This window comes from Marinitoga sp. 1154, from assembly GCF_013363285.1.
Taxonomy (GTDB): domain Bacteria; phylum Thermotogota; class Thermotogae; order Petrotogales; family Petrotogaceae; genus Marinitoga.
Genome location: NZ_LBFB01000006.1, coordinates 57,672 through 111,645 on the forward strand (window position 1 = coordinate 57,672; position 53,974 = coordinate 111,645).

At 27.8% G+C, this 53,974-nt stretch carries 45 protein-coding genes and 1 tRNA gene (1 of these 46 running past the window's edge); 25 read left to right on the forward strand and 21 right to left on the reverse strand.

Annotation, left to right across the window (positions count from 1 at the left end):
- The 3 genes from XO12_RS04310 to XO12_RS04320 form a co-directional block, all read right to left on the reverse strand.
- Nucleotides 1–202: the 5' end (the start) of a carbohydrate ABC transporter permease gene (locus XO12_RS04310; protein WP_047265609.1), read on the reverse strand. Its footprint begins 770 nt before the window's first position; 202 of the gene's 972 nt are visible here — the first part of the coding sequence; its start codon is at nucleotides 200–202; the stop codon falls past the left edge of the window.
- The gene (locus XO12_RS04315; protein ID WP_047265608.1) at nucleotides 196–1,062 is read right to left on the reverse strand and encodes a carbohydrate ABC transporter permease; all 867 of its coding nucleotides are present in this window, start codon (nucleotides 1,060–1,062) and stop codon (nucleotides 196–198) included. Before XO12_RS04315 ends, XO12_RS04310 begins: the two co-directional genes overlap by 7 nt.
- Nucleotides 1,063–1,141: 79 nt before the next feature.
- On the reverse strand, nucleotides 1,142–2,422 hold the full coding sequence (locus tag XO12_RS04320; protein WP_047265607.1) for an ABC transporter substrate-binding protein: 1,281 nt from the start codon (nucleotides 2,420–2,422) through the stop codon (nucleotides 1,142–1,144).
- Between the two features lie 246 nt (nucleotides 2,423–2,668).
- Here XO12_RS04320 and XO12_RS04325 point away from each other — a divergent pair, with 246 nt between their 5' ends.
- Nucleotides 2,669–3,043 carry a Rid family detoxifying hydrolase gene (locus XO12_RS04325; protein WP_047265606.1) on the forward strand — a complete coding sequence of 125 codons (375 nt, stop codon included), beginning with the start codon at nucleotides 2,669–2,671 and terminating at the stop codon, nucleotides 3,041–3,043.
- Between the two features lie 72 nt (nucleotides 3,044–3,115).
- On the opposite strand, the gene XO12_RS04330 is transcribed toward XO12_RS04325, so the two are convergent.
- The 10 genes from XO12_RS04330 to XO12_RS04375 all read right to left on the reverse strand — a co-directional run bounded on the left by XO12_RS04330 (nucleotide 3,116) and on the right by XO12_RS04375 (nucleotide 13,419).
- Nucleotides 3,116–3,781, reverse strand: coding sequence for a uracil-DNA glycosylase family protein (locus XO12_RS04330; protein WP_047265605.1), 666 nt, complete (start codon nucleotides 3,779–3,781; stop codon nucleotides 3,116–3,118).
- A gap of 15 nt (nucleotides 3,782–3,796) precedes the next feature.
- Entirely contained in the window at nucleotides 3,797–7,246 is a 3,450-nt protein-coding gene (locus XO12_RS04335; protein WP_047265604.1) for a YjgP/YjgQ family permease, read from the reverse strand.
- 3 nt (nucleotides 7,247–7,249) lie between these two features.
- Nucleotides 7,250–7,975 (reverse strand): PhoU domain-containing protein, encoded by a 726-nt coding sequence (locus XO12_RS04340; RefSeq protein WP_047265603.1) that lies wholly within the window; start codon nucleotides 7,973–7,975, stop codon nucleotides 7,250–7,252.
- A complete protein-coding gene (locus XO12_RS04345) occupies nucleotides 7,972–8,799 on the reverse strand; it encodes an NAD(+)/NADH kinase (protein WP_047265602.1) in 828 nt (275 codons plus the stop codon). The genes XO12_RS04340 and XO12_RS04345 overlap by 4 nt, the downstream gene beginning before the upstream one ends.
- A gap of 6 nt (nucleotides 8,800–8,805) precedes the next feature.
- Complete coding sequence (locus tag XO12_RS04350; RefSeq protein WP_047265601.1) at nucleotides 8,806–9,105, reverse strand: YggT family protein; 300 nt, start codon at nucleotides 9,103–9,105, stop codon at nucleotides 8,806–8,808.
- 5 nt (nucleotides 9,106–9,110) lie between these two features.
- Nucleotides 9,111–9,809 (reverse strand): YggS family pyridoxal phosphate-dependent enzyme, encoded by a 699-nt coding sequence (locus tag XO12_RS04355; RefSeq protein ID WP_047265600.1) that lies wholly within the window; start codon nucleotides 9,807–9,809, stop codon nucleotides 9,111–9,113.
- 1 nt (nucleotide 9,810) lies between these two features.
- Entirely contained in the window at nucleotides 9,811–10,830 is a 1,020-nt protein-coding gene (ruvB, locus tag XO12_RS04360; RefSeq protein WP_047265599.1) for a Holliday junction branch migration DNA helicase RuvB, read from the reverse strand.
- 155 nt (nucleotides 10,831–10,985) lie between these two features.
- Nucleotides 10,986–11,633, reverse strand: coding sequence for a methionine ABC transporter permease (locus XO12_RS04365; protein ID WP_052913172.1), 648 nt, complete (start codon nucleotides 11,631–11,633; stop codon nucleotides 10,986–10,988).
- Nucleotides 11,630–12,604, reverse strand: a complete 975-nt coding sequence (locus tag XO12_RS04370) for a methionine ABC transporter ATP-binding protein (RefSeq protein WP_175419746.1) — start codon at nucleotides 12,602–12,604, stop codon at nucleotides 11,630–11,632. The genes XO12_RS04365 and XO12_RS04370 overlap by 4 nt, the downstream gene beginning before the upstream one ends.
- Nucleotides 12,605–12,618: 14 nt before the next feature.
- Nucleotides 12,619–13,419, reverse strand: a complete 801-nt coding sequence (locus tag XO12_RS04375) for a MetQ/NlpA family ABC transporter substrate-binding protein (RefSeq protein ID WP_047265596.1) — start codon at nucleotides 13,417–13,419, stop codon at nucleotides 12,619–12,621.
- 587 nt (nucleotides 13,420–14,006) lie between these two features.
- Between XO12_RS04375 and XO12_RS04380 the strand changes: the two genes are divergently transcribed.
- The 7 genes from XO12_RS04380 (at nucleotide 14,007) to XO12_RS04410 (ending at nucleotide 20,477) form a co-directional block, all read left to right on the forward strand.
- Nucleotides 14,007–14,516, forward strand: coding sequence for a rubrerythrin family protein (locus tag XO12_RS04380; protein WP_175419747.1), 510 nt, complete (start codon nucleotides 14,007–14,009; stop codon nucleotides 14,514–14,516).
- 12 nt (nucleotides 14,517–14,528) lie between these two features.
- On the forward strand, nucleotides 14,529–14,885 hold the full coding sequence (locus XO12_RS04385; protein WP_047265594.1) for a class II SORL domain-containing protein: 357 nt from the start codon (nucleotides 14,529–14,531) through the stop codon (nucleotides 14,883–14,885).
- Between the two features lie 198 nt (nucleotides 14,886–15,083).
- Nucleotides 15,084–15,332 (forward strand): TM1266 family iron-only hydrogenase system putative regulator, encoded by a 249-nt coding sequence (locus XO12_RS04390; protein ID WP_047265593.1) that lies wholly within the window; start codon nucleotides 15,084–15,086, stop codon nucleotides 15,330–15,332.
- A gap of 9 nt (nucleotides 15,333–15,341) precedes the next feature.
- Nucleotides 15,342–16,757, forward strand: coding sequence for a [FeFe] hydrogenase H-cluster radical SAM maturase HydG (gene hydG, locus XO12_RS04395; RefSeq protein ID WP_047265592.1), 1,416 nt, complete (start codon nucleotides 15,342–15,344; stop codon nucleotides 16,755–16,757).
- A gap of 15 nt (nucleotides 16,758–16,772) precedes the next feature.
- Nucleotides 16,773–17,876 carry a [FeFe] hydrogenase H-cluster radical SAM maturase HydE gene (hydE, locus tag XO12_RS04400; protein ID WP_368493426.1) on the forward strand — a complete coding sequence of 368 codons (1,104 nt, stop codon included), beginning with the start codon at nucleotides 16,773–16,775 and terminating at the stop codon, nucleotides 17,874–17,876.
- Nucleotides 17,877–17,890: 14 nt separating this feature from the next.
- Nucleotides 17,891–19,099 (forward strand): [FeFe] hydrogenase H-cluster maturation GTPase HydF, encoded by a 1,209-nt coding sequence (hydF, locus tag XO12_RS04405; protein ID WP_047265591.1) that lies wholly within the window; start codon nucleotides 17,891–17,893, stop codon nucleotides 19,097–19,099.
- 10 nt (nucleotides 19,100–19,109) lie between these two features.
- Nucleotides 19,110–20,477, forward strand: a complete 1,368-nt coding sequence (locus tag XO12_RS04410; protein WP_047265590.1) for an aspartate ammonia-lyase — start codon at nucleotides 19,110–19,112, stop codon at nucleotides 20,475–20,477.
- A 38-nt stretch (nucleotides 20,478–20,515) separates the two neighbouring features.
- On the opposite strand, the gene XO12_RS04415 is transcribed toward XO12_RS04410, so the two are convergent.
- Nucleotides 20,516–21,388, reverse strand: a complete 873-nt coding sequence (locus XO12_RS04415) for a mechanosensitive ion channel family protein (RefSeq protein ID WP_175419748.1) — start codon at nucleotides 21,386–21,388, stop codon at nucleotides 20,516–20,518.
- Nucleotides 21,389–21,581: 193 nt separating this feature from the next.
- Here XO12_RS04415 and XO12_RS04420 point away from each other — a divergent pair, with 193 nt between their 5' ends.
- The gene (locus XO12_RS04420) at nucleotides 21,582–22,010 is read left to right on the forward strand and encodes a hypothetical protein (protein WP_047265588.1); all 429 of its coding nucleotides are present in this window, start codon (nucleotides 21,582–21,584) and stop codon (nucleotides 22,008–22,010) included.
- 24 nt (nucleotides 22,011–22,034) lie between these two features.
- Here the strand turns inward: XO12_RS04420 and XO12_RS04425 are convergent, their stop codons facing one another.
- Both XO12_RS04425 and XO12_RS04430 read right to left on the reverse strand, forming a co-directional pair.
- On the reverse strand, nucleotides 22,035–23,831 hold the full coding sequence (locus XO12_RS04425) for a PQQ-like beta-propeller repeat protein (RefSeq protein ID WP_175419749.1): 1,797 nt from the start codon (nucleotides 23,829–23,831) through the stop codon (nucleotides 22,035–22,037).
- 230 nt (nucleotides 23,832–24,061) lie between these two features.
- Nucleotides 24,062–24,138 (reverse strand) — tRNA-Ile (locus tag XO12_RS04430).
- Between the two features lie 77 nt (nucleotides 24,139–24,215).
- Here XO12_RS04430 and XO12_RS04435 point away from each other — a divergent pair.
- The 8 genes from XO12_RS04435 (at nucleotide 24,216) to XO12_RS04470 (ending at nucleotide 31,026) form a co-directional block, all read left to right on the forward strand.
- On the forward strand, nucleotides 24,216–24,422 hold the full coding sequence (locus XO12_RS04435; RefSeq protein WP_047265586.1) for a hypothetical protein: 207 nt from the start codon (nucleotides 24,216–24,218) through the stop codon (nucleotides 24,420–24,422).
- 218 nt (nucleotides 24,423–24,640) lie between these two features.
- Entirely contained in the window at nucleotides 24,641–25,153 is a 513-nt protein-coding gene (locus XO12_RS04440; protein ID WP_047265585.1) for an adenine phosphoribosyltransferase, read from the forward strand.
- Between the two features lie 27 nt (nucleotides 25,154–25,180).
- Complete coding sequence (locus XO12_RS04445; protein WP_175419750.1) at nucleotides 25,181–26,548, forward strand: glucose-6-phosphate isomerase; 1,368 nt, start codon at nucleotides 25,181–25,183, stop codon at nucleotides 26,546–26,548.
- The gene (gene coaE / locus XO12_RS04450) at nucleotides 26,545–27,108 is read left to right on the forward strand and encodes a dephospho-CoA kinase (RefSeq protein WP_047265583.1); all 564 of its coding nucleotides are present in this window, start codon (nucleotides 26,545–26,547) and stop codon (nucleotides 27,106–27,108) included. Before XO12_RS04445 ends, coaE begins: the two co-directional genes overlap by 4 nt.
- 67 nt (nucleotides 27,109–27,175) lie before the next feature.
- Nucleotides 27,176–28,471, forward strand: a complete 1,296-nt coding sequence (locus tag XO12_RS04455) for an extracellular solute-binding protein (RefSeq protein WP_175419751.1) — start codon at nucleotides 27,176–27,178, stop codon at nucleotides 28,469–28,471.
- 206 nt (nucleotides 28,472–28,677) lie between these two features.
- On the forward strand, nucleotides 28,678–29,253 hold the full coding sequence (locus XO12_RS04460; protein ID WP_175419752.1) for a TetR/AcrR family transcriptional regulator: 576 nt from the start codon (nucleotides 28,678–28,680) through the stop codon (nucleotides 29,251–29,253).
- A gap of 174 nt (nucleotides 29,254–29,427) precedes the next feature.
- The gene (locus XO12_RS04465; protein WP_175419753.1) at nucleotides 29,428–30,366 is read left to right on the forward strand and encodes an inorganic phosphate transporter; all 939 of its coding nucleotides are present in this window, start codon (nucleotides 29,428–29,430) and stop codon (nucleotides 30,364–30,366) included.
- Between the two features lie 15 nt (nucleotides 30,367–30,381).
- Nucleotides 30,382–31,026: a TIGR00153 family protein gene (locus XO12_RS04470; RefSeq protein ID WP_047265579.1), complete on the forward strand. Its 645-nt coding sequence runs from the start codon at nucleotides 30,382–30,384 to the stop codon at nucleotides 31,024–31,026.
- Between the two features lie 54 nt (nucleotides 31,027–31,080).
- On the opposite strand, the gene XO12_RS04475 is transcribed toward XO12_RS04470, so the two are convergent.
- The 3 genes from XO12_RS04475 to XO12_RS04485 are packed head-to-tail and all read right to left on the reverse strand — an operon-like array spanning nucleotide 31,081 to nucleotide 40,356.
- Nucleotides 31,081–33,699 (reverse strand): hypothetical protein, encoded by a 2,619-nt coding sequence (locus XO12_RS04475; protein WP_175419754.1) that lies wholly within the window; start codon nucleotides 33,697–33,699, stop codon nucleotides 31,081–31,083.
- A gap of 12 nt (nucleotides 33,700–33,711) precedes the next feature.
- Nucleotides 33,712–38,346 (reverse strand): hypothetical protein, encoded by a 4,635-nt coding sequence (locus tag XO12_RS04480; protein ID WP_175419755.1) that lies wholly within the window; start codon nucleotides 38,344–38,346, stop codon nucleotides 33,712–33,714.
- A 15-nt stretch (nucleotides 38,347–38,361) separates the two neighbouring features.
- Complete coding sequence (locus XO12_RS04485) at nucleotides 38,362–40,356, reverse strand: carboxypeptidase-like regulatory domain-containing protein (RefSeq protein ID WP_175419756.1); 1,995 nt, start codon at nucleotides 40,354–40,356, stop codon at nucleotides 38,362–38,364.
- A gap of 167 nt (nucleotides 40,357–40,523) precedes the next feature.
- Here XO12_RS04485 and XO12_RS04490 point away from each other — a divergent pair, with 167 nt between their 5' ends.
- Nucleotides 40,524–41,336 carry a flagellin gene (locus tag XO12_RS04490; protein WP_047265575.1) on the forward strand — a complete coding sequence of 271 codons (813 nt, stop codon included), beginning with the start codon at nucleotides 40,524–40,526 and terminating at the stop codon, nucleotides 41,334–41,336.
- Between the two features lie 41 nt (nucleotides 41,337–41,377).
- On the opposite strand, the gene XO12_RS04495 is transcribed toward XO12_RS04490, so the two are convergent.
- A complete protein-coding gene (locus tag XO12_RS04495; RefSeq protein ID WP_175419757.1) occupies nucleotides 41,378–43,144 on the reverse strand; it encodes an ATPase in 1,767 nt (588 codons plus the stop codon).
- A 183-nt stretch (nucleotides 43,145–43,327) separates the two neighbouring features.
- On the opposite strand from XO12_RS04495, the gene panD reads away from it, so the two are divergent.
- The 4 genes from panD to priA are packed head-to-tail and all read left to right on the forward strand — an operon-like array spanning nucleotide 43,328 to nucleotide 49,305.
- Nucleotides 43,328–43,705: an aspartate 1-decarboxylase gene (gene panD, locus XO12_RS04500; protein ID WP_047265573.1), complete on the forward strand. Its 378-nt coding sequence runs from the start codon at nucleotides 43,328–43,330 to the stop codon at nucleotides 43,703–43,705.
- Between the two features lie 2 nt (nucleotides 43,706–43,707).
- The gene (locus XO12_RS04505) at nucleotides 43,708–45,006 is read left to right on the forward strand and encodes a nucleotidyltransferase (protein ID WP_175419758.1); all 1,299 of its coding nucleotides are present in this window, start codon (nucleotides 43,708–43,710) and stop codon (nucleotides 45,004–45,006) included.
- Nucleotides 45,007–45,023: 17 nt separating this feature from the next.
- Entirely contained in the window at nucleotides 45,024–47,015 is a 1,992-nt protein-coding gene (locus XO12_RS04510) for an alpha-amylase family glycosyl hydrolase (protein ID WP_047265571.1), read from the forward strand.
- Between the two features lie 4 nt (nucleotides 47,016–47,019).
- Nucleotides 47,020–49,305 (forward strand): primosomal protein N', encoded by a 2,286-nt coding sequence (gene priA / locus XO12_RS04515; protein ID WP_175419759.1) that lies wholly within the window; start codon nucleotides 47,020–47,022, stop codon nucleotides 49,303–49,305.
- A gap of 18 nt (nucleotides 49,306–49,323) precedes the next feature.
- Here the strand turns inward: priA and XO12_RS04520 are convergent, their stop codons facing one another.
- Complete coding sequence (locus XO12_RS04520; RefSeq protein ID WP_052913171.1) at nucleotides 49,324–50,145, reverse strand: thermonuclease family protein; 822 nt, start codon at nucleotides 50,143–50,145, stop codon at nucleotides 49,324–49,326.
- A 158-nt stretch (nucleotides 50,146–50,303) separates the two neighbouring features.
- On the opposite strand from XO12_RS04520, the gene XO12_RS04525 reads away from it, so the two are divergent.
- The 3 genes from XO12_RS04525 to XO12_RS04535 are packed head-to-tail and all read left to right on the forward strand — an operon-like array spanning nucleotide 50,304 to nucleotide 53,770.
- Nucleotides 50,304–51,455 carry a hypothetical protein gene (locus XO12_RS04525; RefSeq protein ID WP_047265569.1) on the forward strand — a complete coding sequence of 384 codons (1,152 nt, stop codon included), beginning with the start codon at nucleotides 50,304–50,306 and terminating at the stop codon, nucleotides 51,453–51,455.
- Nucleotides 51,456–51,471: 16 nt separating this feature from the next.
- The gene (locus tag XO12_RS04530; protein WP_047265568.1) at nucleotides 51,472–52,854 is read left to right on the forward strand and encodes a hypothetical protein; all 1,383 of its coding nucleotides are present in this window, start codon (nucleotides 51,472–51,474) and stop codon (nucleotides 52,852–52,854) included.
- Between the two features lie 46 nt (nucleotides 52,855–52,900).
- Nucleotides 52,901–53,770 carry a DUF4350 domain-containing protein gene (locus XO12_RS04535; protein WP_175419760.1) on the forward strand — a complete coding sequence of 290 codons (870 nt, stop codon included), beginning with the start codon at nucleotides 52,901–52,903 and terminating at the stop codon, nucleotides 53,768–53,770.
- The last annotated feature ends 204 nt before the right edge of the window (nucleotides 53,771–53,974 follow it).

Genomic DNA, 53,974 nt, shown 5'->3' on the forward strand with positions numbered 1-53,974 from the left:
GTAATGATTTTTTAAATCCTAAAAGAATTGCATATGTATCTAGTGTAGGTCTTTCTGGGATTATTCCAGGTTCAAACGCATCGGTATCATGTCTGAAAGAAACAGAAACCATCCAGACAAAGGGATAAGTTATAAAAATTACCAGGATTATTATTGAAAACCAGAAACCTAAAAACTTTAAAAGGTTTTTTCTTTTTACCATTTTAACACCTTCTTTACATATAAACCAATCAATGAGATCATGATGATAAATAATATAGTTGCAATTGCAGCAGCAACTCCTTGCTCAGGAATACCAGAAAAGGCTTTTTCGTAAATATATATTGGCAAAGTATTAGCGAATTTAGACATAAGATATACTTCGTCAAATTTATAAAAATTCCATATTCCTCTCAATAGAGCAACAGAAGCGATAACAAAATATAATTCTGGTAATGTAATATAAAGGAATTTCTGCCAATCGCTTGCTCCATCAATTTCTGCTGCTTCATAATAGTCCGATGGAATAGATTGTAATCTTGAAAGAAGCATTAAATAAACAAAAGGGAAATTACGCCATATATTAAAAATAGAAACAACCCAGAAAGCGTTATTGGGATTATTTACAAAATCATTTCCAGGATTCATTCCGAAATTAGCTAAAAATTGCATTAATGGTCCGTCTATAGGAAGAAATATATATTTCCATGCAAAGACTATAGCAATTAAAGGAGTAACATAAGGTAATAATATTAAAGCTCTTACTATATTTCTTCCTGGAAACTCTCTATTCATAAGTAAAGCCACACCTAAACCAACCAAGATGCTTCCAATAACGGTTGTTAAAGTAAATAGAATAGTAATTCCAAAAGATTTCCAGAATGAACTGTCAAATAATATTTCTTTATAATTTTGCAGTCCAACAAATTTATTTGGAGTATCAGAAATAGATACCTCGAAAAAACTTAAATATATATTATAAAATACAGGATATAGTATTAATAAAGAAATCAAAATAACTGTTGGCAATACCAATTTCCAACCAAATCTCGCATCTTTTTCGCGTAAAGATAAAACCGCCATCTTTGAACCTCCTTTTTAAAAAAAGGGGGAATACTTCCCCCTTTTATGAAAAAGACTTAAAATATTAAATGATACTAAATTATTTACCCAGAACTTTTTCTGCTTCTTTTTGAGCCCACATTGCAGTTTGTTGTGGTGTCCAATCATTAGCAAACATATAATTAATAGCCTTACCTATAACGAAATTAGCGCTTAATTTACTCATATCTGTTATAACTTTTCCATTTATAAATTCAAATCTTTCTACAGAATCAAGTGCAGCAACAATTTCTGCGATTTTTGCTTTTCCGTATCTTTCTAATACAGGATTATCTAAGAAAGCATCACTTTCTGCAATAGATTTTCTTGTAGGATTCATTCCACCTGGTGCCATATGTACCCAGTAAACATAATTTTTATCTGACATTAAGAATTTAATAAATTTTTCAACTTCATCTTTATTTGCATTTTTTGTTATTCCAAGAGCAACAACCTGTCCATAAGATGTAGGTCTTGTATTTATCATCTTATTTGCGAATCCAGTATTTTTAACCAATTGTGGATTGAATTTGTTTATTCTTCCTTTTTGAACTTCTTCAACTGCAATATCATCCATAATATATGTTGAATAGAATATCATGGCAGTTTCTCCATTTAAATAACCTTTTAATGCATCTAAAACTGTTGTAAAACCAGGTTTTGAATATTTACCTAATTCTTTGTAGAAACGAAATGCTTCGATCATTTCAGGAGTATTAAATGTTATATTTCCATTTTCATCAATAGGTCTTGCACCATTTGCCAGTGCAACTTCCGTAAATACCTGTTCGGCATAAGCATCTGCTTTTTTAGGTAAAATAATACCATATACTCCTTTTTTAGGATTGTTTAAAACTTTTGCAGCTAAGGCTATATTATACCAGGTTATAGGATCCCCCAGATCTTGTGAATCGAACATATCTTTCCTATACCATATTCCCTGTACCCAGGCTGTAAAAGGAATTGCATAATATTTTCCTTTTCCATTACTCAATAATCTTGCAGCACCATTATAAATATCACCAAGGTCACTGATGATTTTTGTTGATAAATCTTCATCCAGAAAATTTTGAGACCCCAATAAAATCATTGGTTCAATTCCAGCTTCTAATACATCAGGTAAAGTTCCTGCATTTTTTGCAATAGGTATTTGCTTTAATAAATCATTTTCTTCTACAGGAACAACTTCTACATCAATACCCGTTTGAGCTTTAAAAATAGTTGCTAAAGCTCTGATTCTTTGCATTCTGTTTGATTCAACTTCAGTTGTCCAGAATGTGATTTTTGCAAAAATAGAAGTAACCAACAATACGGCTAACATTAATACAATAATCTTTTTCATGCCAATACCCCCTTATGAAGAATTCTTTTTTTTAAAAAATAATTAAAAAGAAAATTTTCTTTTTAATTATACAATAAAAAAAATTTTTTATCAATCGAAAAAAAAGCGGTTAATAATGATAAGAATAAATTTAAGCAGATTAAAGTCTATTAATGAAATATTTCTAAATTTTTTAAAATAAAAAAAGGTATATAATAAATTTATGGTATAATTATTTTGAAAAATTAAATCAAAGGGGGAATTAAAGTGGAATTATTAAATCCAAAAAATGCTCCGAAAGCTGTTGGTCCATATTCTACTGCTGTAAAGAGCAATGGCTTTATTTTTGTATCAGGTCAATTACCTATTATTCCAGAGACTGATGAATTTATACAGAGAGATATAAAAAAAGCCACCAGAGTTATATTAACTAATATAAAAAATATTCTGGAAGAAACTGGAAGTAGTCTTAATAAAGTGGTTAAGGTGAATGCATATATGACAGATTTATCGAAGTTTAATGAATTTAATGAAGTTTATGCTGAAATTTTTGAGGGGCATAAACCAGCAAGAGCAGCTGTTCAGGTTGCTGCTTTGCCAAAAGGTGCAGATATAGAAATAGAAGTTATAGCAGAAGAATAGTCAAACGGATATCCGTTTGACTATTAATTTTATGACGGGTATATAAATTTTTGAGCAGCATTATGACTAATATTATTTATTTACTCTGTTTTCAGCAGCTATTATGCCTTTTTCGGTTTTTTCTATTAGTTTTTTTAAATCTAAATTAGTTTTTGAAGTTAATTGATTATACATATATCCTATTGCTTGCATATCGATTTTAGCATAAAATAAAGGAGAGCCTTCTTTTTCGCTTCTATTTCTTAGCAAATAACTGGGGTGAAATGTTGGAAAAATATATATTCCTCCATACCATTCTTTAAATCGGCCTCTATGTTTTGTTATTGGAACAACCTGCTTTAAAAAATAATTTAATGCTGTTGATCCCAAAGCTACAATTATTTTAGGTTTTATTACTTCTATTTGGGCGATTAAAAAATGACTGCATTTTTCCATCTCGTCGGTTGTTGGAACCCGATTTTTTGGAGGGCGACATTTTACAACGTTGGTAATATAAAATTGCTCTCTAGGCACTTTTGCAATATCCTTTAATAATTTATCCAGTAAATTTCCAGCTCTTCCAACAAAAGGTCTTCCCTGTAGATCTTCATTTGCACCAGGGCCTTCTCCAATAAGCATAATTGGAGAATTTTCATTTCCTTCACCAATTACAACATTTGTTCTTGATAAACTTAATGAACAATTATTGCAGTTTTTTATTCTTTCATTTATTAATTCTAAGTTTTCTGATTTTATCATAAGTATACCACCACCTTAGAAAATGTTTATGTCTACACCTTTTTCTTCTGTATATCCAAAAGATTTTTCTGGTATATCTGTAATAAAAAATTTTAATTCAAAACTTTTTAAAGAAAACTGTGGAAGCATTTTTACATCTCCTTTAAAATAGATTGACCAACATATTATTCGTTTGTTTATTTCAAATTGGGTAAAGTTCCAGACATTATTTTTAATATCATAAATGAAAGATATTTTTGCCCAATTATATTTTGATGATGTGTCATATCCTATACCTGTTTTTAAATATTCATTTTCAATATCATAATCAAGATTTATAGTAAGTGATTTTTCGGCCTTGTTTGATTTGTATTTTAAATCATAATGTATATTTTTGTATTGATTAAAGAAATTTATGTTTCCTTCGTATTTTCCACCATATGAATCATATAATAAATATTTTGTTTTTATTTCCGGTATAGTTTCTTTAAAGGTTTCTTTTTTAAAATAATAATCATAATTTATCTGGATTTTATTTTTGCCAAATGTTAATTCATCTTTATTTTTTATCATGATTATAGGATTTTCAATATCTTTATGATTATAACTAAATTGATAGTAGTGTTTTAATAAAGATACTTTAATATATCCATTAAAATTTGTATTTATGAACTCAAATGATTCTTTTTCAAGTGAAGTTTTAGTATTGTTTTCGATATTAATATACTCATATTTAAAAGTGTATTTTGTTGTAAAAAAATGATTTAAAAATTGATCTTCAGGATTTTTTTGCATAAAATCAAAAGTTCTATTATATCTTAAATCAAAATAATTTTTTGTTTTAAAAAAATTTAGTTTAAATTCTATTCCCATAAAATCTGTAAGCTTATTTGTGTGAGTTGCTGGGTTTGATACCCACTTTGGCTCGTTTACTAAAACTCTATAATATTGATAATCTGAAATACCGTATTGAAATATAAAAAGTTTGGATTTAAAGTTTGATTTTATGCCATAGGAGAAATAATTATATATATTATTTGGATATTTATTTTTAAATGCAAACTTTAATTCTGGGGTTATTGTACTGTCAAAATAAAAAAGACCTTTATTATATTGCAAAGGTTTATATTTATCTGTGATATCGTTTTTTATATATATGTTATAGTTTTTCAATATATCTTTTTGGAAATAGCTAGAATAAGTAATTTTTATTGTGTTTTTTTTATTTTTCTGGTATATTTTTGAATCAAAGGATGTGTTTATTGAAACGTTTTTTTCTTTCCATGCTTCAAATATTTTGGTAGCGGGACCTGTGATTTTTATTTTTGTTGTGTTTAATTTAAAAAAAGTTTTTTTATATTTTTTTGATAAGGAAGGAGTTGTGAGATTTAAAAAATTAATATTTGATATTTCTCTATTTTTCCATGATAAAGACGATGAAATTGAGAATTTTCCTAAATTAGTTTCAATATTCTTGAAATTGATAGATAATTTATCGGAGTTATACAAAAAATTATGAGATAATATAGCTGAAAAATCAAGTTTTTTTAATTTGTTGGATAAAGTAAAATTAAGATCCGAAAAGGCATTATTTTTAATACTATTTGATATAGCTAATGTTCCTAAAACAAAAGGTATTTTATAATTATAACTGAGGCTTTGCGAAATTGTATTTTTCTTAACATTTCTTGCATATTCCTGTGAAAAAGAGAGTTCTGAACCATTTTGAAATGTATGGTTTATCTTTATAGAAATATTCACAGTATCTTCTTTAAAAGCAAAAGCAGCAATAAAAGGAGCTTCTTTTTCTCCAGATAAACTCTGGAAATAAAATGGAAAATAAAAGACAGGAATTCCAAAAAATTCTAAAGTTACATCCCTGGCAACTAAAAATTGTTCAGGATATATTGTTACATGAGAGGCTTTAAAATAATAAGTTACACATTCTTTACAGGTTGTGATTTTAACTTTTTTTGAGAAAATAACGTTTTCATCCGTTTTTTTTTCAGAGAGTTCTGACCAAACCCTTATTTTAACATTTTTCTTTTTTTTATTTTTAAATGATTCTATGGAATAGGTATTATTTAATACAACATCTTTACTTTCAAAATTAACAGTCATTGCAGAAGCTTCAATTGTTTTTTTATCATATATATATATAACTTTTCCATATAAATTGGCTTTTATTATTTTATTCTCATCACTTAATATGCCATATCCTTTTTCAGCTTTTATTATAGAATCTTTGTAATTTATTGTGGTACTACCTTCAAAGGTAATTCTCGTTCCTTCAATGCTAATATTAGATGAGTCTATATATACTTTTTCTGAAAATCCATATGAACTTAAAAATATTAATATTATTATTGTTCCAAAAATCCTTTTTAAAGGTTCTATCAATTTATATGCAACCCTTGTGTCTAAAAGTATAAATAACGTAATACCAACAATACCAAAAAATATATTTGGCAGCCATGGCGCAAGATAAGGATTTAATATTTTCTCTTTTCCTAATGCGCTTAGCCAGGCACCTGAACCTTGATAAAAAACAACAAGAACAAATGTGGATATTACACTCCAGGATTTGCTTTTAAGATTTATAAAAAGCGAAAGAGCTACACCTAACAGAGCTATAACAATTGGCGCAATTGAATTAGAAAATTTTTCTTGATATCCAACTATCAATGCAGAAGCATCGCCACCTAATTTTTGAGTAATTTCAATTTTATGTTTTAATTCATTAGTTGTCATATCATTAGGGCTTTTTGAAAATCTGAGATATTCTTCAACGTTTTTTGATATGTCTAATTCCAATTTTTTAAATGTAATATCCAGTTTTAGCAATCCATCATCTGTGAGTCTGAAAATTCTTCCATTTTCCATATACCATTTATCTTTATCTTTAAATGCTTTTTCTGCATGGAATACTGTAGTTTTAGCATAATCTATTTCATATAATAAAAGCCCGTATAATGTTCCTGAATCTTTGTCAATTTTTCTAACATAAAGATATTTTTTGTTTTTTTCCACTTCAACAAATTTATTCATTTCAATATTTGCTTCAACGTTTTTATATACATATTTTGAAATGGCTTCTTTTGCTTTCATATTTGATTTTGGAACAATTGTATCATAAAGTGAAAAAGTTATAATTGATAATATAGAAGCTAAAAAAAGAAAAGGAATAACAATTCTTTTTGAAGGTATCCCCAATGATTGTAAAGCAATTATTTCATTATCATTTGAAAGTCTTGATAATACCCAGAATATAGAAAAAAGTATTCCAACAGGAATACCCATAACCAAAAAGTAAGGTATATGATATGCAATTAAGATAAAAAGTTTATCAATTCCAACTTTATTTCTAACGATTATATCTGAAAGTTGATAAAGTAATTCAACACTTACAAAAATAATGAATCCAATTAATCCCATAAAGAAAGGGGATGTAAATTCTTTTGATATATATTTTATTAATTTTATCATAAATTATTCCCCCAAAGAATAAAAAATATCAAACCCTTCTTTACTGCATTTGTACCTATCTCCAGTAAGAATAAATATTGAATATTCTGCAATATTTGTTGTTAAGTCAGAAAACTTTTCTAAATTTGATAATATTTCTATATTAGCCATAATAGATCTAAAATTGTCTTTTCGTACCTTCCCCATAAGGTTTCTCTTAAATGCATTATATAGAGCATCAACTTCTGTATCTGTTTTACAAATCATTTTAGCTAATTCAATAGATTCTCTTGTAATATGAGTGTTCTTGTTTTCAACGATATTGGAAAATAATTTTAAAGATTCACCTAACATATTTTGTGATATATCGAATAAATCTTCAAATTGATAAGGATTTATAGAATTTGGGTAGGATAACAAATCCAGATTATTTTTAGCCATAATTTCGCATAAATCAGCCATGCTTTCGAGAATTCCAATTATCTTATTTCCTAAAAAAACAACTTTAAAGTAAGTTCCATATAAATTATTTATTGCTAATATTTCCATTGATTTATATTCAAGGCGTGCCTCGATGAAATCAACTCTCATATCCTGTTTGATTATCTCTTCAGATAGGGATGCATTTTTTTCAAAAAATGCATCTTTGAATTTTAAAAACATTCCTTGAACAAGTCTTCCCATTTTTAATATTTCATTGTGAAAAGAAATAACTTCTTTTTGAGTTTTTTCAGATAATAATTCTATCATATAATTCTCCTTCCAAAACCCAATTTATTATTTAATACCTTAAAAAAAGAATAATCATTTTTTTGGGCAAGAGTTACTTTTTTTTCTGATGAAGAAACAACAACAGCCATACCGGCTTCTATTCTGTGCACAATATCGCCGTCGACAGTAACATAAGCATTTCCAGCATCAATATGATGTATAATAATTTCAATATAATTATCTGGAGAAATTACCAGAGGTCGAATATTTAATGAATGGGAAGCAAGTGGATTTATGGTTATCAGGTTTAATGTTGGTTCTATAATAGGTCCTCCCATAGATAAAGCATAACCTGTAGAACCAGTTGGAGTTGATAAAATCACACCATCTCCAGAATAGTTTAAAACACTTTCTCCTTTTATCAGTATTTCAATGTCAACAGTTCCAATTGGTTGACTTTTTTGAATTGTAATATCGTTTAAAGATATAAGTTTTTTTCCACCAACATAACATTCCAGCAAATATCTATCTGAATAGTGTAAATTATTAGAAGATATATCTTTAGCAGCCTGTTCTATTTCTGTACTATCATAGGCTGTTAAAAATCCTAATGTACCTAAATTAATACCAATAATAGGTACTGAATTTTCTGCCGATAGCTCTGCTACTCTCAATACTGTTCCATCTCCACCTAAAACAATAAATATATCAGCCTGTTGATATAAAGAATTATCAGCTAATGCAGAGCCAGCAGGCATAATTTTTAAGATTTCAATATCATTATTATGAAATATATCAAAGAATTGTTCTTGAATATCATCTTTTCGAGCTTTTAATGGATTAAAAAATAGAATAGATTTCACAAAATATCACCTCAATATTCTGGCAAGATCAAATAATGTTGTGACCAAGAAATTGTCTAATAAAATTAGCAATAATATGGCAGCAAACGGAGTAAAATCAAACATTCCAAAGGTTAGATTTAAATATCTTCTAATAGGTCTTTCTATAATTTCTGACATTGAATCAAAAAATTGCCTTATAGGATGATGATAATTAAATGATATAAAGCTAAATAATGCTGAGATAATTATTGAAATTTCAAAAAAGTTTATAACTATTCTTAAAACAACAGCTAATGCATAAAATAGATTGCCAAATATGAACAAAGTTATCAACCTCCTGTATTGTAATTTCTTTTTCCAAATATAAGAGAACCTATTCTTAACATAGTAGAGCCGCATTCAATAGCAATAGTATAATCATTGCTCATTCCCATTGATAATTCTTTTAAATCAGGAAAATTTTTTGTAAAAGAATCCCTTAAATTTTTTAATTCGCAAAAAACACTTTTTATAGTATCATGATCATCAGTATAAGGGGCCATTGTCATTAAACCAACTACTTTAACATTTTCATATTTTTTTGCTTGTTTTAAAAATTCATTTAATTCATTAGGTTTAATTCCGCCTTTTGTTTCTTCACCGGAAATATTTACTTCTATTAATATTTTTTGAATTTTGTTATATTTTTTTGCAGTTTTATCTATTTCTTTTATTTCTTTTTCTCTATAAACAGAATGAATATATTCTGAAATTGGTACAATATATTTAATCTTATTTGTTTGAATTCTACCGATAAAGTGCCATCTAATGTTATAATTTTTTAATTCTGCGGCTTTATTTCTTAATTCCTGAGCCTTATTTTCTGCAAAATCTTTAATACCTGTTTCATATGCTTTTTTTATATAATGAATGGGAAAAGTTTTCGAAACTGCTATTAGTCTAATATTTTCAAAATTTCTATTGAATTTACTAGAGTGTTCTTTAATATTAGTTTTTATGGTTTTTAAATTGTCAATAATAAATTCCATATTACTTCCCCCATAATGAATATAATTTTTTATTTGAAGAAAAACCAAGATGTTTTAAAGCTTTTTCTGTTATCATTCTTCCGCGATGTGTTCTTACCAGAAATCCCTTTTGAAGCAAATATGGTTCATATACTTCGCTAATACTATCGCTTTCAATACCAAGAGAAGCAGCTAGAGCTTTTAAACCAACAGGGCCTCCATTGTAGAAATTTATTATAGTTTTCAATATTCTTCTATCCATATCATCCAGACCTTCATTATCTATTTCAAGTAATGTCATTGTTTTTTCAACAGAATTTATATCTATAATACCGTTATTATTTATCTGTGCATAGTCACGAACTCTTTTTAATAATCTATTTGCAATTCTGGGAGTTCCTCTTGAACGCATGGCTATAAGCAAGGCAGCGTCTTTTTCTATTTTCACATTTAATAATTTTGCGCTTCTTATTATTATACTTTTTAGTTCCTCTGGAGGATAAAAATTCATTTCCATTATTATTCCAAATCTACTTCGCAATGGTGCTGCAATTAATCCTGTTCTTGTAGTTGCACCAATTAAAGTAAAATGATTAAGATCAATTCTTATCGATCTGGCTCCAGGACCTTTTCCGATGACAATATCCAGTTGAAAATCTTCCATAGCAGAATATAAAATTTCTTCGACTGATCTATTTATTCTATGTATTTCATCTATAAATAGGACATCGCCATTTTGTAAATTTGTTAAAATAGCAGCCAGATCACCAGCTCTTTCCAGAACTGGTCCACTTGTTATTTGTATATTGGCTCCCATTTCATTTGCTATAACATTTGCTAATGTGGTTTTACCAAGACCCGGAGGTCCAGCCAGCAAAATATGATCAAGAGGTTCTTTTCTCTCTTTTGCTGCATTAATAGTAATTTTTAATTTTTCTTTAACTTTTTCCTGACCTATATATTCTTTTAAATATTGTGGCCTGAGGTTTATTATAGTATTTTCTTCATTTTTTTCTGCTGGATCCAATATTCTATCATCCATAAATTCCCTCCGATTATAAATGCTTCTTATAAGTTACTCTATTATAAGTCTCATATTATTATAACATACATTTATTTTAAAATCATAATAGTTTATAAAATAATAGAAAAAATAAAGGTAAAAAATCGACTCTGTCAGAGTCGATTTATTTAATATTATTTTATATCTATTGTTTTTTCTATATTCATTCCTACAAATTGTATTATTTGAGTAATCAAAATTAAGATAATTAAATCATACATTAAAATATCAAATCTAAATCTCTGATATCCATAATTTATTGCCATTGCACCTAAACCTCCTGCACCAACTGCGCCTGCTATTGCAGTATAAGTGACAAGATTTATTAGCAGTAAAGTTATATTAGCAACTATTTTTGGCAATGTTTCTGGAATTAGTATTTTTACTATAAATTCGAAATTATTCATTCCTAATGTATATGCAGTATCAATCATTTCTTTTGGTAACGAGTTAAAAGTGCTTTCACTCAATCTTGCCATAAATGGTATGGCAGCAATAGTTAAAGATACTACTGCCGATTTTGGACCAATTATTGTTCCTGCAATTAATTTTGTTAACGGTATAACCAGAACAATTAATATAATAAATGGTATAGATCGAAAAATGTTTATAATTACGTCAAATATCCTATATACAACTTTTGATATTTTTAGTTGACTGATAGATGTTAAGTATAATATTATTCCTAAAGGAATTCCAAAGATAATACTTAAAAAACCAGAAAAAAATGTCATATATAATGTTTCCAATGTTGCTTTAATTAATTCGTTTATAATATTCAAAATTCCAGCACCTCCAAAGCATAAACATGTTTTTTTAAATCATTTATAAAATTATTTGCCTGTTCTCCTTCTATTTCCAGAATTAATTTTCCGAAAGGTGCATTTTTGAAGTCTTCTATTTTTCCGTATAATATATTAAAGGTAATATCATATTTTTTAGATATTTCATTTAATATGGGTTTTCCAACGCTTTCGCCATAGAAAATAACTTTTATTATTTTTCCATTTTTAAATTTCAACTTACTATAATCATAATTAATATCTTTATAAAATTCTTCATTCAATTCTTTTTCAAATTCAGAAAAAAATTTATAAACTTCACCAAAATAATGAACTTTTCCATTTTTTAAATACAAAATTTTATCACAAATTCTCTTTATTACATCCATTTCATGTGTTACTATAATCGTTGAAATTTTCATATCTTTATTTATTTTTAATATTAATTCAAGAATTTTTTCAGTGGTTTTGGGATCAAGTGCTGATGTTGGTTCATCTAAAAATAAAATATCAGGATTGGAAACTATAGCTCTTGCAATTGAGACTCTCTGTTTTTCACCACCTGATAGATGTGCTGGAAATGCATTTTTTCTATGTTCAAGACCAACTTTTTTTATAATATTAGATACTTTTTCCTTTATTTCAGTATCCTTATTTAAAATTAAAGGCAAGGATATATTTTCAAAAACTGTTTTTCTTGATAATAAATTATAATGTTGAAAAGCTACGCCTATTTTTTTTCTAATTTTCCTTAATTCTTTCCTTGATAGTTTAGTTAAATTAATATCATTAAACAAAATTTCACCCTGAGGTTTTTTAAGTAAGTTCAAAGCTTTCAATAAAGAGGACTTTCCAGCACCGGAAAGTCCAATAATTCCCAGAATTTCGCCTTTTTCTAATTTGAAACTTATATCTTTTAATACATAGTTTTTTCCATCATAAGTAAGATTTAGATTTTTTACTTTAAACAATTTATTCACTCTCCTTAAAAAGTGGGAACTACAGCACCTTTATATTTTTCAAGTATAAAATTTTTCACCTTTTCAGTTTGAAGTATTGAAATTAATTTTTTTATTATTTTGTTATTTTCATTTTTCCTTTTTACAGCAATTATATTGGCATATGGAGAATTAGCATCTTCAATAAACAAGGCATCTTTTAAAGGATTTAAGCCATTTTCAATAGCATAATTTGTATTTATTACTGCTCCAACTATAGAAGTATCTTCCTTATATGTTCTTGGTAAATATGCAGCATCCAATTCAACAAAAGTTAAGTTATACTTATTTTCCTTTATGTCATTAATAGTAACTTTTAAAGAATTAGTATTTTTTAATTTTATTAAGCCATTTTCCTGTAGTAACAATAAGGCTCTTCCTTCATTTGTTGCATCATTTGGAATTACGACTTTATCACCGGATTTAAATTCTTTTATTGGTTTTTTAGAATAAAATCCCATAGGTTCAACATGAATTTTTGCTATTGAAACTAAATCTGTATATCCTTTATTTTTTGAAAATTCTTCTAAATAAGGTATGTGTTGAAAATAATTTGCATCAATTTGTTCTTCTTCGAGAGCTATATTAGGCTGAACATAGTCATTGAATATTACAATATCCAGCTTATAGCCAGTTTCTTTTTCAAAATCGTCTTTTATAAACTCTAAAATTTCTGCATGTGGAACAGCTGTCGCACCAATTTTTAAAGTTTTTTCCTCTCCTGTACAACTGGTTAAACTCAATACAAATGTCGCTAATAATACAATAATAATACTAACCTTTTTCACTACAACCACCTCCGGATAAAATTTTTTTTAATATGATTTAAAAAAATAAGGCCGGTTATTTTCATAACCGGCCTTCTCAATTAATTCCACTCAGCACAACAACAGAGTGGCATTAATCTTCCCTGGAGAAGACCTTGCATGCCACATCATCATCATATGTACTTTATATAATCTTTCTAAATTTTTACTTAATTCCATAATATCACCCGAATATATTTTTTTTGTATATCATTCTATTTTTTCGTATTCTAACATATATGCTCTTTAATTGTCAAGTAAACAAAAGATTATTAAAGTAAATAAAATGTAAATGGAAAAGAGCTAAAAAAAGTAGTTAGGAATTATATAAACATAAGTTTTTTTCGTTTAAAAACAGATTTAATCAATGCAAAAATTGAATCTATGAATTCATAATTCAGAATTTTAATCTAGATTTAAGTCTTTTGAATATTTATTCATTTGGACAGTCTTAATTAATTTGTTTAACTGATAATTTACTTAAAAGAAATGATTAGTTAAATTATAAGATATATACTTATTCTGTAATAATTTTAATTTTGTAATAATATTTTATAGGGGGTGGAAATATGGTGAAAAGAGAAATGACGAGAAAGTTTTTAGAAGATGCATTTTGTGGAGAATCAAAAGCTCATATGAAATATTCAATTTACGCAGAAGATGCTGAAGCACAGGGGAAAGAAAATTTAGCGAGATTATGGAGAGCAATAGCATATGCTGAATTTGTTCACGCTAGAAATCATTTCAAAGCTTTAGGATATTTAGGAGCTATAGATGCTAATTTAGAAGATTCTGCTGCTGGGGAACGTTTTGAAGTTGAAGAGATGTATCCAGTATATAAAAATTCATCAGAGTTTCAGGAAGAAAAAGAAGCGATAAGAAGTGCTCATTTTGCTTTGGAAGCAGAAAAGATACATGAAAAAATGTATAGAGATGCGAAAGAATATTTAGAAAAAAATGAAGATTTAGAAGATAAAGAAATATTTATATGTGAAATATGTGGATATACAACTTTCGATGAAATTCCAGAAAACTGTCCGGTTTGTGGTGCTTCAAAAGAAAAATTCAAAGAATTTTAGTGAGGTGAAAAAATGAAATTAGGTGATGTAATTAAAAGTGCAGATTATAAAAATGAAAAACATGTACCTGTAATAGATGCTCCAGAAAAAGTTAAAGCTGATGAATTATTTAAAATTGAAATTCAAGTTGGAAAGGATATACCCCACCCTAACACAGTAGAACATCATATATCTTGGATAGATTTATATATTCATTATGAAAATGACCCAAATACAGTTCATTTAGGAAGATTTGAGTTTGGGCCATCTGTAGCGGAGCCGCATGTATTAACTTATGTAAAATTGTCAAAAAAAGGAACGTTGATAGCTCATTCGTATTGTAATATACATGGGCTTTGGGAATCAGAAAAAGTAATTGATGTTGAATAAAAGAATAGCCATCCGGCTATTCTTTTTTAATATTTTTGTAATAAATATTTGTTATAATAATCACAGGTAAAGTGAATAATTTCTCCTGAGATGAAGGGAGCAATCCTAATGGAGCATCCTAACATCAAGGGAGGGGAAATAATATAGGATAATAATATTCCCCTTCCTTGATGATATATAAGGAAGGGGGATTTTTTTATGGAAAATAAAATTAGTACAGTATCTATAATAGTGTATAACAGGGAGTTGGCTTACCAAAAAGTAAGTGATATTTTACACAATTATGGAAAAAAAATACTTTTAAGAGTTGGATATCCAATGAGAGAGAAAGGCGTAGCGATAATATTTTTGGTTGTTGAAATGACGACCGACGAATTAGGAGCATTATCCGGGAAAATTGGGCAGATAGAATCTGTTAAAGTAAAAACAACAACATTAAAGATATGAGGTGATAGTATGTTTTATATTAAAGATAAAGATAGTTTGAAATCATTTATTCCTCAAGAAACAATATCTGAATTATTGGAGAAAACTAAAAATCCTGATCCAGCAAAAGTAAGAGAAATCATTCAAAAGTCATTAAATAAAAATAGGCTTGAACCAGAAGAAATGGCAACATTACTTAATGTAGAAAATAAAGATTTATTGGAAGAAGTATTTGAAGGCGCGCGAGAATTAAAAAGGAGAATATATGGTAATAGAATAGTTTTATTTGCTCCATTATATATAGGTAATGAATGTATAAACAATTGTCAATATTGTGGATTTAGAATTACCAATAAACATATTGAAAGAAGGAGTCTGTCTTTAGATGAAGTTGTTGAAGAGGTAAAAGCGCTGGAAAACAAAGGACATAAACGTTTGATAGTGGTTTTTGGTGAACATCCTAAATATGATGCTAAATTTATGACAGAAACAATAAAAACTATTTATGAAACAAAAGTAGGTAAGGGTGAAATTAGAAGAGTAAATGTAAATGCAGCACCTCAGACAGTTGGAGATTATAAATTATTTAAAGAAGTAGGGATTGGTACATTTCAAATATTTCAGGAAACGTATCATTATGAAACATATAAAAAATATCATTTAAGTGGTCCAAAATCTAATTTTCACTGGAGATTGTATGGTTTGGATAGAGCGTTTGAAGCAGGACTTGATGATGTAGGAATTGGTGCGTTATTTGGGTTATATGATTGGAAATTTGAAGCTATGGGATTATTATATCATACAATTCATTTTGAAGAAAGATTTAATGTTGGTCCGCATACTATATCTTTTCCTCGTATGGAACCAGCATTAGATACACCTCTTGCTGAAAGGCCTCCATATGCAGTTTCAGATGATGATTTTAAAAAATTAGTAGCAATATTAAGATTGGCGGTACCTTATACAGGGTTGATTTTAACAGCACGCGAACCGGTAAAAATACGAAATGAAGTAATGAAATTTGGAGTTTCTCAAATTGATGGTGGATCTTCAATTGGTGTTGGGAGTTATCATGAAAGTGATGATGAAAAATTAAAAAGAAGTCAATTTTTATTAGGAGATAATAGAACATTAGATCAAATTATTGAGGAATTAGCTGAAGAAGGTTATTTGCCATCTTTTTGTACAGGATGTTATAGACTTGGAAGAACAGGAGAACATTTTATGGAATTTGCTATTCCAGGTTTTGTGAAAAGATTTTGTACTCCAAATGCAATATTAACATTTTTAGAATATATAGAAGATTATGCACCTGAAAAAACAAAAATAATAGGTATTAGAAGAATAGAAGAAGAAATAAAAAATATGAAAAATAATCCATTGAAAGAACAATTACTTGAAAAAATAGAAAAGGTTAAAAATGGAGAAAGAGATTTATATTTTTAAGATTTATATTTTTAGGTGGTGATTATAATATCAAAGAGAGTCGAAAGAGTATATGAAAAATTAACTAATATAAGATTAGAGATGCCTGATGAAATAAAAAATATTATAGATTATTTTTTAGAAAATCAAACGTTAGATTATGAAAGGATATTATGGATATTATCTTTAAAAGATGAAAGTCAAAGAGAAAAAATTTTTAAAATAGCAGATATTGTTAACAAAGGATTAAATACAGATATAATAACTTTGAAAGGAGTAATAGAATTTAGCAATTACTGTAAAAAAAGTTGTTATTATTGTGGAATAAGAGCACAAAATAAGCAGGTAAAAAGGTATAGAATCCCTTCAGACGAAATATTTGAAATAGCAAGAAATGGAGTGAACATGGGGTTGACCACTATAATATTACAATCTGGGGAAGATGATTATTATAGTGATGAAGAGTTAGAGAATTTGATTTATAAAATACACCATGAATTAAAAACAGCGGTTTCTATATCTATAGGTGAAAGAAGCAAAAAAGCTTATGAAAGATTTAGAAAAGCAGGAGCTTCAAAGGTTTTATTAAAACATGAAACGATTAATAAGAACCTATTTGAAAAAATACATCCAGATAAAGATTATAATAAAAGAATAGAATTGTTGGATTATCTTGTAAAATTAGGATATATTACCGGGTCTGGGAATATTATAGGTCTTGTTGGTCAGACGATTGAAGATATAGCAAAGGATATAATATTCATGAAAAACCATAATATAAAAATGATAGGTATAGGTCCTTTTATCGCAACACATAATACACCATTTGAAGAATATAAAAATGGTTCTGCAGAATTAACTTTAAATGCATATGCAGCAACGAGATTAGCAATACCATATGCTCAGATGCCAGCAACAACAGCTTTGGGAACAATAGATAGAAAATATCAATTTAAAGCGCTTAATTGTGGCTGTAATGTTATTATGGTTAATTTAACACCTGATAAATATAGAGAAAATTATAATATATACGATGAAAAGATAAAAGTTGATTTATTAGATACTGCCAGACAAATTGTTAATATGGGATTAAGAATTCCACCATATACATTAAGAAAATTACCATTATTAAATAGTTAATAAGGAGGAAAGCTATGGCTTCGGCAATAAAAGGATATAGAAAATATATAGCAATTACCGGTAAAAGAAATGTTGGAAAATCAACGTTAATAAATGCAATATTAAATCAAGAGGTTGCAATTACAAGCGATATGCCAGGCACAACGACAGATCCAGTTTATAGAAGTATGGAACTTGCACCTTTAGGACCGGTAACATTGGTTGATACTCCGGGTATTGATGATACTGGAATAGTTGGTGAAAAAAGAGTAAAAAAAGCAAGTAAAGCTTTGTATAAAGCAGATATAGCATTATTGGTTGTAACTGATAATATTTCTGAATATGAAAAAATGCTGATAGATAATTTCAAAAAACTTGATATTCCTTTTTTAGTGGTTATAAACAAAATAGATGAAATAAAAAATATTGATATTATTAAGAAATCATATTTAAAATATACAAAAGAAATTATTGAAATTTCGGCAAAAGAGAAAAAGAATATAGAAAGATTAAAAGAAAAAATAGCTATGATTTTACCGCCTTTAGAAGAAGTTCCGCTAATAGCCGATTTAATTGAACCAGGGCAGTTAATAGTATTAGTAGTACCTATAGATTTAGGGGCACCAAAAGGAAGATTAATAATGCCTCAGGTAACAGCAATAAGAGAAATATTAGATAGAGAAGCAATTGTAATAGTTACAAAAGAAAGAGAGTTAAGATATACAATAGAAAAATTGAATCAAAAACCAGATCTTGTAGTGACAGATTCACAAAGTGTAATGAAAGTTGTTTCTGATATAGACATAGATATTCCCTTAACAACATTTTCAATTTTAGAAGCCAGACATAAAGGTGATCTGGCAATTTTATCTGAAGGTGTAAAAGCAATTGAAAATTTAAAAGAAAATGATAAAATTATTATTATGGAAGGATGTTCTCATAGACCTTTAACAGAGGATATTGGAAGAGTAAAAATACCAAGATGGCTTACCAACCACCTGGGTATAAATTTAAATATAGAATTTTTTGCTGGTACAGAATTTCCAGATTATGAAATTGTTAGAGATGCAAAACTAATAATACATTGTGGAGGATGTACACTTACCAGAAAAAGTATGTTAAGGAGAATAAATATAGCAAAGATGTATGAAATTCCAATAGTAAATTACGGGGTAATAATATCTTATTTACACGGTGTATTAGATAGAGCACTTGACATTTTTCCAGAATTAAAAAAAGTATAAGGAGTGGATTATGAGAGTAGAAAAAGATTTTATTGGAGAAGTTCTGATTCCTGAAAATGTTTATTATGGAATACATACACATAGGGCTTTAAAGAATTTTCCTAAAACAGGTGAAATTTTTAGTGAAAGTTTCATCTGGGCAATGTTTATGGTTAAGAAATCAGCGGCTATACTTAATTATGAATTAGGATATTTAGATAAAGAGATATCAGAAGCAATAGTTAAAAGTTGTGAAGAATGGCCGGAATTAAAAAAAGAGATAATTGTAGATCCTTTAAGTGGAGGAGCAGGAACGTCTATAAATATGAATATAAATGAAGTAATTGCAAATAGAGCTACAGAAATTTTAGGAGGGCAAAAATCAGAATATATAGTTAACCCCTTGGATCATGTGAATATGCATCAATCAACAAATGATGTTTTTCCGACTGCAGGAAAGATAGCAATTATAAAGGATTTAAGAGAATTAATTGAAAAAATAATTAAACTTCAGGATAAGATTCAAGAAAAAGAAAAGGATTTTATAAAGATAAGAAAAATAGGAAGAACACAACTAATGGATGCAGTACCCATTTTATTGGGGCAGGAATTTGGAGCCTGGGCTGACGCATTAAGTAGAGATAGATGGAGATTATATAAAGTAGAAGAAAGAATAAGAAGCGTTAATATTGGAGGAACAGCTATAGGTACGGGTATATCTGCACCAAAAGATTATATTTTGAAAATTACAAACAAATTGAGGGAAATTACAAAAATAGGAATAGCAAAAGCAGAAAATCTTATAGATACTACTCAAAATTTAGATGTTTTTTCAGAAATTAGTGGCTTATTAAAATCTTTAGCTGTGAATTTAATAAAAATATCCAATGATATTAGATTGTTAGGTTCAAATGCAATAAATGAGATAATATTACCAAAAATTCAAGCAGGAAGTTCAATTATGCCAGGAAAAGTAAATCCTGTAATTCCAGAATATGTGGTTCAATTATCAATGAGTGTAATTTCTTTTGATAACTTAATAACAACTGCGTCCAGTTTGGGGAATTTAGAATTAAACCATCTTACACCATTGATAATTCATTACACATTAAAATCAATAAAATTTTTAAAAAATGCAGTTATATCTTTAAAAAATTATATAAAATTAATAGAACCGGATGAATCAAAATGTAAAGAAAACCTTGCAAAATCATTTACTTTAATAACACCGTTAATAGACGTTTTTGGATATGATGAAGTTTCAATAATGCTTAAGAAAAATGATTATGATTTTGAAAAAACCGTAAGAGAACTATCGGAAAAACACAATATGGATTATACAGAAATAATGAAAAAATTAAAATCACATAAAGCAGCAGGGTTAGGATATAATTTTTGATGTCCCTGCTGTTTCATTATTGGTATATAAAATAAATATTAATTTTTTTCTATATGTATAGTTTGTGTTGGATAAGCAAAATTTATATCGGAATGTTTTGAAAATTCTTCTAAAATTTCTTCCCAAATTTCATGTGAAGAACCTCTTCTCTTTCTTGGTTGGCATAAATATCTTATAGTTAATAATATTCCACTATCTTTTACAGAAGTATATACAATAGGAGTTAATTTTTTATAATAAATCATATATTTAGCAGCAGCTTTTTTTAATTTTTCTTCAGCCTCTTTACTCAAATGTTCAGCATGTTTTTTTGCAATATCTAATAAAATCCCTTTAGCTTTTTTCCAGTTACTATCAAAGGTTATTAGGATAGGTATTTCATTCCATATAAATTTGAAATCTTTAGTATAATTTGCTAGATTTTGATTAAAAATTATCCCATTTGGTATGTGGATGATTCTTCCTGTACTCTGGTCAGCATTTACCCAATTTCCAATTTCTAAAATGGTAAAGTTTAATACGCTTATATCAATAACATCACCAGCAAATTTTCCGATTTCAATTCTATCTCCGATAACAAAGGGCTTTTTTGATATAATATATAGCCAACCAGCAAAATTTGTTATAATTTCTCTTAAAGAAATAGCAAGACCAGCTGAAAAAAGGCCTAAAAATGTGGAAATAGATTGAAAACCAACAAACCATAATCTTCCGATCGATAAAATGCCAATTAAAATTAGTAGATAATTAGAAGTTTTATTCCAATAGTATTTAGATTTTGAATCTTCTATTTTTTCTATAACAATGATATAGTTTATCTTTCTTATTATATATAAAATTATAATTATTCCTAATGAAAATAAAATCTTTTTTCCATAAAAAGAAGTAAAAAAAGAATTTAATAACTCCATATTTTCACCTCTTCAAAGAAAATTGTTAAGAATTCCTCAAATGTTTATCTATTTTTGGACAGGGTATTAAAAATGCTTGCGTCTAAATTATAACATAAAAAGACAAATAAAATTATTATTTATGAAATAAAAGAAATAGTAATTTAAAGAAGTATTTATATAATTTATTGAGAAAAGAAAGGGAGGTTTTAAGATGCAGGTGTCTTTAGATCAACTTATAAATGTTATTATGGCAAAATTAGAAGGTTTAGAAATGTCTTTAGAGGATTTAAAATTCAGAACTAATATAGCATTAAGAGTGTTATATAAAAATGAATTATTAACAGAAGAAAATCTGGTGGATGCTATTAAAGATGAATTTAAAGCCCATACAGAATTAGAAGGGAAAAGCTTAGAATTGCCTGAAGAAAAGGCAAAAGAAATGTCTAAGGATATATTAAATTGGATAAAAATCGATTTAGAAGAAATGAAGAAAAAAATGAAGGAATATGAAGAACAATTGAAACAAATGCTTCAACAGGCGGAAGGCCCGGATATTAGTATAGCTTCTCCGGATTTATTAAATCAATTGGAACAAATGAAAAAAAATAACAAAGGGAACAATGGTGGATTAATATTTTAATAAAAAAGCCCGTAATGGGCTTTTTTATTTTATATATGGATTTCCCGTATGTTTTGGATTAAATTTATATTGATTTAAAACAAAATCATTAACATCAATAATAGCAACAATTCCTTTTGAAGAAGCGAAATATAAGAAACCTTTATTATCCATCGATAAATTTGCACCATATCCCAGGTTAAAACTTTTCTCCACAACACCTGTTGTTTTATTTATAAATAAAATATCCTGATCTAATGTATTTAAGATAATATATTTTTCAGTCAAAACTCCAGTTCCAGGGACATATCCTATTTTTTTCTTCCATAAAATATTTCCATTTTTCAAAGCATATAAATATGTATCTTTTGATGCGACATAAACTATTTTATTTTTTTCATCTATGAGAGGAAATGAATAAGGAATATTGTCTAATTCATATGAATATAGTAATTTGCCATTTTTGTCTAAAACAGTAAAGTTTTTATCAGGGCCACAAATATAAATATTATTCATACTATCAATATTAAAATAATCTGTTTTCCCATTTAAATTTATGTAAAATACAATATTTAAATTGCTATCAAACTTATATAAATTTCCATCAATATCCAGATCAATAATATATCCTTCATAATCAATCAATGGGCTTCTTTTTGATGTAATAACGTTATATGAATATAATATATTTTCATCGTTAATTAATAATAATTTCTCAGACCATAAATGCAGCAAATAATCTTTTTCATTAAAAATAGTAACTCCAGAATATGGATTATCAACTTTTAGATATTTTGTTTTGTTAGTTTCTTTATCGATAATGCTTAGTTTATTTCTGAACTCGGATATAAATATTTTATTATCATAAATTACAGGAAAATCATAAGAATAAGAATTTAAATTATATGTATGATGTATTCCATGAGATATATCAAATTCATACAGTTTTTTTGAATATCCAATAGCGTAAAAATATTCTTCATCAATAGAAACTCCGCTATAAAAAACATCATTTATGACAAATAAATTTATTATAGAATTGGATATAAACTTAATTTTCGGGTTTTCAATAACGGTATTATCCAGAAAAATTTTATTATCATAAATTTTGTAGTCATCTAAGAAATAATTATTTCCATTTATATTGAGTCTATATATTTTTTCAGAAGAAATTTTCAATGGATTATATGAATAATCTTTTAAAAACAATATTTTTTCTTTTGGAATATTTATATTGAAATTATATATAGAAAAATCAAATAAAGAATCTTTTATAGATACCGAGTTATAGAAGAAATAGTCTCCGTTTGTTAAATATACAATATTTTTATTAATACTTGAAATATCCGGTCTGAAAGATGATTTTATAGTATTTATAGGTAAAGAAAAGATACCATATCTTGTTTTTACAGTCCATAATTTATTTGAAATTATTTTTACAGGTGTAAAATAAAACCTTCCAAAATCAGTAGCTATTATACTGGAAATAATTCTTCTTTTTGTGACTATTATTTTTAGATCATTCTTATGTATATAAAAAAACTTATCATCGTTTTTGAAAATAAAGATATCATTTTTTATCTGAATCAAATAGCCTTTGAATGTATAATTATTGTTTAATGAAAAAAACATCTTTTCTTTTTCATCATCAGAAAATTCAAAAGTTTTGATTTCGGAAACAGGTAATTTAGTCACCTTATTATTTACTTTTAAAAAAATTTGTGAATTGTTTATCGAAAGTAACTTTCCCTCTATAATATTGCCCGATAGAGGAATGATTCTCACGGCATATAAAAGTAATGAGTTAAATAAAACTAATATTAAAAGTAACTTTTTATTCATAAACACCACCCTTTTATTAATATATCACCTGATTAATTAATATTATATCATAAAATATATAAATAAAAAAGGGAAGTGATTATTTATATATATTATTCTTGTTGGATAATATATTTCTCAGAATGGGTTTAAAAAATTAACATAAAAATTGAAAAAACTTGACAAAAAAAATAAAATATATTAAAATAATAAATAGGTATAAAAAAAACGGGGTAAATACCCCGTCGTTTTGGTGGGCTCGGGTGGATTCGAACCACCGACCTCCCGGTTATGAGCCGGAAGCTCTCACCAACTGAGCTACGAGCCCAAATAACTTAAGCGATTAGATTATAACATCTAATTTTATTTTTGTCAAGTGTTTTTTTTGAAGGGAGTGAAAAAAAAATGAAAACATTAGATGTTGAAAGTAAAGAAAACTTTAATAAACTTGATCCAGTTAAAATAACATTAAATAAATATCCAAGGCTTCTTGTTTTAAAAGCTGCTTTTGAAACGCTAAAAGAAGGTAATAAAGTAACTTTAATAGAATTAGAAAGGAAAATAGTTTTTTTCTTATCGTATAATATTAAAAACAAGAAAAGGCCACATTAAAGGCCTTTTTTTGTTTTTAGACTACCTGAAAAGTTTGAATAAAGACACAAATGTTGTGTGAAAAATATTATTGAATTTTTTGGACATTAGTAGCATTAACTTTACTTATGTTATTTTTTTCATATTTTATTATTATAATATATATTCGGTATATATATTGTATTTTAAAAAAAATATGGTAAAATACCTGTGTCAATAAAAATTAAGGAGGAATAAAAATGAACTTTGAAAAGTATATTAGAGATATACCGGATTTTCCGAAACCGGGTATAATATTTAAAGATATAACACCTCTACTCGCTAATCCTGATGCATTCAGAGAAGTAATAGACGAAATGGCAAAAAAAGTGGAAAAATTAGATTTTGACACAATTTTAGTGCCAGAAGCGAGGGGGTTTTTATTTGGGTCAGCTCTTGCCTATAAGTTAGGGAAAAAATTGGTTCCTATAAGAAAACCAGGGAAATTGCCATATGATGTAGTTGAAGTTTCTTATTCACTTGAATATGGTGAAGCAAAAATTCAGATGCATAAAGATGCATTATCAAAGGGTGAAAAAGTATTGGTTGTAGATGATGTTTTAGCGACGGGTGGTACAATTCAGGCTATAGAAACATTGGTAAAAAAATTAGAAGCAGAAGTTTCATGTGTTTTATGTTTAATTGAATTGAGCTTTTTGAATCCAAGAGAAAAATTGTCGAATTTGAGAGTTGAAAGTATATTAACTTATTAATATCAATTCAGTTATGGGAGGGGTAATATGAAAGGAATAAAATTTGATTTTACTAATATGTTTTTTCCTAATATAGATAAAGGAATCAAATATGAAGAAATAAATGAATATAAAGAAAAAATAGAGAAAATAATCTCAGAAATTCTGGATGAAAAGCCTGGTTTTATAAAATTACTTGAAAACCCAAAATATTTAGATAAAATACTTGATATTCAGGAATGGGTTCAATCATTTGAAAGTTTTGTAGTTTTAGGAATAGGTGGATCGGCTCTTGGTAATATTGCTTTGCAAACCACATTAAACCCATTAAATTATAATTATATGGAAAATAGAAAAACACCCAAAATATTTATTGTTGATAATGTTGATCCTGATTTTGTTGCATCTATTTTAGATCAGATTAACCCACATAAGACATTATTTAATGTTATTTCAAAATCTGGAACAACTGCAGAGGCAATGTCCAATTATTTAATTGCAAGAGGAATAATTGAGAGCTATGGATTAGATCCGAAAAAACATATAATATTTACTACAGATCCTGAAAATGGTATTTTGAGAAAAATTGCAAAAGAAGAGGGAATTGAAACATTAGAAATTCCACAGGAAGTAGGTGGAAGATTCAGTGTTTTAACTCCTGTGGGATTATTATCTGCTTTAGCAGGAGGAATAGATATAATAGATTTAATAAATGGTGCAAAGACAATGTTTGAAAAAGTATCTAATAAAAATATTTATGAAAATCCAGCGGCATTAAATGCATTATTACATTTTCTTTATTATAAAAAAGGGTATAATATTTCGGTAATGATGCCCTATTCAAACAAATTGTTATTATTGGCTGATTGGTATAGACAATTGTGGGCTGAAAGTTTGGGGAAGAAATATAATATTAATGGAGAAGTAGTGAACGTAGGTCAAACCCCTGTTAAAGCTTTGGGTGCAACTGATCAACACTCTCAAGTGCAATTATATAATGAAGGTCCTGATGATAAAGTGGTTACATTTATAAAATTAGAAAAGTTTGAAAGAGATATAAAAATACCAAAAATACATGAAGAATTTTCAGCTCTTTCATATCTGGGTGGAAAAACGTTATCCGAATTATTAAACACAGAATTATTTGGCACAGAATATGCATTAACAGAACACGGAAAGCCAAATATGAAAGTTGTTTTTCCAGAAATAAACGCATTTAATGTAGGGCAGTTTTTCTTTGTTTATGAGTTTCAGACAGCTATAATGGGAAAATTACTCGAAATAAATGCCTATGATCAACCTGGAGTTGAACTTGGTAAGAAAGTTACATATGCCTTAATGGGTAGAGAAGGTTATGAGAATTTTGCAAATGAAGTAAAAGAAAAATTTGAAAAAAAGGAAAAGTTTATATTATGAAAATTATTGGCATAACAGGTTATGCTGGTAGTGGAAAAAGTACAGTAGCCAGGGTTCTTCGGGATCTTGGCTATATTGTTCTCAATCTGGATAAAATTGGACATGAAGTTCTTAAAGATAAAGAAGTAAAAGAAATGTTAAAGAAGAATTTTGGAGAAAATGTATTCGAAAATGGTGAGATAGATAGAAAAAAACTGGCAAAAAAAGTGTTTGAAGATAAAAATAAATTAAAAATACTAAACTCGATTACCCATCCAAAAATAAAGGTACAAGTAGAAGAAATAATTAAAAAGTTAAACGCAAAGAAAATCTTTATAGATGGAGCGTTAATAAAAGAAATAGGACTGGATAAAATATGTGATTATATAATATTTGTTGAGTCGACAGAAAAAAATAGGTTGGAAAGATTAACAAAATTAAGGGGGATATCTGTTGAAAAAGCTAAAAATATAATGTTAGCCCAGAAAGATATAAAATATAAATATGACTTTAAAATAATTAATAATAATGGATTAGATGTAATTAAAAAGGAATTATTAAAAATACTTGAAAAAATTTAATTTGATTTTGTTATGTTTCATGTAGTATAATATTATGTTCATCAAATCTATTCAGGAGGTGTTATAGGTGAAAAAGTTACTTTTGGTAGCCTTATTGCTGTTTGTTATGATCTTTTCTTTTGGCGAAAAAATTAAAGTTGAATTCTGGCATGCTATGGGTGGGGGACATGGTAAAACGTTAGAGGAATTAGTTGCAGCATTTAATAGAGAAAATCCGTATGTTGAGGTCGTTCCAGTTTATGTCGGTAATTACGGTGCATTATCAAGGAAATTATTGAGTACAGTTGTTGCATATAATGAAGGTACAAGAGATAATTTACCAGTTATAGCACAGGCATATTCAAACTGGACATCAAAATATCTTCAAAGTGAAGGAATAGTTGAACCATTAAATAAGTTTATATATGGGGATGCAGAGTTTAAGCAAGTATGGGAAAATCAGATATACAAAGTATTTAAAGATATTTCAGTATGGGGAGACACCATTTATTCAATTCCATTTAATAAAAGTGTATATACAACATATTATAACGTTGATTTGTTTGATTTATATGGTGTAGAACCGCCAAAAACATTGGATGAATTATATGAAGTAGCAAAGCAATTAACAGAAGATGTTGATGGTGATGGTCAGATAGATCAATACGGATTAGGGTATAGAACTACTGTAGATGATTTTCAAACATTCTTGTATGCAATGAATGGAAGAGTATTAGATTATGCAGGTAATGGAAAATGGAAGATTGTGTTGGATAAGAATTTAACAATCAAAACATTAAACTTCATGAAAAAATTAAAAACAGACGAGGTTGCATTTGTGCAGGGAGGATATTTAAATGACCCATTTGGAAACGGACAGATAGCAATGTATATGGGAACAATAGCAGGAAAACCATATGTAGAAAAATCAATAAAAGGAAAATATGAATGGACATGGGCACCATTACCTTCAGTTGATGGAGTACCTCATTCACCAATAGCAGGAACAGATTTGATAATGTTTGCATGGGCATCAAAAGCTCAAAAACAGGCAGCATGGATGTTTATGAAATTTTTATTAGATAAAGTTAATCAGGCATATTGGGCAGTAAATACAGGTTATGTTCCAGTAAGAAAAGATGTTGTTGAGACACCACAATGGAAGTCATATGTAGCAAATGATGAAAAACCTGTAATAGCATTGAATTCATTGAAAACAGCTGTTCCAGATCCAAAACCTGCAGCATGGTATGATATTAGAGGAGCATTGGGAACAGTAACAAGTGATTTCTTATACGATAAAATTACCGCAGAAGAAGCATATAACAGAATGATAGAAGAGTTGAAAAATTTACTCATAGAAAATGAAGAATTATCAGAATAAAAAAAGGCGCGAAAGCGCCTTTTTTTATTATCAACTGTAAAAACAACTAATAAAACTTTTTGGACACCCTTTTTAAAATTTTAGAGAATATTTAGAAACTGTTTTGTTACAAAAAATTAACTATATTAATATATCAGGTGATTTGACAATGATATAAAATGATGATATAATTTGTTTATAAAATGATAAAAAGGAGGTTAATTTTTATGGCAAGAAGGCCAAATCCAACATTAAGAGCAAAAAGAAAAGAAAATTTAATGGATTCTATAATTAAAATAATAACGGAGGAATCAATAGCTGAAGCAACTACCAGACATATTTCTGAGATGTCTAATTTAACGATAGCTTCTTTACACTATTATTTCGGATCCAAAGATGGTGCATTAGTCGCTACAGGTGAAAGTATTTTAGAAGATTGGATAAATGAATTTTTTAAAAAAAGAACTATGACTGCTGAAGAAAAAATTAGAAGAATATATGCTCCACCAAAATATATGATAGCCTTTTCTCAAATATTGACTTATCCATATAGGCAAAAAAAAGTTTCAAGAAAAGCGAGATTGCTTGATATGAATTTTACCAATACAATAAAAGAATTTTTAAAGGTGCATGAAATAGGTTTAGAAAATCTAGAAAATACGACGGAATTAATCAAAACATTTTTAATAGGTTTAAGTTTTAAAATTATTGTCAATCCGGATATTTTAGATTCAGAATTGGAAAATTTGAGGAATTTCTTTAATAAGAAAGAGGAATTACCAGATATAAAAGGATTTAAATGAGGAATGGTAATTCCTCTTTTTTTATTTTTTTATAAAATATAGAATTACGATTATATTTAGGTTTAAATATTTGTAATTAAATGTTATTGAATGTTTTTGAATTTTATAATTTCCCCTTTTTATTATAAAATATAATACTATATATATTTGAGTTATAATAAAGAAGGTGGGAATATGTTTTTTTATTTATTACCGGCAGTATTTTTTGGGTGGTCATTGGGTGCAAATGATGCAGCTAATATTTTTGGTACAGCGGTATCAAATAGAATTGTAAAATATCGGACAGCTACTATTATTTCTGCAATTTTTATATTAATTGGAGCAGTATTAGGAGGAGCTAAAGGAATAGAAACAATTAGTAACGTTACAGCACAGAGTTTGATTTCTGGGTCAATTTCAGTATTGTCAGCAGCAATTACAATGACAGTAATGACATATTTTGGAGTTCCCGTCTCATCTTCTCAGGCGATAGTTGGTTCAATTATGGCAGTTGGATTGATAGAAGGTGGGGTAAATTGGTCAATAATTTTGAAACTGGTTCTGGCATGGGTGGGAACACCAATTGGAGGTATGATTTTTGGATTTATTTCCTATAAAATTCTATCAATTCCTTTTAATAAAATAAAATCTATATATATGAAAGAAAGAGTTGTTCAAATTGCCACTCTTATTATTGGAGCATATGGGTCTTATTCTCTTGGTGCAAATAATGTTGCAAATATTACAGGCGTGTTTGCCAGTTCAATAGGTGTTAGTACGGCAGCACTGGTTGGGGGGCTTGCAATATCTTTTGGAGTATTAACATATAGTTATAAAGTTATGATGACAGTTGGCCGTCAAATAATAGAACTTGATTATTTTTCTGCAGCAATTGCTGTGCTTGGTGAATCAATAACAGTGTGGATATATGCATTACTTGGTATACCAGTTTCTACATCACAGGCGATAGTTGGTGCAGTAATTGGTGCTGGCTATGCGAGAGGCTCAAGATTAACAAATAAAAAGATATTATTCAAAATATTAAGTGCATGGGTTAATACACCTATTTCAGCAGGAATGATTACAGCGATTATATACTTTGTGTTTAGAGCAATTTTTAAAATAAGTATTTAGCAGGAGGTGCCAAATATGGGATTATTTTTTGGTAAAAAAGAGAAAAAAATTATAGAATTATTTGATCAACATCTTGATGCTGTTGACAGAACAATAGAAGTGCTTGTAGAATTAATAAAAAATTTAGATACAAAACCTGAAAGAATAAGAGAGCTTTCAGATAAAGTAAGAAATGCAGAAACCGAGGCAGATCATATTAGAAGGCAGGTAGAATCAGAAATGTATTCAGGAGCTTTTTTGCCTAATTTCAGAGGGGATTTGCTTGGTACTGTTGAGTCTATGGATAGGATTGCAAATAAAGCAGAAGGTGTTGCTGATGAAATAGAGCTTCAAAATTTATCAGTTCCAGATGAAATATTACCAGATCTGGTTGAGCTCATAAAAAAATCCCAGGTAACATATAAAGCAGTTAAAGAAGCTGCAAAAGAGATGTTTGAAAATTTTGAAAAGGCTAATGAAATGATTTTAAAAACCGAAAATTATGAGCATGAGACTGATATTATAGAAAGAAATACAATAAGAAAAATATTTTCACTTGATATATCACTTGCAAAAAAAATACAGTTAAAAAAGCTTGTTCATAGGATTGCAGATATATCTGATACATCTGAAGATGTTTCTGATAGAATTCAAATAATTATATATAAAAGAAAAGTATAAAAGGTGCGCAGGTAGCGCACCTTTATTTATTTTAATAAAAATATTTATCAAAAGTTATTGAATTCCAATAATAGTATGATATTCAAAAGAAGTATTTTCAGACCAATTATAAATAACCAGTTCAATTAAATACATTCCAGATGACTCGAAAATATTAGCAGGAATATTATAAGATAGATCAGTTATTGAAAAATTTGGTGTATCTGGAACATAATCATCAGCAACTCTCTTTCTATTTTCCCAGTCAACCATATTTGTAATTTCGTTAATTTTAGCTATGTTAATTTCTGCTCCTTCATAAGGTAAATTTAAATTGTTATTCCATTGAAGCGTAATATTTTCACCAGGAGTATATATACTAAAATTATAAGGAGAAGTTATTTCTAAAGAATTTTCTGGATATAGTTTTCCTAAATATAAGGTTTTTGAATCGACTACTTCATTATTATAATTATAAACTTTTACGGTGTAATTAGCATCTTCATAGAAATTTAAAGTTATAACATCAAAAAGTTCTTCATTAAAATAATAATTATCTCTTTCATAATATAAATCAGTTATATATTCATCATTTTTCCATACTTCAACTTTTTGAACACTTTCTGGATTAGATATATTCACATCAAACCTTAAAGCTAATTCTGAGGTTGGAATACCATCATCATCAGGCCTGATTCTTGTAATTCCTTCCATTTCATAATTTATTATTTGAGGTTTTTGCATATTTTGATTAAAATCAATAGTAGATATTATTAATGGATTTTCAATTCCACTTATTAATCCATTAAAATAAGGATCCGGAAAATCAATAATAATCTTTTCAATTTCTTTAGAATCAATAGTTCCTTCAAGAGTGATATCTGGTAAATATATACTTAAATCTTTAAAATCTTCTGGATTTTCGAAAAATACAGCGGGATATATCATAATTGGACCAAAAATATGAATAGGAATATTTATATCATTAGTAAATAGTTCTGAAAAGTTTGAACTATATATATCCCAAATGTTAAAAATTTCAAAGGGGCCAGAAGTTATGTCATGTTCCTGTGGAAGATAATCTATAATCGAATCTTCTAATGCCGTTCTTATAATATCCTTTTGAGAGAATATAGAGTTTTGTATTGAAGCAACTCTTGTTTCGAAAAAATCATCTCGAGGTTTTAACATTTCACCAAAAATGTTATTTTCCATTTCAGGTGCAGTTATAGTGTAATCGCTTGCCAAAGTTAAAAATAATTCATCTAAAGAAGCCTCAAGAGAATCGCTTTGCAGAATGGAGGTTATAGTGGCAGATGGATTATTTAAATCGTATAGAAAAAAAGCACTTCCATGTACATAGATATTATTGAATATAAATGCCATCATTGAAATCAAACCTTCATCAACTATTAGATAATCATTTTCATCAAAAGTAAGAGAATAATCAGAAAGATCTTCATAATTCAATTTTTTTGTCAAAAATTCCCAGTCAAATATAGCATCTCCTGGTGTGTTTTTATCTATACCTATAAATTCAATATTATCTATATCATCAAGTTTTAATAATATATCAGTATAAAGGCCAAAAGATCCTTTTTGTGGTTCTTGCCCATAATAAGTTACAGTAGCAGCTATATGTAATTCTGTATTATTATCTATAATTCCATCGCCATTCCAATCAAAATCATTTATTTCCCATTTTATATTTTCATCAAGATAATCATTTATGGAAAGTTTTTGAGAAAATACTCCAAGGTCTTCTATTATATTAATTAATGATTCTTCTAAATTTTCAGGAATATTTATTAAATTTAAAATGAAACTCTGAAAATTATTATTTGTAATGGCATGCATTAATGATTCAATATATTCCTTGTGATTAAAAAATATATCGTTAATATTATGTATTTCATCAGGAAGACTTTTTAAAACAGTTAAAATATCGTTATAAGCAGGTGTGGAGATTGAAGTTATATCTATGTTGCTATTTAGTACAATTGTTCCAGAAGGACTTTCAAGAATACTATAACCATAGTTTGCTGTAAATATTGAAAAATCGATAATATTTACTTGCCAGTCCTCTAATTTATAGTCATAAACATATTTCCAATTACCCTTATTAACTATATTTAAAGCTGGACCTATATCAAATCTTGAAAATTCATCAGGTACATCTTCATTGCATGAATTCATTCCATAATAATAAACAAATGATGAAAAATCTGTTAGATCCACTTTTCCGCTCAGGTTAAAATCACCCAACAGTCCACCCCATTTCCAATTATAAGGATCAAAATCATTATATTGTTTGGTTAAAGTATTTCTTGAAAAATAATCAATTTTTTCGATATTAAAATTATTTGCTTTAATGGTTAAAAGTACATCACCAGCATTTACAAAATTTATGGTTGAAATTGCTACTAACAATTTATCTTCTTTTTCTTTTACAATATTCATAAACATTGAAGGAATTTCAATTTTATCTGGAGAAACATTCGTTATTAAAAATTCGAAAGAATCTGCTGTCACCTTTGAGGTGACAACAGCAACATTATCATTAAAACTTATATCTATAATTCTTGAAATATTCAAATTATTGTTTTCATTTATAACTTTATTGTCTTTAATACAGGCTGATAATAACAGTGAAATAATCAGTATTATAAAAAACAAATATAAGAATTTTTTCATTCAAAACACCTCCTATTGTCCGTGAACTTCAAGTGAATTTTCTATCTCAAGCAAAACAGGCGCTTTATTTTCTTCAAATAAAATAAAGGCATCAGTAATTTCTATTGTTGTTCCATATACAATGGAATCATTATTTAGTGTGAAAGATGCAATTTCTGTATCTGATAAATCTAAAGGAGATTTGAATATTATAGATATAATAATTTCTTTATATTCTTCATCGGTATAATCATCAAATTTTATGGAAGATTTTATTAGTGAAAAATCTATATCGGAATCCGAAATGGAAATATTACTAGCATCAAAGGTTATTTCAGGATCAGTTTTTAAATAAAATTCTATGCCATAAACTTCTGTTAAATCATCTCCTGAAGTATTAAGTTGGAAGGTATTTTGATTATTTTCAAGATACTGTGGAGCAAATGACACGTAATTTCCTTTTAACAGTGGATCGTATATAAATGATTTTACAGGAGAAATTATGGTTTCGTTTCCATCGTCTGCTAATATTGCATAATAATATATATCACCATATTGTAATTTGTTAAATAATTGCCATAATTCTATAGTAATTTCTTCATTTGGATTTCCAATTAATGATGTCTCAAAAATACCGGGGTATGTCCAAACCTCTTGCCATGGAGTGAAAAGCAATATGTGATATTCAATTTGATTTGCTGTGTTTGAAGCGTAGAAAGAGATGGTATCAAGAGGATTGGCGGTTTTATCAAATGAATCATATACTTCAATATCCATGGAATTATCTGAAGATGAAATATTGAAACTTCTTATATTTGAATTATAAGAGCGATCGATGTCTCTGTTTCCTTTCACCATCCATATATATGGTCCATCTTTTAATTCTAGGTTATAGTCAGGATTAATAACATAATCAAAAGGTTCAATATAGTTGGTATCAGTTTCAATCAATTCTTTTGCTGATTTCAAAAAGAAAGTATATTCAATATTCTCGCCAAGCTCTTCCCATGTAAAACCTATATTCTTAAAAGACTCTGATGATATAATAAATTCTCCGTTTAAAGGGGTAAAAAGCTGTAATTTATTTTCTTCCGGTTCTCCCCGTATATCTTTTATTTCAAATGTGAATGTTGCGCTTATAATATTTCCACTATCGTCCATTATATGCCAGTAATAAATTCCCGGATTATCAAAATCAACAGTTACATAATATTGATTTTCAAGATTTGTATTATAAATAATGTTACCTTCTTCATCTATTACTTCAAAAATATAATTCATATTTTGTAGTGGTGCAGGACTATCAGGATCAGGTGGAGGCATTATGTGATGCCAGCTAAACCAAATAGTATAGTAATCAAAAACAGCATTTTGTTCTGGATAATCCAGTAAAACCTCATATGGTTCTGTATTGATGAAGAACCATCTGTGTTCTGTTTCTTGATATTCTTCAGGTTCAACATTTGCTAATGATAACCAGTATTTGTAAGCTCCATCTTCAAGATTTATGTTATAATTAAATGTCATTTCACCAGTAAACATATCAGTTCCTGTTGAATAATCGTCTGGAGTAATTAATATATCCATATTTTCCCAGGTATCTATAGGTCGTATATGTAATTCGAAATCACCTGTATAAGATGGATCCATTCCCCATATAAATCCAATGTTATTGGCTTGTGTAGCATCACCATCCAGAGGTTGTATAAGATGCAAATCTAACATCCAAGTTCCTTCTTCGATAAAGAAATACCATATTTCACTTTCAATATAATTTGATTCATCAATAAATGCACGAATTTTCCATTCATATTCTTTTCCAACTGATAATTCAGGGATTATCATTTCTGCTTCATAACTTCCAAAATCTTCGTCATACCATAAGATGTTTATATCTTCAGAAGCTTTTGACCAATTATCATCATTTATTTCTCTGTAATATAATTCGAAAATGTTTGCTGTAGCTGTTTGTGAATTTAGATTATTCACACCCCATCTGAAATAAACATCTGTTGTAGTATCTCCTGGTAAAGATGAGACATAATCAGGAGGATCCATTTTATAGAAATATGCAGTTTCTTCAATATCTCCAATTTTAAACTCAAAATAATCACTATATATTTCATGTTCTTCAAAGGTTTCAGGATCCTGATAATATCCCATAACATTCCATCTATATTTTCCTGTATCTAATGAAATTGAAGTTGTTTCTGATGAGAGTTGATATTCAAAATAGTTATATGGTTCAGTTAATTGTTCTATATAAAGTACATATTTATCTACTATTATAGGTTCATCCATATTGTTTTTGTGGATAAATGCTTTCCATTCGAAGTTAACTTCAGCTGGAGCATCAGTTGAATGCCATTCATTTTCTGGTGAAATTAAATCTATATAATAGAATGTATCTTCAACATATATATTGAACCAGTATGGATTTTCTGGGTAAATAATTTCTATATTTCCATTACCAAAATCTGCATAACCTATAACAGCCCAGAAATAACTACCTTCATTTAAATCAATAGTGACCTGTGTATCAGATGTTTTGACGAGTCTTATTAATTCGTTTGGACTTAAATTTCCATCAATATAATCCCATACACGCCATTCTGTATTATCTATAATTAATTCGTATGTAATTGTAGCATTATTTATATTTTTTGGAGTCCATTGAAAGGTTACGGATGTTCCGATTATTGTAATGTCTTCAAGATGAATTGTTCCTTTCTCTTTTCCAAAATCTTCTAAATTTATTTCTATTTTACTGTCGAGACCACTAATTAATCCTTTAAAGGTCGAATCTGGAAATTCAACAATTAGATTGGTTGAATTGTTACTTTCTTCTATATAAATATCTGGCAAAAATACATTTAAATTTGAAAAATCATCAGGATTATTGAAAAACACACCAGGATAAATGGTTATATTTTTATTGTACTCTAAAGGAATATCTATACCTTTTGAAGGGTCTTGTATTATCTGTGCCAACTCTTCAGTTTTTTTCAGAGCGTCCATAGCCGGAATAAAATCTTCTAATTTTACAGGTGGAGTATCGCCAGAGGTTGGATCATGTGGCTGAATAATATAATCCATAATTCTATCTTCAAAAATCTTATTTAAAATATCATGTAAGGATATAAGTTCATTTTTTATTGTATTAATTAACTCAATAGAAGTATTATAGTCTTTAAAATATAGCATATGTCCAAATATATAGGTCTCAAGTTCCCATCCAGTTATCTTCTCGGAATCAAGAGGTGGAGGGTTTTTTAAAAGGGTTTTTAAAATCTCATCTATTTTATCCATAAGATTAACATTGCTTTTTAAAGCAGCTTTTATGTTTTCTGAAGGATTATTGAGATCATATATAAATAATGATTTTCCTATTATTCCTATTAATCCAGTTACAAGTGATATTTGCCCTGCAGTTCCTTCATCAATTAATATATAGTCATTATCATCAAAAGTTGGATTATGATTTTCGCTGATATTTTCATTAATTAATTCATAATCAAAGATAGCATCACCACCAGCTGGATCTATTCCAAGAACTCTTGAAAATTGATCGATTTTTAGTAAATCATAAAAAGGAATAGAATCTTCACCATTTTCAGTCTTTATTTTTAGTTTTAAAGGTGAAGTGGATTCAACAGTTCCATCCATATCCCAATCAAATTCATTTATTTTATATTTTACATCTGTATACAAATATCCATTTTTTATTGTTCCAAAAAGCAAAGAGATATTATTAATGTCCTTTATTATGTTTAATAAAGCAGTTTCTGTTGCATCTGACATATTAATGATATATTTTATAAATATTTGTGGTGATGCTTCAAAAGAAGCTAAGGAAGAAATAAAGTCTTTATTTTCATTTAAAAAAGTCATGATATGGGAATAAGTATTATAGATATTTTTTAAGCCAGAAACAATATCTTTTTCCATATCGTCTGTAATTATGTCTGGATTTGTATCAGATGTTACGGTTATGGTTGGTTGGGTAGATATAACATCAATTCCATAATTTGCAGCAAATATTGAAAAATCTGATAATCCTATTTTTCCATCAGGTTTGGCTAAATCAAACACTTCATCCCAGATATCCTTATGTGCAAAATTACCAGCTGGACCAATATCTATTAAATCAAAATCTTTCATATTTCCATTAAAACTATCTCTTTCAAGTCCATAAAAATATGTAAACGATGAAAAATCTGAAATATCAACCTTTCCATCAAAATCAAAATCTCCTAACAGTCCAAAAGAGACGCCTTTATTATAATAATCGAAATTTTTTGTAATACTATTTCTATTATAAGTATTGATACTTTTAAGTTTAAAATCTTTATCAGTTACTTTTAATAATATATCCCCACGATGAATAATACCAGGAGAAGAAATAGCTACCTTTAAACCAGCATCATTTTTTATGATTTTTAAAAATTTTGAAGGTATGTAAATATTGTTAATATTTGTATTTTCAAAAACAAATTCAAAACTATCGGCTTCAACATTTGATTTTATAATATATTCGTTATTATTTTTTTCTATAATAATAGATTTAAAACTTTCTTGATTTTTAACATCCTTTTTGAAATTAAAACATGAAGTAAGAAGAAATATAGATAAAATTAAGATTATAAACAAAAAGTATTTATTTTTCATTATATAATCACCCCCTTATTGTCCTATGGTGATTGATATAAAATCACCAGTTGTAAATAATATTTCCGTATCATTTATTTCGTACATATATGTTGATTTTTCAAATTTTATCTTTGTATTTCCTGATTTTTTTGAATTAATTTCTACTGTGATGAGATTTTCTGGAAGAACAAAATTGGTATCTTCAGAAACTACACTAAAAATAAATTCATTATGGTCATTATATTCAATTATTTTTTTGATAACATAATAATTATCGTCATCAAATAAAGGATTTTCAATACAATTTTCTGGGTTAATATCAACATATTCAGGATCATAAGAAATTCTTATATCAAATCCATGAATATTGTTTTTAAAGGAAGTATTTATTGTAAAATTATCAACGGAATTTATATTTATATTTATTTCATTTGGAATAAAGTATATATCAGGAAGTTCGCCTTCTTCTTTTTTTATAAATTCAAAACTCCATATAGGCCCTGGTACAATATACATACCATCTGTTGCCACAATTCTCCAATAATAGTTTGAAGAATAATTTAATTCCTTATCCAATCTGTTTGTTTGTAAATTGTATTCTGTATAATCGTTTTCAATTAAATTATTAACCTCATCATATACATCTGAAATATAGAAATCAAAAGTCAAAGGTGTACCTTCTGGGTCAAAAGCTTTCCATTCAAAAGATACAGTTGTACCAACAACTGTTGGGGCATCTGGTTTGTGATATGAATCTATAATTGGTGGTTTATTTTGAGAAGAAATAGTAAATTTTCTTAATGGGCTTTTTACAGGCGGATTTACTGTATCTGAAACTTCAACATTCCAGTAAAAATCTCCAGGTTCTTGTAATTTATAAGTATAAGAAATTTTTTTGTTTTGCGAATCTTCAAGGGATATTATTTCATTTAAAGTAGTTTCAGATTTTCCTATATTCAAACTGTATAATAGAGTTCCATTGTCTGTATCTGTGGCTATCCAGCTAAAGGCTATTTCGTTTGAAGTAAATGAAGAATTATCTTCTGGGGAGAGTAATTGAATGGTTGGAGTTGCATTTTCAGGTGGAGAATAATTAAAAGAAAATACAGATGATTCTACAGTTTCTTTTCCATCTGAAACCAGAACCTTCCAGAAATATTGTCCAGTCGAATTTAAAGAATATGTATAAGTTGTTTTTTCATAATTTGAAATTATGTTGTTAAAAGCAGTTTTGGATTTTCCAAGGAATAAATCAAAAGTTAAAGGATCTTTATCAGCGTCGCTGGCATCCCATGAAAACTTTATTTTGGAAGTTGTTACAGTATCATTATCAGCAGGATATACAAGGAATATTTCAGGTTTGTGATTGATAGTTGAATCTGAAGTTGGTTGATAATCAAATTGCGGGGCTTCCCCAACCAGGATTTTATAATTTTTATTTGGTTCATCCCATAATTCGACTCTCCATTGATATTTTCCTTTAATAGGAGGTTCGTAAGCATAATTGCTGACTTCTAGCGGGTCATCATTTAATTTTATAAAATCATTTCCTAGATATTTAAGATAGATATTATAATATATAGCATCCTCTTCAATGTCATTAGCCTCCCATTTAAAAATTACTTTTTTGTCTTTTACAATTTGATTGTCTAAAGGTGAAATATATCTGCCAAATGTAGGAGGGTTATTCTCTGCAGGTTCTAAAAGTACATTTTCAGTTCTTTTTTCTTTTGCATAAACCGTAACTTTACTACTTAGAGGATAATAATAGGTTCTAGAAACTTCATAATCATAATCACCTGCCGGTAACTTAAATTCATAAGAACCATTTTCATCAGTTTTAGCTTGGACTACAAGACTCCCATTTTGAATTATTTTTATAGTAGCACTTTGGATAGGTGTATTTGTTATTTTATCTTTTACATTAAAAGTGATAAAACCTTCTTCGATTTGTTGTAATCTGTCACAAGAGTAAATAAAAAACATGGTTATCGATATTAAAATTAAAATCCATACTTTTTTTCCCATTTTTTCACCCCCTGATTTTAATTTGTAATTTAAACAATATTAACATCATAGTTGTTTAGACCTGATTTTTTTTAGAAAGTTCATAAATAAAATAATAAAAATTGAACTTTTTTATAAAAAAGAAGTCTAAATGCATACAGGAAATTATGAAAAGGGAGGGACCCCTAATGAGAATCGGAAATAATTATTTAAACCAGACGAATAGATTATCAAATTTATCAAATTTGCTATTGCAAAGATCACAGCAATTGGCAAGTGGAAGTAGATTGATTAACGCATCTGTGGATCCTGCAGGATTTAGTATAGCTCAGAGGTTAAATACACAATTTAGATCAGCTTATCAAGCTGTAAGGAATATATATGATGGGATAGGAGCGTTAAATGTTGCAGATCAGGGGATTTCATCTATTCAGGATACATTGGGTCGTATGAGAGAGCTGGCAACAAGAGCTGCAAATGATACATTACCTGAAGAAGCAAGAAGCGCTATTCAGGAAGAATTTAATCAATTAAGGCAGGGAATAAGAGATGTTGTAAGAGATACTCAATATAATAATCAACAGCTATTAAATGGAGAATTTCAGGCTAATTTACCGTTAGATACAACAGGAAGAAATAATTTAAATGTTGAAATTCAAGATATGAGACCAGAAGCACTAAACCTTGAAAACATAAACTTAACGACGCAGGAAGGAGCAGAAAATGCATTAAACACCCTTGAAGAGGCAGCAAATAATATTACAAATGTGAGAACTCAGGTTGGTTCGTATGTTAATAGATTAGGAGTTGCAGCAGAAAATCTTTTAAACAGAGCAGAAAATACAGGTGCAGCAGAAGAAAGAATTGCAGGTGCCGATATGGCAAAAACCATGGTTGAATATATAAGAAATCAAAATTTAAGAGATATGACATCGATGTTGTTTTCTCAAACAGGGCAGCTAAATGCAGCATCAGTTTTAAATATCTTACAATCTCCTTAAAAAGTTAATATTATCTAAAAAGAGAGCCGAAAGGCTCTCTTTTATTGATTATCTATTAATTTTAAAAGTGCTTTAGCAGCATAAGTAGGGCCATTTTCTTCGAACCCAGAAACACCTAATTGAGTTTTTATTTCTCCAACTTTAACTCCGCTTTTAATCATCTGTTCCAAAAATCTTTTAGCGATTTTTTCGTGTTTTTCCTTTCTTTGAACTGCTCCAAAAGGATTTGCAAAATAACTATAAGTTAATCCAACCTCAGCAGTGGTGCCTTTGGCCATTCTGGCACCTTTTGAAAATACATTGTAAGCACTTTCCCAATCATTGAAAAAATTGATATATGAATTATCTTCAGCTTTTACATAATTATTGGCGTATAAGAAATAATCTATTTTAGTTGGTTTTATTATATCTTTGTAATTTGAATAAGGGACTATTACTCTTGCATTTGTTTCATTTGGATTCATAAAAATACTTCTATCTATTGCGGAATAAGCGTATCCGGGTTGTAAATCATCAAGTCTTACAAATGCACCAGTTTCCGTGCCGAATGCAATAATATTTCCGTTAATATCTATTTCTAAAGAACCCATATCATCAATTAAAATATTAACTTCTGAAACTTCTTTTGATAGCCTATTCAGCGCGTCTAAAGTCTCGGATTTTCCAGCACCACTATCACCTATTAACATTACATTAGCTTTTTTCCCATTTCTTAGAACAATTTCTGCTAAAGCTCCATGAATAGGTAAATTTCCTTCATCAATAACTTTTAGATTATGAATGGTTAAAATCATTTTTTTCATATAGCCAAAATAATCAACATCATCATCTCGCCCTAAAAGGCTTACATATGTTCCATCTTTTTCTTTATAAATTACACCTTTTTTATATTCGACTTTTTCAAAAAATCTATCTTCAAGTCCATAAAAATATATTCCATCTGGTTTTTTTCGCTGAACAATCCCAAATCCTGCCAGTTCAAATAAATTAGTTAAACCTGCAGCCATTGCGAGGAATTCCTTATATACATATACTAAAATATATTTTTTACCAACATGTACTGGAAATGCAAACCAATCTTCTGGATTTTCCAGTTCTATATTTTCTAAGATTGGAGAATCAATAACTTTAAATATACCTTTTCTTTTATTTGATTTTGTATAAAATATTACAGGGGGTTCAAACACAACACCCCATACGAAAGGAACCTTATATAAACTATCAGAACCATTTAAAACCTTATCTTTAAAAGATGGAGTATCTATAGAAAATGCAACTTGAGCACCACTTGGTAATTGTCTTAATACTTTTAATCTATCATCTGAAACATTAATCAGAATTTGACGATAGAAATTTGTAATTAAGCTTTTAAAATCAGTATTATTTCTAACAAGAATCATTTCTTTATAGATTTTTTGAATTCCATTAGAAACATAATCGTTTTTTTGTATCATGAATCTATGCTTATTTCTCCATAAATTGTAAATTCTTTCTACAAACTTGACAATCTGTTCCTTTTTATCACTTAATTTTGGAAAACTATAAAAAGGTGAAGAATCTATTTCATCAATTTTTTCAGCAGATAAAGCAAAAAGCATTTTAATTATCTGATCAAGATCATAACGTTCTTTAACTTCAACAGCATCTTCATTTTTTAAAAATAAAGAAAAAAAAGTTAAAAGGCTTTCATTTCTTTCTTCGAGATCATTTAAAAATTCTATAACCAATTCTTTTAAAATTTTACTGTGAATAATTTGAGCGTTGGAAGAATATGTAATGCTACCGTCAATTAAAACAGTTCTCGACATAAAATCACCCCTTATCTTGTATTTTTATAGTAATTATACCACAAAATAGATAGGATTTAAAATTTCTGGAAATAGAATTTATAAAAATATAAAGTTAAAAATTTTTAATTTCTTAAACCAAAAATACAAAATTTAATGGTAAAATTAGTATATAAATTAAATTTAAATTCAGGAGGTAATTATATGTTTAGAATACTATTAAAAGGAAAAATTCATAGAGCATCAGTTACAGAAAAAAATATTCATTATGAAGGTAGCGTTACAATTGATGAAGAATTAATGGAGCTTGCAGATATAGAAGAAAATGAATTGGTTCAAATAGTGGATATAAATAATGGTGCAAGATTTGAAACTTATGTTATTAAAGGAGAAAGAGGATCAAGGATAATAGGTTTAAATGGTGCAGCTGCAAGAATGGTAGAATTAGGTGATAAAATTATTATTATGGCATATGGGTTGTATTCTAAAGAAGAAAAAAGTAATCCGAAAATAGTTGTAGTAGATGATAAAAATAATCCAAAAATCCTAAAAAATCATGAAGAACCTAGAACGGAGTGCTAAATTTGAAAGTATTAGGGGTAATCGTTGAATATAATCCATTCCATAATGGACATTTATATCACTTAAAAAAAGCTAAAGAGATAGTAAAACCTGACTTCACCATTGCGGTGATGAGTGGAAATTTTGTTCAAAGAGGGGAACCGGCAATTATAGATAAATTTTCCAGAGCAGAAATAGCACTGGAAATGGGGGTTGATATAGTTTTTGAACTTCCATTTTTATATTCTATACAGGATGCAAATGGTTTTGCATTGGGAGCTATTGGGATTTTAGAAAGAACAAAAGTTGTAACAGATATAGTATTTGGGAGCGAATCAGCAGATATTGAAACATTAAATATTATTTCTGATATAATATATAAGCAACCTGATAAGTTTAAAAATCTTTTAAAAAAATATCTAAAAGAAGGATATTCTTTTCCGAATGCGAGAAAATACGCATTAATTCATTTTTTTGAAAAAAATAATATCTTAAAAAAAGAAAAAGTTTTGGCTATTGAAAAATCTAATGATATATTAGGATTGGAATATTTAAAAGCTTTAAAATATTATAATTCTAAGATCGTCCCACATGCGATACAGCGACAGGGGGCAAATTATAATGATGAAGAATTTAAAGGTAGTTTTTCTAGTGCTACAGCCATTAGAAAATTGTGGAAAGAAGAAATGTATGAATTAATAAAAAAATCAGTTCCACAAAAAACATATGAAATATTAAAAAGGGAAGAGAATTTGGGTAAAGCTCCAATATTTATTGAAGATTATGAAATATCTTTACTATCTTTTTTAAGAACATTAAATAGGGATGATATTCAAGAAATTTTTGGAATCAATGAGGGTTTGGAACAAAGAATAATAGAAGCTGCAAAACAAAGTGCATCTATAATAGAATTTTACCGTTTAGTAAAAGCTAAAAGATTTACTTATACTAGAATAAAAAGAACACTCTTAAGTATTTATTTTAGACTAAAAAAAGGTTTAATATATGAAGCTAATAAATACGGTCCTCAATATTTAAGAGTTCTGGGTTTTACAAAAAAAGGAAGAAAATTATTATCAGTAATGAGAGAACAAATAGCGTATCCAATAATTGTCACGCCATCGAATTATATTTCTATTATAAAAAATATAGAAAGGGATTTAGATAATAAGCGCAAAGAATGGGAAATAAAAAAGAATTTATATTTTAAAATGATAGAATATGATTTTAAAGCATCTAATGTATATTCAATGTATTATAAAAATAAAGAATTTTCTAGAGGCGAAATAGATAAAAAAGCAAAAATAATTATTCTTAAGTGATTGAAAGGGGTTTTAATATGAAAAAAATTTTTGTATTTATATTTTTAATATTAATTTTTACAATGTCATTTTCAATAAAAAGTGTTATATACTATACTGCAAGTGCTTCAAATGTTTCAATAATAGGGGATTTTTCAGATGAACCTATTCAAATGGAAAAAACAAATACGGGATTATGGAAAAAAACTTTTGAATTAGAAGAAGGAGAATATAAATATTTATTTTTAGTAGATGGAAAGGAGATTCTGGATTATAAAAATACAAACACTGTTTATTCAAATGGGAAATTATATTCATTACTCAAAATAAAAGAAGAAAAAACATATTACCCATCTATAGGTGATGGAAAAGTTGGATTTATAAAACATGAAAGAGAAAGAAAATATATAAATCCAGTAAAACCTGGAGATATTTATTTATCAATAGAAGTGCAAAAAAAAGATATTGAAGATGCATATTTTGTTGGTAATGCAAAAGTCGTAAAAAAAGAGAAATTAACATTTGATAAAACAGAATTATATAGATTCCATGTGAAAACACCTGCTAATGTATTGAGATATAAGTTTATTATAAAAGATGGTGAAAATAGTATCGAATATCCTAATTTAGATTATTTTGAATTTGATTTTAATAAACCAATAATAAAATATTTTGATGTACCAGATTGGACAAAAGGTAGAATATATTATCAAATATTTCCAGAAAGATTTAGAAATGGAGATAAAACAAATGATCCAGCATATACATATGAATGGTATGGTAATTATACATCATCATCATTAGGTTCTAATGGATTTTATGGTGGAGATTTAAAAGGTATTATAGAATCAATAGAATATTTAAAAAATTTAGGAATAGAGGCAATTTATTTAAATCCAATCTTCGAATCAGTTTCTAGTCATAAATATGATACTAAAGATTATTTAAGAATAGATTCACATTTTGGTGATGACAAAACATTTATCCAAATGGTTAAGGACTTAAAGAAAAACAATATAAAAATAATTCTTGATGGAGTTTTTAATCATACAGGTGATGAATTTTTTGCCATGCAGGATATATTTAGAAATCAAAAAAGATCTAAGTACTTAGATTGGTATTTTATAAAGAAATTTCCAGTTACAAAGTCTGCAGATAGCTATGAATCATGGTGGGGATATGCGGACCTTCCTAAATTAAACTTAGAAAATCCTGAAGTAAAAGCTTATATTACCACTGTCTTAGGAAAATGGATGGAATATGGCATTGATGGTTGGAGATTAGATGCAGTAGATCAAGTGAAAAATTCATTCTGGGAAAATTTCTTTTATCCTATAGTAAAAGGGATAAATGAAAATGCTGTTATTAGTGGTGAATACTGGAAAGATTCTACTCAATATTTCGAAAAACCAGCTTTTGATACTGTTATGAATTATTTGTTTAGAGATGCAGCTTTGGGATATGCAAAAGGCGGAAGTGCTTATAATTTTGTAAAAAACACAAATACTTATTTAGAAAAATATCCGCCTCAAATAATTCATACATTATGGAATTTATTAGATAGTCATGATACACCAAGAGCAATTACAGAATTAAATGATGATATTGATAAATTTAAAATAGCAGTTGGTATTCAAATGACCTTTATTGGAGCGCCAGTTATATATTATGGAGATGAAATAGGGTTGACAGGTGAAAGAGATCCTTGGTGTAGAAAACCATTTCCATGGGATGAAGAATTTTGGAATATGGATATATATAATTACTATAAATCTCTTATAAAACTTAGAAAAGAACATGAAGCATTAAGATATGGAGAATATGAAGTAATAAAAACAAAATTGGGAGCTTTGATATATAGAAGATATACTGAAAATGATGAAGTAATTATAATATCCAATTCAAGAAAAATACCTGTAAAAGCAAATATAGAACTAAATGGGGATTATATAGATTATTTTACAGGCGAAAAAATAAAAACAATTGAAAAAATATCAGGATTAACATTTAGAATATTAATAAGGCAGTGATCATATGTATTATTATGAAATAGCGGTTTTTGGAACATATACATATGATACATTTACATATTCTTATGAAGAAAAATTATCACCTGGCCAAAGGGTGCTAATTGATTTTAGAAATCAGCAAAAATTAGGTGTAATTATTTCAGAAACCGATGAAAAAAATTATAATGTGAAAAAAATAGAATTGGTTGTGGATTATAAACCGTTGATAAAAAATGAACATATAAAATTAATAAAAAATGCATCAAAAAAATTTCTTGTTCCTATAAGTGAAATGGGGAAATTAATATTTCCCCCGGCTTCTTCCGATAAGATAAAAATAAAAATAATACCTAAATCCCCTTTGTCCAATATGGAAAAACCTATATTTTTAAATGAGTATTATAGAAAATTCAAAACTAAAAAAGCAGCAAATAAAGTATTAAAAAAAATGATAAAAGAAAACCTTGTTGAATTGAATATACATATAAAGAAAGAATTAAAAAAGAAAAGAAAAGTTGTTATATTGAAAAAAGATATAATTGAAGTATTAAATGAAAAAATATCCAATAGCGGTATAAAAGTTGTAAATTATATTAATGAAAAAAATAATAAAATATATGAAAATGAACTATATGAACAAAAAATAATTTCGCGATCTTCTACAGTTTTAAAAACATTAATAAAAAAAGGAATTATAGAATTTATTGATGAAGAAGAGATAAACGAAAAACCGTTTATAGTAGAACTTACAGATAAACAGAAAGAATTGAAAGAAAAAATACTAAAAAATAAAGATGGAATCGATCTTTTATATGGTGTAACTGGAAGTGGAAAAACAGAGATATTTTTCGAAGTTATGGAAAAATATTTGATTAAGAATAAAAAAATAATGATTATAATACCAGAGATTTCATTAACACCACAATTTGTTTCTCGTATAAAGAAAAGATTTCCAGCTAAAAATATAGGTGTGTATCATTCAAGTATAAATAGTTCTATAAGAACAAAAACCTGGTATGATGCTGTAAATGGAAATATCGATATTATTATTGGAACAAGGAGTGCTGTTTGGATTCCGTTAAAAGATCTTGGAATGATAATAATAGATGAAGAACATGATCAATCACTATATCAATTTGATCAGATTTCATATGATGCTGTGGAAATAGCATATTTAAGAGCAAAAATAGAAAAAATAAAATTAATATTATCCTCAGCAACGCCAACATTGAGAGAAATGAAGAAAGCATATGAAGAGGAAATTAATCTTTTAGAATTAAAAGAAAGAGTTTTTACAGAAATGCCAGATATTGAAGTTATTGACTTGAAAAAAGAAGAAAAGGTAAGCTGGATCTTTACTAAAAAAGTTTTAAAGGAAATAAATAAAATCTTAAAAAATAATAAAAAAGTACTTATTTTTTCTCCAACTAAAGGATATGCAAATTATTTAATATGTACAAATTGTGGAAATGTTTTAAAATGCGACAATTGTGATGTATCTTATACGTATCACCGCTATGAAAATAAGTTAAAATGCCATTATTGTGGTATAGAAAAAAAGGTTCCAAATTCATGTCCAGTATGTGGAAATCCAGAATTACAACTTAGAGGGTATGGAACAGAGAGAGTGGTAAATGAGTTGTTGAAATTTTTTCCATCTAATAAGATTATTAGAATGGATAGAGAAGTAATAAAAACACATGAAGAGTTAAATAAAGCTTTTGAAGAAATAAAAAAAGAAGGACCGGCTATAATCGTTGGAACTAAAATGATAACCAAAGGTCTTGATATAGAAGATATTAAATTGGTAGTAATCCTTGATAGCGATAGATATTTAAATTTCCCTGAATACACATCTCAAGAACATACAGCTTCATTGTTAATTCAGGTTGCAGGTAGATCTGGAAGAAAAGAAAAAGGAAAAGTTTTACTTCAAACATTTAAATCTGAAAGTGATTTTTTTAAGTTTGTAAAAGAACATAATTATGATAAAATTGTTGAATTAGAATTAAAAAATAGGGAAAAATATAAATACCCACCATATTCAGAATTATTAATGATTATATTTTCTAATCCGAAATTTGAAACGGCATTGAAAGAATCAGAAGAATTTTTTAATATATTGAAAAATAAAGATTTAAATGTAGAATTATTAGAACCAACAGAACCATTAATACCTAAATTAAGAGGACAATATAGATATCAAATAGTAATTAAAGGAAATATAGATCATGATGAATTTTATGAAATTATTAAAAATTATAATAAAAAAATGCATATTTTTTTGAATCCACCAACAACATTAATATAAAATAAGCCCGATAAGGGCTTATTTTATTATTCTAAATTCAAATTCAGCTCGAGCTAAAATTTCATAAATTCCATTATCTTTCCAAACTTCACCATACACTTCTATTTCTTTATTATCAAGATCATATATATTTAAATTTTTAAAAAAAGCTTTATACTCATCACTTCTAATAGTTATATATACTTTATTATTTTCTGAGTAAATATGGTAAAAGGAACCAGAGCGCGAAATACTTTTAACTTTAAAACGAACCCATCTAATCTTTCCAATATCCAAATCAGAAAGATCATTTTCATAAATTTTTCTGTTATCATCGTCATAAAACTGGAAAATTCCTTTTCTGTTTTCATAAGCATAAACATAAGCTTCAATAAAGGTTTCTTTACGCTTTGAAGTATCAGAATAAAAAAGAGGTCTTGCATAACCGTTTTGTATAATTTCTTCATTTAAAAAATGAATTTTTCCATCTTTACCTTTATAATAAACATAAGCTAATAATCTTCCATAATACCCATATTTGTCAGTATCGAAGTCTAAATAAACATATGATTTTTTTGAATTTTCAGAATATATTTTATTTCTAACGAACCAATATGCTGTATCTCCTAACTCTCCAATAGGTTTATCTCCACTATGTGTTTCCGGAGTATCTATTCCTATTAATCTAACGGAAGTTTCATCGCCATCATAATATACTTTTATTGTGTCACCATCAATTACTTTGCTCACATAATAATTTTTTTCAATATAAGATTTATTAATTTGTGTTTGTTTTGAACAAGAAGTAATAAGAAGTAAAGAGATTAGAATACCAACAAATATATATAGTTTTTTTATCATTTTAACATTCCTCCTAATAAAAAAATGTGATATAATGTCATGTTAAAGTCAAGCTACTGAATTATTATAACATAAAAAATGTAAAAATATACGTAACAAATGAAAATTATAATGAAATAAGTTGGTAAAAAATACATTCGATTTTAGGAGGGGTTTTTATGAAAAAAGCATTAACGATTATGCTATTTGTTCTTATAACTTTTATAACTATTTTTGGAGCTTTTAGTGGAACAAAATTTTCTGTATTAGGTATTTATACAATGAATTTAGATGATTTAAACAATTTCATAGATGTATTTCCTATTGGTTATTTTGATATAGGAATAACTGATAATATTACATTGAGATTCAATGATTATTTAACTTTATCTTCATCAGCGCTTACATACGAGTTTAATGATAATGAAACATTAAACTTTAAACTTCCAAGATACTATTATTTACAATATAGAGTTGGATATGATACATTATTAATGATTGGAAAGTTCAAATTTAGAGATTATCCATATGATTTAAGAAGAGATTATGGATTTAGAGTCGGTGGATTTAGAGATGATCTTGGAGATAGGAATTATACTCTTAATCCAATGAAAATGGCAATTGGAGGATATATAAAACCAGTTGGGGAAATTAAAATAGGTGGAGCATACAATTTAGAAGATAGTTCGATTTATGCATATTTTGGTCTTGATGAAAGATATACTAAATATATGTTCTATATGTCTCAGGATAATAGATATAACAAATTATCAGCATCATTTGCAGGGTATAATTCAATTAAATGGAATAGAAAATTAATAACACAATTATATTATGGAATAGGTTATGCTGTTCCATCAGAAGTGCAATCAATATCAGGAATAACCTCTAACATTAATGATTTAATTGAAATTTTACCAAATCCTAAAATGACTTTTGGTGGGAAAATAAATTATTATCCAGTATATTTAAAGGGCTTAATATATTACAACATGGATAATGAAAATAAAAACTTATATTATCTTGACATTGATGCTGTAACAAATAATCCTCAAAACAAAACATGGTTATATGAATTAAGAGCAGGATATTATTTACCAAGACCGTGGTCAATAGAATTTTTTGTCCAAGGGAATTCATTAGATGATGGAATATTGACAGATTACGTAACAAATTATGGAATTAAAATAAACGGAGATAACATAACATTAACAGTTTCTGCTGAGGATATAAATGGAAGAGCAAGTGGGAATCAAAGAATGGTATTGAGTTTTACAACCTGGACAGATTTTTTAATTACAGAAAGGTCATTAATGAATATTATATTTTAAATAAGGGGGTAGTGGAATGAAAAAGATTTTGGTGTTTTTGTTGATATCTATTTTGGGATTGTTTTTGTTGACAGGGTGTTTGGTAAAAGAGAAAATTGATGATGAGAAGACAGTTTTAAGTTTATCAGAGTTAAGAGAGAAAATATTAGAAAATAAAAATATTTGGAATGATTATGATTCACATGAAACTGTATATGAAACGGAAGGCATAGTTGCATATCAATATACTTCAAATTCAGATCCAACAAAAAATTATATATATATTGTAGATGAAAATGGAAATGGTTTAAAGTTAACATATTTAAAAGCAGAAAATCATGACAGTAAATATAGTATTGGTGATAAAATAAAGGTAAAAGGAATACCGTATTATAAAACATGGAATGATCCTAATGTTTATGAATTGAGAATGGATATAGATAATTATGGAGAAATAACTGTTGTTGAAAAAAACGTTGGAGTTCCATTAAATAAAGCAGAATTAATAAATTCAGAACTATCAGGAGGAGACTTTGGTAATTTAGTAGAATTTACAGGAAAATATATAGGAGAAGATGATTTTAATAATAAAGAATTTTCTGTTATTAATTTTGAATTAAAAATAGATTCTCACTCAGTATTACCAGATTTAACGCTTAATTCAACATATACCATTAAAGGTGTAGTCGGGCAAAATTATGGGTATAGAATATTTGTTTCTGATGAAACATGGGTAACATTAGTTGCAACGGCAGAAGAGCAGCCGCAACCGACTGTTGAAGCGTCAACAATAGCAGAAATAAAAAATGAAATTAAAGAAAATTATGATGCTGGTACAGATGGATGGGATTCAGGAGATACATCAATAGTTCCATTAAGGAAAATAGAAAATGCGATAGTTGTATACGATGCTTCAGATTATGGATATGTATATGCTGTAAGTAATGATGGAACAGGTATTTATGTGAAAATTTCTACTGACTTGAATATAAATCTTAATGAAATTATTTCAGCAACTGGAAGACCGTATTATACAGAACGTGACGCAACTAATAGTTATTTTGAATATAGATTTAATACAACTCGTTCGGATGAATCAGCTACAGTAACAAGTAGTAATGGGACTATTCCTTGGGATAAGGCGGATGTATTAACTGTTAATAATTTACCAGGAATGAATAATTTTGGTAATTTAGTTATTTTTGAAGGTAAATATTTAGGGCAAGATGAATATAAACATTATGATTTTGATCTTGATAACGATGGCCAAAGTGATTTAAAAGTGATTAAATATTCTTCTGATGCGATGAATAGTGCAGGAATTCAAGTTGGCAATCTATATGAAATTAAAGGTGTTATTGGTTATAATTATGGATTTAAAGTGTATGTAGGAGATTCTTCTTTTGTAACAGCAAAATAATTAAAGAAAGCCCGTTTGGGCTTTCTTTTTTGAACTGGAGGTAAAAATGAAAAAGACAATTTATTTATTGTTCGTTTTGATTATTGTATTATTCTTATTTTCAGGGTGTATTATAGAAGATAGAATTAATAGATTAGATAAAATTTTCAATAATGAAGCTATTCTTTTTGATAATGCGCATTCACAAACAGCAGGTAATGCTGATTGGACTATTAGAGGTGGATTTTCTGATTTTGCTGATGATTTGAAAAATCGTGGAGCTAATGTCTATGAATGGGGTAATGATGAATATGGAAGTAATCAAAGAGATGATGATACATCTATTACTTACGAAGTAATATCAAAATATAAGGTATATGTAATACCAGAACCTAATATTCCTTTTACAAAAGATGAACAAAATGCAGTAATAAAGTATATTGAAAATGGAGGGAGAGTTTTTTTTATTGCTGATCATATTGGTGCAGATAGAAATAATGATGGATGGGATGCAGTAGAAATATTCAACGGATTTTTGAAAGGGAAACATATAATAGAAACTAAGAAAATATATGCAGATGATTTTGTTGGAAGATTAGGCTTTAGATTTAGAGAAAAACAATATTCTGAAAGTCCTATGGTAAAGATAAAAGAACATGAGATAACTAAAGGAATAAAGGAAACAGGAGCATGGGCTGGGACATCGGAATATATAATTGATAATGAAAATATAAGTGGAATTATTTATTATAGTAAAGAAACATGGGGAGCTTATGTAATCGCTGGAAGATATGGAAGCGGTAAGTTTGTTGCTATAGGTGATTCATCACCGATTGATGATGGAACAGGGACATCTGGAGATAAATTATATGATGGTTATTATTATGGAGATAATAGAGAATTAATGATAAATATTATAAAATGGTTGGTGGAATAAAACACAGTAATAAAGCTAATTCTGGTGAATTCACTAATGATTAACAAAAATTAACGGTATTGTAAGTTGACAAAAGAGAAGAAAGGTGGTAATATATATACTCGGACGCGGACGAAGAGCCGCGGGAAGGAAAGGAAAGCTCCTTGACAAGTGAACAGAGACACCCAGCGGAAGTAAAAAAGAGAGTGAGCGATCGAACTCGAA

What these genes read in the sequence shown, in the direction of transcription:
- XO12_RS04410 (WP_047265590.1), top strand. Translation starts at nt 19,110, where the DNA reads ATGAGAGTAGAAAAAGATTTTATTGGAGAAGTTCTGATTCCTGAAAAT.
- XO12_RS04340 (WP_047265603.1), bottom strand. Translation starts at nt 7,975, where the DNA reads ATGATAGAATTATTATCTGAAAAAACTCAAAAAGAAGTTATTTCTTTT.
- XO12_RS04460 (WP_175419752.1), top strand. Translation starts at nt 28,678, where the DNA reads ATGGCAAGAAGGCCAAATCCAACATTAAGAGCAAAAAGAAAAGAAAAT.
- XO12_RS04490 (WP_047265575.1), top strand. Translation starts at nt 40,524, where the DNA reads ATGAGAATCGGAAATAATTATTTAAACCAGACGAATAGATTATCAAAT.
- XO12_RS04530 (WP_047265568.1), top strand. Translation starts at nt 51,472, where the DNA reads ATGAAAAAGATTTTGGTGTTTTTGTTGATATCTATTTTGGGATTGTTT.
- coaE (WP_047265583.1), top strand. Translation starts at nt 26,545, where the DNA reads ATGAAAATTATTGGCATAACAGGTTATGCTGGTAGTGGAAAAAGTACA.
- panD (WP_047265573.1), top strand. Translation starts at nt 43,328, where the DNA reads ATGTTTAGAATACTATTAAAAGGAAAAATTCATAGAGCATCAGTTACA.
- XO12_RS04385 (WP_047265594.1), top strand. Translation starts at nt 14,529, where the DNA reads ATGAAATTAGGTGATGTAATTAAAAGTGCAGATTATAAAAATGAAAAA.
- XO12_RS04495 (WP_175419757.1), bottom strand. Translation starts at nt 43,144, where the DNA reads ATGTCGAGAACTGTTTTAATTGACGGTAGCATTACATATTCTTCCAAC.
- XO12_RS04440 (WP_047265585.1), top strand. Translation starts at nt 24,641, where the DNA reads ATGAACTTTGAAAAGTATATTAGAGATATACCGGATTTTCCGAAACCG.
- XO12_RS04465 (WP_175419753.1), top strand. Translation starts at nt 29,428, where the DNA reads ATGTTTTTTTATTTATTACCGGCAGTATTTTTTGGGTGGTCATTGGGT.
- XO12_RS04315 (WP_047265608.1), bottom strand. Translation starts at nt 1,062, where the DNA reads ATGGCGGTTTTATCTTTACGCGAAAAAGATGCGAGATTTGGTTGGAAA.
- hydG (WP_047265592.1), top strand. Translation starts at nt 15,342, where the DNA reads ATGTTTTATATTAAAGATAAAGATAGTTTGAAATCATTTATTCCTCAA.
- XO12_RS04380 (WP_175419747.1), top strand. Translation starts at nt 14,007, where the DNA reads ATGGTGAAAAGAGAAATGACGAGAAAGTTTTTAGAAGATGCATTTTGT.
- XO12_RS04435 (WP_047265586.1), top strand. Translation starts at nt 24,216, where the DNA reads ATGAAAACATTAGATGTTGAAAGTAAAGAAAACTTTAATAAACTTGAT.
- XO12_RS04390 (WP_047265593.1), top strand. Translation starts at nt 15,084, where the DNA reads ATGGAAAATAAAATTAGTACAGTATCTATAATAGTGTATAACAGGGAG.
- priA (WP_175419759.1), top strand. Translation starts at nt 47,020, where the DNA reads ATGTATTATTATGAAATAGCGGTTTTTGGAACATATACATATGATACA.
- XO12_RS04470 (WP_047265579.1), top strand. Translation starts at nt 30,382, where the DNA reads ATGGGATTATTTTTTGGTAAAAAAGAGAAAAAAATTATAGAATTATTT.
- XO12_RS04335 (WP_047265604.1), bottom strand. Translation starts at nt 7,246, where the DNA reads ATGATAAAATTAATAAAATATATATCAAAAGAATTTACATCCCCTTTC.
- XO12_RS04525 (WP_047265569.1), top strand. Translation starts at nt 50,304, where the DNA reads ATGAAAAAAGCATTAACGATTATGCTATTTGTTCTTATAACTTTTATA.
- XO12_RS04445 (WP_175419750.1), top strand. Translation starts at nt 25,181, where the DNA reads ATGAAAGGAATAAAATTTGATTTTACTAATATGTTTTTTCCTAATATA.
- XO12_RS04330 (WP_047265605.1), bottom strand. Translation starts at nt 3,781, where the DNA reads ATGATAAAATCAGAAAACTTAGAATTAATAAATGAAAGAATAAAAAAC.
- ruvB (WP_047265599.1), bottom strand. Translation starts at nt 10,830, where the DNA reads ATGGATGATAGAATATTGGATCCAGCAGAAAAAAATGAAGAAAATACT.
- hydF (WP_047265591.1), top strand. Translation starts at nt 17,891, where the DNA reads ATGGCTTCGGCAATAAAAGGATATAGAAAATATATAGCAATTACCGGT.
- XO12_RS04510 (WP_047265571.1), top strand. Translation starts at nt 45,024, where the DNA reads ATGAAAAAAATTTTTGTATTTATATTTTTAATATTAATTTTTACAATG.
- XO12_RS04480 (WP_175419755.1), bottom strand. Translation starts at nt 38,346, where the DNA reads ATGAAAAATAAATACTTTTTGTTTATAATCTTAATTTTATCTATATTT.
- XO12_RS04475 (WP_175419754.1), bottom strand. Translation starts at nt 33,699, where the DNA reads ATGAAAAAATTCTTATATTTGTTTTTTATAATACTGATTATTTCACTG.
- XO12_RS04485 (WP_175419756.1), bottom strand. Translation starts at nt 40,356, where the DNA reads ATGGGAAAAAAAGTATGGATTTTAATTTTAATATCGATAACCATGTTT.
- XO12_RS04320 (WP_047265607.1), bottom strand. Translation starts at nt 2,422, where the DNA reads ATGAAAAAGATTATTGTATTAATGTTAGCCGTATTGTTGGTTACTTCT.
- XO12_RS04425 (WP_175419749.1), bottom strand. Translation starts at nt 23,831, where the DNA reads ATGAATAAAAAGTTACTTTTAATATTAGTTTTATTTAACTCATTACTT.
- XO12_RS04355 (WP_047265600.1), bottom strand. Translation starts at nt 9,809, where the DNA reads ATGGAATTTATTATTGACAATTTAAAAACCATAAAAACTAATATTAAA.
- XO12_RS04535 (WP_175419760.1), top strand. Translation starts at nt 52,901, where the DNA reads ATGAAAAAGACAATTTATTTATTGTTCGTTTTGATTATTGTATTATTC.
- XO12_RS04520 (WP_052913171.1), bottom strand. Translation starts at nt 50,145, where the DNA reads ATGATAAAAAAACTATATATATTTGTTGGTATTCTAATCTCTTTACTT.
- XO12_RS04420 (WP_047265588.1), top strand. Translation starts at nt 21,582, where the DNA reads ATGCAGGTGTCTTTAGATCAACTTATAAATGTTATTATGGCAAAATTA.
- XO12_RS04415 (WP_175419748.1), bottom strand. Translation starts at nt 21,388, where the DNA reads ATGGAGTTATTAAATTCTTTTTTTACTTCTTTTTATGGAAAAAAGATT.